Consider the following 56,641-nt stretch of genomic DNA (forward strand, 5'->3'; position numbering starts at 1 on the left):
GCATCCAGGAACCGCGAGTCCGTGTAGAAGCCGTGTGTATAGATGTCCAGGGCCGGAAGTGTGAGGTGCCGCAGCAACTCCGGCCCGATTCCGTGGGGCTCGGGCGTGACGGCGCCCAATGTCCTTGTGAGGTGCCTGCCCAGCATGAGGATCGACAGGCTGTTGGAGGCGATCACCACGGCGGTTGACCGGACGTCATCAACCTTCCGTATGGTGCCGGCGTCGATCCCGTCCTGGATGATGTCCTGCGTCTGCCTCACGACGGCATCGAAGAAGGCGTCACCGGCCGCGGATTCATCCCCCAGGGATTGCCGTATGTACGAGATCTCGTTGGCGTATTGGTCCGGGTGGTTCAGATAATCCTGAATCAGCTGACGCGTGGACCCGGGGTCGGTTTTCTCTCGGCCCTGGGTAGCGGTCTGGGCCAGCACATGGCGGTCACAGGCCTCGCGGAGCCCTGCCTTGCTGCCGAAATGATGGATGACCAAACCAGGGCTTACTCCGGCAGCCGAGGCGACGGCCCGGACGGTGGCGCGGGTAAATCCATCGCGGCCGAAAAGTCCGATTGCGGCGTCGCGGATGCGGGCCCGGGTGGTCAAATCCTCTGCGTTTGAACGCATGTTTCAAAGACTAAACAGCTGTTCAGCCGGGATCAAGAGGGTGGCACATAACGATGTGGCACCATTCGCTGCGTCGCCGCTCTGGTGAGGGCCGGCGTCGAACATACTTGCCTCACTGTTTTCATGTGGGGGAGCAGGTGGGGGCATGCCCGTAGCTTGAGGGGTTAGTGAAGTGAGAAGTGCAAAGTCGGCCGTAACGCGCTGGTTCCTGGGCGTAGTGGCAACGGTGCTGCTGGTTCCAGGATCCCTGGCGACGGCGGTTCAGGCGGCTCCTCCGGCGGCACGCGTGACCCTTGAAACGCCCCCGCCCGTCACGGGCGCCATCGGCCAGCTGTACAACACCAGTCCGTGGGCGCGCAGCGTGTTGCAGATGCCAACAAGCGCAGAAGAATGCACCGGCAGTGGCAGCGCCAATGGCTGCGTGCAGCGGTTCGCCGGCGGCGACATCGCATGGTCCGCGCGCACCGGGGCCCGTGTGGTGGTCAACGGACCTGTCCGCACGTCCTGGTGGCAGAACGATGGGCCTGCCGGTTTCCACGGTTATCCCACCAGCGACACGGTGAGCGGGCTCCGGAACGGCGGTACCAAGCAGTCGTTTGAACGCGGGGTCATTGCCTACTCACCGGCCACTGGCGCGCAACGAACCAGCGGATCCATCCACCTGGCTTGGGGTCGTGCGGGATTCGAAAGCGGGTTCCTTGGATACCCGGTCACCGGGGAAAGCACCGGACTGCGCGACGGCGGTGCCTGGCAGGCCTTCGAGCGCGGCTTTGTGGTGTGGTCGCCGGCCACTGGAGCGCACCCGTCCATGGGCGCCATCCGTGAACGCTGGCGTGAATCCGGGTTGGAGGAAGGCGAATTTGGTTACCCATCCACGGACGAAACCACGGGACTGCGGAACGGCGGCTCGTCACAGCAGTACCAACGGGGCACCATTATCTGGTCACCGGCCACCGGAGCACGCGCCATCACGGGCGCCATCCGCAGCTACTGGTCTTCCACAGGAGGCCAAAACGGCGCTCTGGGGTATCCAGTCAGTGAGGAAGTCCGGCAAAGCTCCTTCGTCTACCAACTCTTCCAAGGCGGCACGGTCTACTGGTCCGCGGCAACGGGTGCGCACTCAACCACCCATGGTGACGTCCATAACCGCTATGTTTCACTGGGCGGAGCGGCAGGGTCACTGGGGCTGCCGCTCACGGATAAACTTCCACGCGCGGGCGGACTGGTGCAGCAGTTCGCCAACGGCTGGCTGGTATGGGGTCCGGCCACGGGAGCACGGATTGTGGGACACCCAACCTACAAGGTGTGGTCAGTCAATCCCGGGGAGTTCGGCTGGCCCGTGCGTGACACCTGGTCAGACGGCAGGGGAGCCCACGTGGCGTTCCAGAAGCTGGAAACCATCTGGAATGACGCCACGCAGGAGCTCTATTCGGCCGAGGCTGTGGACGCATCCACAGTGGTCTTCCTTGGCGACTCGCAGCTGGACATGGACTCGTGGGGCGAGCAGGGGGCCAGAGCAGCCGGCTACCCTCGCCAGGTTGTCCGCAGCATCGGCGGAATCGGCTATGTCTCCGGCAGCCCGGCCGTAGGCGGAGGCTCCGCAACTGATGCCGTATTACAGGACCGCATCCTCCTGCCGCAGGGAAATCCCGGCCTGGTGGTGGTGACCTTGGGCGGCAACGACGCCCGGATCGGTGCTACTGATGCAGCCATCCTCTCGCAAGCAAACCGCCTCTGGGACGAACTGCGCCGTAAGTATCCCCGCAGCACCATCCTGGTCAACGGAGTCCTGTCCCGCTACGACGCCAGCCATGCCCAACGCCGCTGGGTGGACGGGCTGGTGACCCGCGAAGCTGCGCTCCGAGGCTGGCCGCGCATCTCGATGTCCGGCACCGCAACCATCGCAGGTGCGGCCGGGGATTACCTCGATGGAGCCCACATGAATCAGACCGGCCACAACAAGGTTGCGCCGCTCTATGCGTCCGCGCTGCGATACGTGCTGGGCAAGTAGCCAGCCATCCCGTTTATTCCCGGTAACGCGGGGAGCGAACAGGCCAACCCTCCACGGGACTTAGCAGGCGGGGTCGCGTACCGTGGAAGCATGGCTACAGTTGACATCACTGGAGAACAGTTCGCATCGACCATCGAGGACAACGATATTGTCCTGGTGGACTTCTGGGCTGCCTGGTGCAGCCCGTGCCGCCAGTTCGCGCCCACCTATGGGGCCGCTTCGGAGAAGCACACTGACGTGGTGTTCGCGAAGGTGGACACCGAGGCCGAGCAGCAGCTCGCTGCCGAAGCCGGGATCACCTCCATCCCCACGCTCATGGCCTTCCGCGAAAAGGTCCTCGTCTTCTCGCAGCCTGGCGCCCTCAACGGCCCGCAGCTTGAGCAAGTCATCGAGGCCGTGAAGGGTTTGGACATGGAAGAGGTCCACGCCCACGTTGCCAAGGCCCGTGCCGAGGCGCAGGAAAACTAGACCAACCCGGCGAATTCGCCGGAACGCAGCGAGGTCGCCGGAAAATTCCGGCGACCTCGCTGCTTTAAGGCGTTCTGGCGGTGTTGCGGCGTCCCGTTCTTGCGGCGCCCCGTTGCGGCGCCTAGAGGCGCTCGAGCTTCACAGGCTCGGCGAGCAATGCGCTGAGGGACTCGTTCAGGTCCTGGACGGCGATGCCCTTGGAGTGTTTCTCAAGGAGTTCCTCGGATTCCCAGCGCTCCGTGAGGACGAGCTTCTCCTCCGTGGCTTCGGTCAGTTCGTAGCGGATGCAGCCGGGCTCGTTCACAACCTCATCGATGGCGATTTCCAAAGCGAGCTTCACGCGGAAGAACTCGCCTTCGTTGGGGATGAACGTGGCCTGCAGGTCAATGGGTGCACTCATGGCTTCAACCCTACCGGCAGGACACGGAGCTGCTGGAGGTGGTTACGGTTCTGTTGCGGGCAGTCCCTTGGTAGCGTTCCGTCATGTTGTCCTACACTGCCGGAGACACTGACGTCCCGCTGCTCGAAGAGACCATCGGCGCTCATTTCGAGCGCATCGCCGCCCGGTTTCCCTTGCGGGACGCACTGATTGAAGCGGCTGCCGTTCCTGGCGGAGACGCCCGCCGCTGGAGCTACGAAAAACTGAACGACGACGTCAATCGCCTGGCCCGCGCATTGCTGGCACAAGGGGTGGCCAAGGGTGAGCGGATCGGCATCTGGAGCCCCAACTGCGCCGAATGGACCATCCTGCAATACGCCACAGCCAAGATCGGGGCGGTGCTGGTCAACGTGAACCCGGCGTACCGCAGCCACGAGCTGGAGTTCGTGGTCAAACAGAACGGGATGCGGATGCTGGTCACCGCGCCGTCTGACAGGAACAGCGACTACGTTGGCATGGCCAGGGAAGCTGCGGGCACGTGTCCCGAGCTCAGGGAACTGGTCTTCCTCCCCGGCGAACCGGTCATTGGACTCACGGCAGGGGCTCCGGAGGCCGGCCACGAACTGAGCTATGGAGAGCTCCTGACCCGGGCTGACGGCGTCGGGCCATCCGCAGTCCGTGACCGCATGGCGGAACTGGACCCGCACGATCCCATCAACCTGCAGTACACGTCCGGAACCACAGGTTTCCCCAAGGGTGCAACCCTGACCCACCACAACATCCTGAACAACGGGAACTCGATCGGCAGGCTCCTGAAGTACACCGAGCGCGATCGCGTGGTGATTCCGGTGCCGTTCTATCACTGCTTCGGCATGGTAATCGGCAATGTGAATGCCCTGAGCTTCGGAGCGGCAACCATCATTCCGGGCCGCGGCTTCAATCCGTCGGCCGCGTTGGAAGCCGTGCAGGACTTCGGGGGGACGTCGCTGTACGGAGTGCCCACCATGTTCATCGCAGAGTTGGCGCTGGAGGATTTCGGATCCTACGATCTTTCGACGCTCAGGACCGGTGTGATGGCCGGTTCCCTATGTCCCATTGAGGTCATGCGCCGGGTAATCGAAGAGATGCACATGGTGGATGTGGCCATTTGCTATGGCATGACGGAAACCTCGCCGGTTTCCACCATGACCCGGGCCGGGGACACTTTGGAGCAGCGCACCACCACGGTGGGCCGGACCATGCCGCATTTGGAGACCCGGATCGTGGATCCGGGTTCGGGCGAGGTAGTGGAGCATGGTGTGATCGGGGAGCTCTGCACACGCGGTTATGCGGTGATGCAGGGCTACTGGGGCCAGCCGGATAAGACCGCAGAAGCGATCGACGCCGAGGGCTGGATGCACACCGGGGACCTTGCCCGGATGGACCAGGACGGCTATGTGGTGATCGAGGGCCGCATCAAGGACATGGTGATCCGCGGCGGCGAGAACATCTATCCCCGCGAGATCGAGGAATTCCTGTACCTGCACCCGTCCATCCAGGACGTTCAGGTGATCGGTGTTCCGGACGATAAGTACGGCGAGGAACTCATGGCTTGCATCATCCTTAAACCCGGCGCGGCCACGCTCACCGTCGAGGACCTTGCAGAGTACTGCCGGGGAAAGCTGGCCCACTACAAGATCCCGCGCTACATCGATGTCCGCGGGAGCTTCCCCATGACGGTCTCGGGCAAGGTACGGAAAGTGGAGATGCGGCAGGAAGCGGTCTCCCGCCTGCATCTGTAGCTAGTTGGTGTTCCGGTTGATGGTCCGGATTCCCACCACAAGCCCGACGGCGGCAGTCACCACGGCGGCGACGAGTCCCCACATCGTATCCATGCCAATGCGTCCGGCAAACAGCTCCCGTTCGGCGTTGACCAGGTAGGTCAGGGGATTGAAGAGGCTGGCCACTTTCATCCACCCCGGACCCGCCTCGATGGGCAGCATGATGCCGGAGAGGATCATCAGCGGGAACAGCAAAGTTTGCTGCACGCCCCAGAAGATCCATTCTTTGTTCTGCGAGACCAGCGCCAACGCGTAGGACAGGGCGCCCAGACCGATGCCGAAGATGCCCAGGATGACCAACCCCAAGAGCACATGCAGCGGATGGAACACGAAGCCGAACGGGATGCACACCACTGAGATCAGCAGGCCCTGGACCACCAAGGGAGCCCACTCCTTCAGCGCCCGGCCGATCATCAGCGAAGACCGGGACAACGGGGTGGCCAGGATCCGCTCGTAGGAACCGGTCATCAGTTCGTACTGCAGGTTTGAGCCGGTCATCGAAGTGCCGAACAGCGCAATCATCACCACCACGCCCGGGAGGAACCATTGCAGCGTCGACTGGCCACCGAACGCCGGGGCGCCAACAGCCGAGCCCAACAAGGGCCCGAACAGCCCCAGGAACACCAACGGTTGGATGAGGGAGAAAATCAGCGAGAACGGATCCCTCAGCGGCAACAACATCTCCCGCCAGAACACGAACCACGTATCCGTCACGACGCTCCGGGGCCCACGTTTCTGGAGGACGACTCCAGGGCTCACGGCTTGTCCGATCATCAGACTTCAGCTCCTTCCCGCAGGCTGCGGCCGGTGAGTTCCAGGAAGACGTCGTCAAGCGTAGGCGGTTTGAGTTCCAGCGACTGGGCGGGAGCGCCGGCGTCGTGCATCTCCTTCAGCAGCCCCGGCGCAAGCCGTGCGCCCTGTGCCAGCCGGAGGCGGAAGCGGACCACGCCGTCGTACGCGTTCTCCTGGATGTCGCCTTCGGCGGCCGCGCGGCCCAGCAAGCCACGTACCTCGGATGCCGAGCCTGCGGCAACCTCCACGGCGAGCAGGTCACCGGCGAGGTTCGCTTTGAGCCGGGAGGCGGTGTCGTCCGCGATGATGGTGCCGTGGTCGATCACGATCACGCGCTCGGACATGGAGTCGGCCTCGTCCATGTAATGCGTTGTGAGCACGATGGTGGTCCCGTGTTCCTCGCGCATCCGCATGATGTGCTCCCAGAGGTTGGCGCGGTTCTGGGGGTCCATGCCCGTGGACGGTTCATCCAGGAACAGAAGGCCGGGGGAGTGCATCAGCCCCAGCGCCACATCCATGCGTCGCCGCTGCCCACCGGAGAGCTTGATGACCGTCCGCTTGGCGAGGTCGCCCAGGTCGAGGGACGCCATGAGCGTCTCAGCCCGGGCCTTCGAATCGCTGGTGTTCATCCCGTAGAAGCGGCCCTGCAAGATGAGTTCGTCGATCACCCGGTAGCTGTGCCCACCGCCGTTGCCTTGGCCGATGTACCCGATGCGGGCACGGACGCCGGCGGGATCCTTCTGGACATCGACCCCTGCCACCGTGGCCGACCCCGACGTTGGTTTCAGCAACGTGGTGAGCATGCGCAGTGTGGTGGACTTGCCTGCACCGTTAGGGCCCAGGAAGGCGACGAGTTCGCCCGGGGCGACGTCGATGTCCACGCCCTTGACGGCCTCCACCGTTTCCTTCTTCACGGTGAAGGTTTTGGTGAGTTTCTTGGTGTGGATCACGGTCACTCCAGGGACTCCATGGACGGCTGGTGATGGCTCCTACGCGCCACGGTATACCCGCCGGGGAGGGTCGTCCATGCCCTTGCGGACAGCTCCCGTCCGCGATGAAAACTTAGTGCCCGCGGTGATCCTGGACGGTCATTCGCGGTCCGAAAGTGGGTTTGCGGAAGCCGCTCAAATAGAGCATCCGCACCAGCCGCTGCCTCTGTCCACTCCACGGTTCCAGGAGCTGGAGCATGCCTGCGTCATCGGTCTTTTCGCCCGTCAGGGCATACCCCACGTAGGACGCCAGATGGTAGTCGCCCACGGAGATTGAATCCGGGCAACCGTGCGTCCGCTGGACAACTTCAGCTGCGGTCCAAATGCCAATACCGGGAATGGTCTGAAGCTTGGCGCCGGCCTGGGCGGAGTCCACCCCGGCCAGCCGTTCAAGCGCGACGGCGGACTGCAGCGCCCGCATCACGGTGGCTGAACGTTGTGGTCCAACCCCGGCCTTGTGCCACTCCCAGGACGGGATGGCCAACCACTGCCTGGCGGTGGGAGGGACCAAGAGCCCCACGGGGGCCTTGCCCGGCGCCGGCGTCCCATGGCGATACATCAAGTACCGGTAGCCTCGCCTCGCCTCCAAAGTGGTGACCTTTTGCTCCAAAATGGTGGGCACCAGGGAGTCAACCACCCGCCCGGTGGAAGGCAGCCGCACAGCCAGGTTCCGGCGTCGTGCTTCCGTGACGAGGCGCGGGAGCGTGGAATGGAACGCGGGCTCGTCAAAGCCGGACCAATCGTCCTCCGCGCCCAACAGCCGCGGCACTCCGGCAACCGCATCCCCGGCTCCGGGTCCCCACGATTGGGCATCCACAAAGGAATCAGCCCCCAAACCGCCCGCGGAGAGCCTTAAGGTGGCCGGTCCGGAGGCAGTGGTGAAGGCCGTCCAGAAACCATTGGCGTGCGCCGCGAAGGAGGGATCAGCGTTGCCGCGCATGAGCGGAAACATGGTCTGGTCCAAGCGGAAGGAACCGCCGGGGTGCCATCGAGCGGCCGCATCTGCCGCGGCCGCAACAAGGGGCGGGGCCTCTGCGATGGTCATGTTTTCATGGTCCCACGCCCGGCTGACAATCTGCTCCTGGGAGCCCTTACGGCGGCAGGCGGCCAACGCTAGACTCCCTGATGTGGCGCGGGTGGGCCGCGCCACATCCCAGGAACATTTCCAGGAAGCAAGGAGCGCCAATCATGGCCGCAATAGTGCATTTTGAGATTCCTACGGACAACAAAGAGCGGGCCAACACCTTCTATGAGAGTGCTTTCGGCTGGAATCTGAGCCCCATGCAAGGGATGGACTACACCATCGCCATTACCGCCCCCTCCGACGAGCAAACAGGAACCCCCAAGGAGCCGGGTGCCATCAACGGGGCATTGTTCCCGCGGACGGAAACCCTCACGACGCCCATCATCACCATTGACGTGGACGACATCGATGCTGCCCTGGCACAGGTGGAATCCGCAGGGGGCAGTGTGGTCCAGGCCAAGGACGCAGTACCCACCATGGGCTGGTACGCCTACTTCAAGGACACCGAGGGCAACGTTTTGGGTGTGTGGCAGACCGACACCTCCGCCGGAACGTAGTCCGTGCCCTGCCCCTTGCCCGCCCGGGCCGTGGTTGCCGGGTACGGGGCCGAAGCAAGACCCACTGCAGGCAGGCGGTAACTTTGTACCTATGAAGTATGCCCAGTCCGTGTTGGACCTCATCGGCAATACGCCGCTCATCAAGCTCAACCACGTAACGGACGGGATCAAAGCCACCGTCCTCGTGAAGCTCGAATACGTCAATCCCGGCGGATCCATCAAGGACCGGATCGCCGTGAAGATGATCGAAGACGCGGAGAAGGACGGCCGCCTCAAGCCAGGTGGGACCATCGTTGAGCCGACGTCGGGGAACACGGGTGTGGGCTTGGCGCTCGTGGCGCAGCAAAAGGGCTACAAGTGCGTTTTTGTTGTGCCGGACAAAGTGGGCGAGGACAAGCGCGCCGTCCTGCAGGCCTACGGTGCCGAGGTTGTGGTGACGCCCACGGCCGTTGCCCCCGACAGCCCCCACAGCTACTACGGCGTTTCCGACCGCCTGGTCCGCGAGATCCCCGGCGCTTTTAAACCGGACCAGTTCTCCAACCCTGCCGCTCCCGGAAGCCATTTCGAATCCACCGGGCCGGAAATCTGGCAGGACACCGATGGCACGGTCACGCACGTGGTCATCGGCGCCGGAACGGGCGGCACCATCACCGGCACGGGCCGCTTCCTCAAGCAGGTCTCCGCTGACCGGGCAGAGTCCGACGGCGGCCGGGTCAAGGTCATCGGCGCGGACCCGGAAGGTTCGGTCTACTCAGGCGGCACGGGCCGCCCGTACTTTGTTGAGGGCGTTGGCGAGGACATGTGGCCCGACAACTACGATCCCTCCGTGCCGGACGACGTCATAGCCGTTTCCGATGCCGACTCCTTCTCCATGACCCGCCGCCTGGCCAGGGAAGAAGGCCTCCTGGTGGGTGGCTCCTCCGGCATGGCCGTGGTGGCCGCGCTGCAGGCAGCCAAGGATCTGGACGAGTCCGCGGTGGTTGTGGTGATCCTCCCGGATTCCGGCCGCGGCTACCTTGCCAAGATCTTCAATGATCAGTGGATGCGTTCCTACGGCTTCCTTTCCGGCGGTGAAGAAGCGTCCGTGGGCGAAGTCCTGAAATCCAAGACCGGTGAGATGCCGGACCTGGTGCACATCCATCCCAACGAGTCCGTCCGCGATGTCATCAACATCATGAACGAGTTCGGTGTCTCCCACATCCCGGTCCTCTCACAGGAGCCGCCCGTGGTGATGGGCGAGGTCATGGGAGCCGTGGACGAGCGAAGCCTCACCAGCAAACTCTTCCGTGGCGAAGCCAAACTGACCGACAAGATCTCCGAACACATGGGTGACCGCCTGCCCGTGATTGGCTCACTGGAAACCATTTCCGCCGCACGCGAGCTGCTGTCCGACGTTGACACCGTGATGGTGACCTTCGCGGGCGCCCCGGTGGGCATCCTGACCCGCCACGACCTTCTGGCGTACCTGAGCAATTAGCGCTCCGCGCCCGATCCAATCGTCCAACGAACACAGAGGAGCCTCCATGTCTGCCACCAACAACGCCGGGTTCAATACACGCGCCGTCCACGCCGGACAGGCCTTTGAACCGCGGACCGGTGCCGTGGTGCCGCCGCTGCATTTCAGCTCTACCTACGCCCAGGACGGCATCGGCAACCTGCGCTCCGGCTACGAATACGGCCGCGGCGGGAATCCAACGCGCGACGCTTTGCAGGAGCAGCTGGCCGCACTGGAAGGTGGAACAGCCGCGTTCTCCTTTGGCTCGGGCCTGGCTGCCGAAGACTCCCTTATCCGTGCAGTCGCCCGCCCGGGCGATCACATCGTCCTGGGTAACGACGCCTACGGTGGCACGTACCGTCTCATCAATCGCGTCCTGGGTGATTGGGGAATCGGCAACACGCCCGTGGACATGTCAGACCTCAATGCCGTGGCTGCAGCAGTCACAGCGAACAAGACCCGCATTGTATGGGTGGAGACGCCGTCCAACCCGATGATGAAAATCACCGACATCGAGGCACTCGCCGCCGTGGCGCACGACGCCGGTGCCCTCCTGGTGGTGGACAACACCTTCGCCTCTCCCTACTTGCAGACGCCGCTGGCCCTGGGGGCCGACGTCGTGGTCCATTCCACTACCAAATACATCGGCGGCCACTCCGACGTTGTGGGCGGTGCCATCGTGGTCAAGGACGCTGGGCTTGCGGAGAAAATCGGGTTCATCCAGTTTGCCGTTGGTGCTGTTTCCGGCCCGATGGATGCTTTCCTGACCACCCGTGGCTTGAAGACCCTGGGCGTCCGCATGGACCGCCACAGCGAGAACGGCCAGGCGGTGGCTGAATGGCTCTTGCAGCGTCCCGAGGTGGAAGCTGTGCTGTACCCGGGCCTTCCTGACCACCCGGGCCACGAGCTTGCAGCCAAGCAGATGAAGAAGTTCGGCGGCATGGTGTCCGTTCAGTTCAAGGGTGGCGAGGCAGCAGCACGCACGGTTGCCGAATCCACGTCCGTCTTCACCCTCGCGGAGTCACTGGGCGGCATCGAATCCCTCATGAACTACCCCTCCGAGATGACCCACGCCTCCGTCAAGGGCACCGAGCTGGCTGTTCCCGTCAACCTCCTGCGACTGTCCTGCGGCATCGAAGAAGCCGAGGACCTGATCGCGGACCTTGAGCAGGCGTTCACAAAGATCAGCAACGGCTAACACGTGACTTCCCTTTCTCACCCGGTGGCTTCCACCGCCAGGCGTGGCTGGACCCTCACCGTGGCGGGGGCATTGACCCTCGCCGTTGCAGTGTGGTTCCTGTACACCGACTACCAGCCCGCCTTGAACGACTTTGAGGTGTACTTCTACGGTGGCGACAAGGTCCTGGAAGGCGGCGATCTCTACGCCGTCCGGGAAGGCCTGCCGTTCACGTACCCGCCCTTCGCGGCGTTGCTCTTCGCCGGACTGTCAGCCATGGGCTTTTTTGCCAGCAGCCTGGTGTTCATCGTGGTGGCCTTGGTGGGGGCAGCAGTGGTAGCCGCTTCCTTGGCCAAGCACTACTTTCGGGCGACCACTTGGCGGGAGGCCTTCGCCGATTACCGGTTCCGCACCACGGCTTTGGTGGGCACAGGGGCCATACTGCTCCTGGGACCATGGCGGGACACGTTCGTCTTCGGCCAGATCAACATCATTCTGATGGGTGTGATTCTGCTTGACTTCCTGCTCTACGGAAAAGTGCGCGCAGGCGCCATCCGCTGGCCCGCCGGCCTCCTGATCGGCCTGGCCGCCGGGGTGAAGCTCACGCCGCTGGCATTCGGTCTGTACTTCCTGGTCCGCCGCGACTTCAAAGCACTTGGCTGGATGGCTGCGGGTTTCTTCGGCTCCATCGCGGTGGCATGGGCTGCGTTGCCGCAAGCTTCACTTAATTTCTGGACCACCATCCTGCCGGACACCGGCCGTATCGGTGGACCGGCGTATGTGGACAATCTGTCCGTCAAGGGGCTGCTGCTGCACTTCGGCATGCCGGACTCCCCGCTCACCAGTTTGCTGTGGTTGGTCCTGTCCCTGGGGTTGGCGTTCATTGCTGCCCTGGTCATCAAGTGGGCTGTGGATGCAGACGAGAACTTCATTGCAGTCTCCGCCACGGCCATCCTGATGCTTCTGATCAGCCCCGTTTCGTGGTCGCACCACTGGGTATGGGTTGCCGTTGCCCTGCCCAGCATGGCGTTCGCCATGCACCGGGTTCCCTCACATACCGGGAAGATGCGTACGGCCGGTTGGGTCATTGTGGTTTGTTCCACCATTGCCTTCTACATGACCCCCAAGAATCTGGCAGTGTGGGCCGGTGCTGCCGAGTGGGGCAAGGACCCACAGACCCAGTGGCAGCTCATGGTCTCCAGTCTCGGTGTGGTGTGCGGGATCGCCATGCTGGTCTACTGGGTTTTGGCCTACCGGCCCTCCCGGGCACGGTTCGTCGAATCCGGCCCCCGTTCGTTGTCCTCTCCGGTGTACGGCGCGAACAACGAACAAGGACCGGATTCTCCACACCGGACCTAGCCGGAGATGCCCTCGTTGCCGTCTTCTTCACGGCCGGTCAGGCGACGCCTGAAAGAGCTGTCCTCTGCCGACGTCACCTGAATGTCGTACCAACCAGCAAGGGTGTCCCAACCGACCTTCTTCGTATGCCCTGGCTTGAGTTTCACGGTGTGGTTGTTCGGCGCATACTGCAGCGACTCCAGCTGCAGTGTTAACGTTTCGGTGCCGTCATTGCGCAACTCCAGCTCCACGGCTTTCTTACCGCGGCGACCTTTAACGGTGACGTCGACGCCGGACGCGGCGCCCGTCGTCGTGCCTGTCAGTTCGTACTGAAACCGGTTGGGACCGGTGACGACGACGTCGAAAGTGCCGGAGGCGACGGGGAGTTCCACCTTCTGGCTACCCAAGACGTCCACGTGCCGGGGTTCGGAGACTTCGCCCGCATAGCCATACACGGTGAAGTGAGCGGACCGTGTGCCGCTGTTGTCCAGAGCCAGGGCGAGCTTGCCAGGCCGGACCGTTGCTGAGACCTGTGGCCGGTAGGGGAGTGGCCTGGCTGGGCGGGAGCCGGGCTCCTGAAGCGGGGCCACCTGGATTTCCGGGGGATTTGGGCGCCAACGGCTGATCTTGGCGGGCACAGCGCCTGGGTGGTCCAGAACCGGGGGCGTGCCGGGCGTTTGGAAGTTGAAAACGCCGGTCAGGTCGCCGCAGACTTCCCTGCGCCACGGCGAGATGTTGGGTTCCTGCACACCGGTCAAGCGTTCCAGGAAACGGATGACGGAGGTGTGGTCGAAGACCTCGGAGCTGACGTAGCCTCCCACCGTCCATGGTGAGACGACCGTCATGGGAACACGGGGGCCGAGTCCGATGGGCTGGGCGGTGGTCCAATCGGTGGACTCGCCGGACGCAGGGCGCGGCTGGACGGGCGGAGGGACGTGGTCAAAGTAGCCGTCATTCTCGTCGAAGTTCAGGAAGATCGCCGTGCTGTTCCATGTGTCCGGGTGGCTGGCGACGGTGTCCAGCAAGCGGTAGACAAAGTTTGCACTGCCCACGGGAGTGGATGCTCCCGGGTGTTCGGAATCCGCTGCAGACGGCACCAGCCAACTGACCCTCGGCAGGGTTCCATCGGCTATGTCAGCGCTGAGTCGCTCCAGGAGAGTGTTGGGCCGGCCGCGCCACATGGCCTTGTCGAACAGGGATTTCTCGGAGTCCGTGAGAACGGCGCGGCCCTGCTCAAGTTGGGCCAGCAGGCGATCCTGCTCAGCGGGCGCCTTGCCCTTGATCGTGTCGTAGAACTCTTCGGTGGTCCGGAAGTTTCCTTCCACGGACGCCAGCATCTTGCGGCCTATCGCCTTGAAGTTTTGGAAGTACTCCACGGCGTTGTCCGTGAAGTTGTCCCAGTCCTGGTAGATCTTCCAGGAGATACCGGACTCTTCCAGGCGCTCGGGGTAGGTGGTCCAGCTGTAGCCACCGTGCGTGTAACTGTAGGCGGCGTTGGTCACGGCACGTTTGGTGCTGGCCGGCTCGTTGCCGGTGGTGCCGCTCCACAGATAATTGCGGTTGGGGTTGGTGGAGCCATTGACAGAGCAGTGGTAGGCGTCGCAGATGGTGAAAGTGTCAGCGAGCTCGTACTGCAGCGGGATGTCCTGGCGCTGGTAGAACGTCATGGTGGACGCGCTTTTTGCCGGAATCCACTTGTCGCACCAGCCGTTGTTCCACGCGGTGGTGGTGCCCGCAAAGGAGTGGTCCAGGTCGCCCAGGTACTGGATATCGGAACCCGGCCTGCCAGCCAGTTCCGCCGCCTTGCGGAGGGAGAACGGCAGCACGCTCCCGCCCGTGGCCCGGGGTTGCTCGAACATCGACGTGCCGTTGGGAAGACGCGTGATCGCCTTGTCGCCGTAGCCGCGGACGCCACGCAGGGAGCCGAAGTAATGATCAAACGAGCGGTTTTCCTGCATGAGAACTATCACGTGCTTGATGGACTGCAGGCTTCCCGGCGGCACGGGCTTTGCCATCGCAGCCTGTACTGAGGGAGGCAAGAGGGACCCGGTAGCTGCGAGTGCCGTTGCGGCAGCGGCGGTACCGAGGAATCCGCGACGGGACAGTCCCTTCGTATTGGTTGAACGATTAACCGAATCGGGGATATTCGAGGACATTCAGGAGTGCCTTTCGTGGTCAGAGTTGACCGGGCAAGCGTAGGCACGTCGAGTGAACCGCCGATGAAACCAAGGCAAACCAGCGGGGTGTGTCGCGCAGATCACACTGGGTTTCTTTAATTGAGCGCTATCACCAGCATCTGGCTGGTTCCAGGGATGCACGTTTGCAGTACGGCCCTGGGAAAGCCGCCGAAGACGGCCAGGACATCGCTGGTGGTGCCGCCCAACGGAACCTGTCCACGCGCTGTCACTATGTAGCTTCCATAGCCGGCAAGGGTGACGGGCTGGCCCACTCCGATGCCGGAGAACCGTGCCCAACCGCCGCAGAAATCGTGTTCGGTAATGAACAGGGAGTAGCTGTCGGTCGGCGTGAAGTGGATCGGCCCGATGCATGCGTCAACCAGATCCTGACCTCCGGATCCGGCCACGTAGATGGTCCAGCCGGGCTGTGCCGGCTGGGGCTCCGTGGCCGGGGGCTGTGGGGCGGCCTCGGTTGGCGGAATCACGACGGCGGACGGCGTCCCGGGCGCTTCGGCTGGAGGCTCGGCTGGAGCTGGTGCGGCGGCTTCCTCCGGGGCTTCCTCCGGGGCTGCGACCGGTGGCTCGGCTGGTGCTGGTTCGGCTGGAGGTTCGGCTGGCGCTGGTGCAGCCGGATCATGTGGAGGACCCGCGATGGCGGGAGTCGCCAGGCGCTGGAATGACACCGAGTCCAGGGCGATGGATGAGCCGGCAGGCTGGGGCGGGCCGAAGTCCGGAAGCGGCGGCGTCATGGCAATGGCCACAAGCATGGTTCCAGCCGCCACAAGGGACTTGAGGGTTGCGCCAGGCGCTCCGCGCCGGAATCGGAAGGGTGCTTCGGTTGCCGGAGGGAGGGGCAGTTGTGGGTCGCCGTGCAGAGTCATGGGAACTCCAAGCGGGAGTGGATCCGCTAAGGAAGCCGGAATGGATATTCAGAATCCCCAGACACTTTTGATTGTAGGAACTCCCTGGCGGTTGGGAACCCGATGGGGATACTCGTCTTTTATGGGGCGCTACTTGGTTTCGGGGGTGCTGGCGGCAGGAGGGGCAGCTGATGGCCATGGTTGACGTGAACTTTCACGAAGCGTCTCGACCTAGCTTTCTTTAGAAAAGTCAGATACTTTGTGCTCATGCCTCTTCGTTCTGACTGGTCTGCCCGCACGTGTAGCCTCGCCCGGGGCCTCGACGTCCTTGGGGATCCCTGGGGCAGCCTGGTCCTCCGGGAGATCTTCTTCGGCAATGGCCGCTTCGATGCCATCAAACAACGCCTTGAGGTAGCGGACAACGTCCTCAGCAAGCGGCTCGGCTGGTTGGTGGAATCAGGTCTGCTGGCCCAGCGCCCGTACCTGGACGGAACCCGGACCCGGCAGGAGTACGTCCTCACTCCCAAGGGCGAGGACGCGTTGCCAGTCCTCAACGCCATCATTATCTGGGCCGAAAAACACCTTGACGCCCCCAACGAGGTGTCTCACATGAAGGTCATCCACACGGAGTGCGGACAGTCCACCATGTCAGCGGACACCTGCACACACTGCGGCATAGCCCTCACGGCCGCCAATACCAGTTGGCACAGCTTCAAACGCAGCGCCCATGCCTTGCCACTCGCCGTCGCACCCACCCAAACCCAAACTCCCGTAACCCTCACCCCCGAAACGGAGATCTCCGCATGACCGCTCCCGATGTCACAGGGACTCCGCCGGAAAAGACGGGGGTCCAGGAAAAGACAGGAATCCAGTCCGGAACGAAGGGTGTTCCCTCAGGCAAACGACGCCGGATCCACCCGGCCTGGATTGTTGCCGCAGTAGCCTTCCTTGCCTTGGTAGGAGCGGCCGGTTTCCGTGCAGCACCTGGAGTGCTGATGGTCCCCCTGCAGCAGGAATTCGGATGGTCCACCACGGTGTTGTCCCTGGCGGTCAGCATCAACCTGGTCCTGTTCGGGCTGACGGCGCCGTTCGCTGCCGCCCTGATGGAACGCTTCGGCATCCGGAAAGTCACCTCGCTGGCGCTGTGCCTCATCGGCATGGGTTCAGCGCTCACCGTCTTGGTGAATCAGTCCTGGCAGATCCTTCTGACGTGGGGCCTGCTGATCGGACTCGGTACAGGCTCCATGGCCCTCGTCTTCGCCGCGACCATCGCCAACACCTGGTTCGCCAAGAGCCGTGGACTGGTGATCGGCATCCTGACTGCAGGGAGCGCTGCGGGCCAGTTGGTGTTCCTTCCCTTCATTGCTGCTCTGGCGCAGAATCCCGGATGGCGGGGTGCCTCGCTTCTCATCGCCGCCGGTGCGCTCGCAGTTGTCCCGCTGGTGCTGCGCTGGCTGCGGAACTCACCCGCCGACGTCGGGGTCTTGCCGTATGGTGCCGACGTTCCCGATGCCGAAGCGGCCGACGCCGGCACCACGTCCAGCGCGGACCATCCGGTTGCGTCGTCCGCGGCTTCCGCTCCCAAGGACTCGGCCAACGCCGCTGTGAGGGCACTCCAGGTACTCAAACGTGCCAGCAAGGTGCGGACTTTCTGGGCGTTGGCAGCGGGCTTCGCGATCTGCGGGGCCACCACCAACGGGCTGATTGGCACGCACTTCATTCCCTCGGCGCATGATCACGGTATGCCGGAAACCACGGCGGCAGGTTTGCTGGCCGTCGTCGGGATCTTCGACATCGTGGGGACCATTGCCTCCGGTTGGCTGACCGACCGCTTCAACCCCAAAGTCCTGCTGGCCGTGTACTACCAGTTCCGGGGGATCGGCCTGCTGGTGCTGCCGCTGCTGCTGGGTTCGTCAGTAGAACCAAGCATGATCATCTTCGTGGTGGTTTATGGGCTGGACTGGGTAGCCACCGTGCCACCCACCGCAGCGATCTGCCGCTCGGTGTTCGGCGCGGACGGCTCGGTGGTGTTCGGCTGGGTCTTCGCAGCCCACCAGCTCGGGGCTGCCGCGGCCGCGCTCGCCGCTGGTTTCATTCGTGACGCCACCGGGCACTACAACTATGCCTGGCTTGGTGCCGCTGCCATGTGCACAGTGGCCGCGGTCATCAGCGCGACCATCCGCAAGGACGCAGCGAAGAAGGAACCCGTGGCGGTTGCCTGATACGGGGTCCTTCAGGCCCCGCAACGCAAGGGGGTGGCGTTGTGGGGCCCGCTCTGCGTGCTTCGGGAGCCAGGAAGGGCGCAAAACAGGCCCCGCAACGCAAGGGGTGGCGTTGTGGGGCCCGCTCTGCGCGCTTCGGGAGCAAGGAAAGGCGCAAAACAGGCCCCGCAACGGTGGAATCTAGCCCGCTTCAGTGATCCGGAACGTGAGTGTCCGGGCTTCCGGCCGCAAGGCGTAGTCCGGCCACACATCCGGTCCGCACGCCCTTGAACCGAGTCCGTGCTGGGCGGCATCGAGATACAGGAAACTGCCGTGGCTGGGCGGCAACTCGTGCGGGTGTGCCGCCGCGGAGATCTCCTGGGCAGTGTGCCGGGCAAGGGTGAAGCCCGGCAAGCGGCCACGGGAGTCGGCAACGGCGTTGAACTGAAGCCACGGATCACCGGCATTCTGCAGCTCGAGTGAACGGACAGCACTGCGATGTCCCGATTCCTGGGGCTTGGCGTAGTTCACCGAAAGATCGTCGATGCCTGCTGCGTACCGGCCCACCAGTGCGGCGTGCATGCTGTCCGGGTACGACTCCAGGGGTCCGGTGCCGAACCAGGAGACACTGTCCACGGATCCCGGCAGGTCAAAACGCACCCCCACCCGCGGCCAGATGATGTTCCACCCGGAGCTTGGAACAATGTCCAGGCGGAGCCACAGCCCGCCGTCGGAAATTTGCCAGTTCTCCTCCACGGAGACCCAATGTGCGGCGTCCGCGGCCGCGTAGCGGGTGCGGACCACCACGGCTGAATCGTCGGCAGAGACCTTCTCCACCCTGCCGGCCAGCCGGTCAAGACCGGCAGCACGCCACACCGCCTCCATGGATGGAGCAGGGACGCCGTCGCCGTTGTTGAGCCATGGGTCGGCGAGGTCGTAGCTGCCGCGCCCTGCACCGCGATCGTTGTCCGTGGGTGCGCGCCACAACTCAAGGCGTGGCCCGGACACGGGGAGTCCGGCGAGCGAGACCAGCCGGCCTTCCTCGAAACGGGCAGGGCCCAGGGACACGGTCCCCTCAGCAGCAGCGTCGGCACGTCGGTCCAAGCTCAACGGACGCGGGGCCACCAAACGGGGACGTGCCCGGGCCAGTTCCAGCTGGGCAGCGGAGATCACATGCCCGGCGTCGGCCCAGGCCGTGTCCTTGCGGAGAGCCACCTCCACGGTGAGCCAGTATTCACCGGATGCCACGGCTGCGAACTCCGGTAAACCGATCCGGGTTGTATCCCCGGCGGCCAGGGGCGCACCCTCGGAGGTGATGATGTCCAGCTCGCCGGAAGCGTGCACCGCACCGTCCACCTCGGTGCGCCATCGCAGCACGACGTCCGAGGTGTCGGCGGTGTGCCGCAGGTTGGCGACGGAGACGAAACGGCGCGTGCCGCCGTCGAGCGTTTCCGTGGCGAAGCCCAATCGAACCGGAGCCACGATCTGCTTGTATTCAAAGAGCCCCGGGCTGGGTGTGGAGTCTGAGAGGACCATGCCGTCCATGACGAAGTTGCCGTCGTGGACAACCTCGCCAAAGTCGCCGCCGTACGCAAAGAACTCCGTGCCGTCAGCTGTGGTGGTGCGGATACCGTGGTCGCGCCATTCCCAGACGAAGCCACCGTGCAGCCTGGGGTAGCGGTCCACAAGGTCCTCGTATTGGTCGATCGCACCAGGGCCGTTGCCCATGGCATGGACGTACTCACACAGGATGAACGGCTTGGTGCGCTGCCGCGCGGACTCGGCGGCGGAGCAGCCCAGAAGGAGCGAGCCGGAATCGTCGCGGCCGATCGCCTCGGTTTCCGGCACGGAGGAGTACATCCGCGAATAAACATCGGTGTAGGCGCCGGTGTAATCGCCCTCATAGTGGACCGGCCGCCCGGTATCGCGTGCATGTGCCCAGGCGGACATCGCCGCGAGATTGGAACCGGTGCCGGACTCGTTGCCCAGGGACCACATGACGATGGAGGGATGGTTCTTGTCCCGCTCCACTGTGCGCTCCATACGGTCCACGTAGGCTTCGCGCCAGGCGGGATCGTCGCTGGGATTGCCCACCCAACCATGCCGCTCGAAGCCATGGGTCTCAAGGTCACACTCAAGGATCACCCAGAACCCCAGCTCATCTGCAATATCCAGCAAGCGCGGGTGCGGCGGGTAGTGGCTGGTGCGGATCGCGTTGACGTTGAACTGCCTCATCAGGGCAAGGTCGGCGCGGGCAAAATCCTCATTGAACACGCGGCCGCGGTCCGGATGGGCTTCATGACGGTTCACGCCGTGGAACACCACGCGCTTGCCGTTTACCAGGAACCGGTCGCCTTGGATCTCCACCGTGCGGAAACCGATCTTCTGGGTGATGGTCTCACCCGTGCCGGCCACCGTCGCGGTGTACAGCCGCGGCACTTCTGCGGACCAAGGCTCGACGGCGGCGATCACCACCGGGGCGACGTCGGCAGGGGAGGACCACACGACGTCGACGTCCAGCTCGGGGACCGACAAACGGAGGGGGAACGCGTCCGCATCCGCCGTAATTTCGGGGTCGATCCCGCCGGTGCCGTTGCTGAACGACGTCCGCAACCAGACGTCGTCGATGCCCTTTGCTGGACGCGCCAGCAGGGTGACATCGCGGAAGATGCCCGGCATCCACCACTGGTCCTGGTCCTCGATGTAACCGGAAGCTGACCACTGGTGAACGCGGACGGCCAACACGTTCCGGCCAGGACGTACAGCCTCTGTGACATCGAATTCCTGGGCCAGCCGGCTGCCCGTACCTACTCCGATCTCGGTTCCGTTGAGCCACACCTTGTAGCGGGATTCGACGCCGTCGAACCGCAGGACTGTCTTACCGGCGTCGTTCCAGTTTTCCGGTACCTCAAAAGTCCGCCGGTAGTCGCCGGTGGGATTTTCATCCGGGACGTGGGGAGCATCAGTGGGGAACGGGAACTGGACATTCGTGTAGATGGGGCGCCCGTAGCGGCCCTCGCCCTCCAGTACCCAGTGCGCAGGCACAGCAATCTGGTCCCAGGCGGAATCATCCAGTGTTTCCTGGGCGACTCCCTCAACGGCTTCTCCGGCGGGAAGGACACCGCGTCCACCCGGGGTACCGGGCGCACCGGCCAGGAGCCGGAAGCGCCACTGGCCGTTCAGAGAGAGCGTGGGGGCATCGGTGTGCAGCCACGAACGGGCGGGGAGGCGGTTACCTGAACCCGGACCACGGTCTGTGATGTAGCTGGCGTCGGTCATTACTTAACGGCTCCTTCTGTCAGTCCGCCGCGCCAGAAGCGCTGCAGGACAACCATGGCGATACTGAGCGGAATGATGGAAAGCAGCACCCCGCCCGTGGTCAGTTCATAGAATTCAGGCAAACGGTCCACTTGGCTGAGCCAGTTGTTCAGGCCGAGCGTGATGGGGTAGAGCTCTGAGTCGGAGAGCATCACCAGCGGGAGGAAATAGTTGTTCCAAATACCCACCAGTTGGAACAGGAACACCGTGACCAGCGCCGGGGTCAGAACCTTCAGCCCGATGGTGTGGAAAATGCGGAGTTCCCCGGCACCATCGATCCTCGCAGCTTCGATCAACGAGGTATCCACGGTGGCCTGCGCGTAGATCCTGCAGAGGAACAAGCCGAACGGGGACACCAGCGACGGCAGGAGGACGCTCCAGTAGGTGTTGGCCAGGCCGAGCTGGCTGAACAGCAGGAACAGTGGCAGGGCTGTTGCCGTGCCTGGAACCAGGACGCCACCCAGGATGGTGCCGAACACCAGGTTGCGTCCCCGGAACTCGTACTTGGCCAGGGCGTAACCGCCCGCAGCTGCAAAATAGGTGGCCAGCAGGGCGCCAACTCCTGCGTAGATGGCGGAGTTCAGGAACCAGCGGCCAAAGATCCCGTTGTCATAGCTGACAACACGGCCGATGTTCTCCCACAAGGAGAACGTGGGAGCGAACCAGAAGCCGTTGGTGGAGAAGAGATCGGCGGTGGACTTGGTGGAGGCAACGAAGACCCAGTACACGGGAATCAGGAAGTACAGGGCCACCACCACCAAAAGTGCGGTGACGATGATGGTGGAGGACCGGCGTCGTCCGGCTGAGCGGTCCGGACCCGCAGCAGCTTGGCTGCGGGCAGTGGCTTTGGGCTGCTTGGTGGCTGTGGCGGTCATGATGACTTCCTGTTGGTGAGTGCGAGGAAGGCGAAGGACAGGGCGAACGCGGCCACGGCAATGATGACCGATTGGGCGGCAGCGACGTTGTAGTCGTTGTAGGCGAACGCTGTTGTGTAGGCACTGAGATTGGGCGTGTACTGGCTGTCGATGGCCGGGGCCACGGTCTTGAGGACCTGGGCCTCCGCGAACAGCTGCAAGGTTCCGATGATGGAGAACACTGTGGTGAGCATGAGCGCTGGGCGGATCAGTGGGAGTTGGATGCTCCGGGCCACGCGCCACGTAGACGCACCGTCCATCTTGGCTGCCTCGTACAGCTCCACCGGAATGGCTTTCAGCTGCGCAACGATGATCAGCATGTTGTAGCCCGTGTAGCTCCAGGTGACGATGTTGGCGATGGACCACAGCACGCTGTTGGCGCCCAGGAAATCGGGCGTCAGCCCTACGATTTTGGCCGCGTCAAACAAGGGACTGAGCCCGGGCACATACAGGAAGGACCACAGGATGGTGGCGATGACGCCCGGTACGCCGTAGGGGAGGAAATACGCGGCGCGGAAGAAGCCCGGCCACTTGGCGGAGGCCGATTCCAACATCAGGGCCAGGACGGTGCACAACACGATCATGACGGGCACCTGGACAATGCCGAACAGCAGCATCCGGCCGATGGAGGCCACGAAGCTGCCATCTGCCAGAGCTTGGGCGTAGTTGCTGAAGCCGGCAAACTCACTGGTCACCCCAGCTTCGCCAAAGAGCCCGCTGCGCGTCACCTTGGTGAAGCTGGACATGATGGCCACCACAATGGGGAGCAGAAACGTGAGGATGAAGAGCCCCAGGAACGGTGCCAGCAGGAGCCAGGGTGCACGTGCGGCGGCGCCTGTCCTTTTGCGGCGGCGGGCAGCTGCGGCGGGACGCTGCGTGGTAGGGGCGGTGCGGGTTGTCGTCATGCCGTTTCCTTCCGGATCGTGAGGCCCTTGTTCTTGAAAACGGTGATGATCTGCTGCTCGGAAGCCGCGATGGAATCCACCAAAGAGGTACCGAAAGCTTTCTTACGGAAACCATCGCTGAGGATGTTGAAAGACTGTTGGGTCACCGGCCACCAGGACCAGTCAGGGTTCTGCTGCTGCGTGGCCGGTACGAAGACTTCCTCGTTGTAACGCTGGCCTCCGAAGAACGCAGAGGGCTGCTGGCGGTCCGAGCCGATGAAGTCGGGGTTGGGTGACCAGCCGATGCCGCTGTTCTTGATCTCGGCATCGATTCCTTCTGTGGAAGTGGTCAGCCACACGGCAAAGTCGAGTGCTTCGCGGGGGTGTTTGCTGTTGGCCAGGACGGCCGCAGTGGAGCCGCCCAGGTAGGTGGAGCCGAATCCCGTGCTGCCCCATGTGGGCATGGGCGCAACCCGCCACTTGCCTTCGGAGCCGCTGACTCCCTCAACCAGGGCATCGCCCCAGCTGCCGGTAATGGTCGAAGCAATGCCGCCCTTGCCTGCGGCCGCAAACCAGCCCGGCGAAAAGGCGCCGTAGGCGGTGGTGACGAGGTCGTCGTCGATCGCTTTGTCGAAGAAGCGGGCAGTGTTAAGAGTGGCCTCGTCAGTCATGTTGATGACCCAGCCGTCCTCTTCCGGGCGGAACCATGCAGCTCCGGCCTGTGCGGCGAAGGAGGCAAAGGGCGAGGCGTCACTGATGGGGAAGCAGTCCAGATACGTGTCAACGGCCCTCAGTTCCGCGGCAACACCGGCCCACTCGTCCCAGGTTTTCGGGGTGCCTGCGCCCACTTTGTCCAAGATGGCCGGCTGGTAGAACATGCCCATAGGCCCTGAGTCCTGGGGAATGCCGTAAACTCCGCCGGTGTAGCTGACCTGCTTCCACAACGTGGGGTCGTAGAGGTGCGAATGCTGGTTGGCGCCGTAGCGGGAAAGGTCCACCAGTCCGTTGACCAGCATGAACTCGGGGATGGAGCGCAGTTCAACCTGGGCCAGGTCCGGTCCACCTCCGGCGGCGAGGGCAGAGTAGAGCTTTTGGTAGCCGCCGGCGTTGCCGCCGGGAATCCACACCACGTCCACCTGGACATTCGGGTTCGCCGCGTTCCAGATATCGGCCACGTTCTGGAAGTCCTTGAGCCAGGCCCAGTAGGTGAGCCTCACGGGCCCTCCGGCGGCGGGAATGGTCGGGGCAGCGTTGACGGACTGTGTTCCTGGAGTTGCGCACCCAGCCAGCAGGCCCATGGCCGCTGTGCCCAGGCCGGCGCCCAGGAGTTGTCTTCGCGTGAAACGGGTCATGAGCCTTCACCTCTTCGTGTCAGGTTGACTATGCCGGCGTGTGGATTCTTGGGGTCCAACCGCAGCAAGTGTGACCACGGTAACAGAAAATTCGAGTAACCACTCGAATTTTAGATCTGGCCCGTAACACGCATGTACACTGGCTAGCCATGACCACAAAGGACGTGGGCCGCGCAGCGAGGCGGGGCCCCTACGCGAAATCCGAGGAGCGGCGCCGGACCATCCTGGACGCTGCTCATGCCGTGTTTGCTGCCCGTGGTTATCGTGGCGGATCCCTGCAAGAGGTTGCCGACCGGGTTGGCCTTAGCCAGACAAGCCTGTTGCACTACTTCCCCTCCAAGAGCGAGCTCCTGATGGCGGTCCTGAAGCGGCGCGATGAAATCACCAGCGGCTCCTTCCCCGATGACATGGAGGAAGGCCTGGTGGACTCCGTGATCCGTACAGCGCTGTTCAACGAGGACATTCCGGGCGTGATTGAGCTGTACACCGTGCTGTGCGCCGAATCCGTCACCGATGGGCACCCCGGGCGCGAATACTTCACCGAGCGCTTTGAACGTTTGCGCAAGAGCTATGCCCGGCGCTTCGCTGAACTGGCGGCCCAGGGCAGGCTGCGGCCCGGCATTGATCCGGATGAAGCCGCCATGTCCTTGGTTGCCCTATGGGACGGGCTTCAGACCCAGTGGCTGCTGGCCCCCGACGACGTGGATGTCGCCAAGGGCCTGCGCGGCTACTTCAAGCTCCTGGTCCTCCCGGAAAGTTAGCCGCGGAATGCTCCAATTCCTGTGATGTGCTGGCCCAGGATCAGGGTGTGCACCTCGTCCGTGCCCTCATAAGTCCGCACGGATTCCAGATTGTTGGCATGCCGCAACGGTGAGTAATCCAGCGTGACGCCGTTCCCACCGAGGATGGTCCGGGCATCCCTTGCGATCTTGATGGCCTCGCGGACGTTGTTCAGCTTCCCCAGGGAGATCTGCTGGGGCTGAAGATGACCGGCATCCTTCAGGCGGCCCAGATGCAATGCCAGCAAGGTGCCCTTCTGGATTTCCACCAGCATGTTCACCAGTTTCTCCTGCGTCAGCTGGTAGCCCGCCAGCGGCCTGCCGAACTGGAGGCGGTTGGCTGCGTACTCCAGGGCGGCCTCGTACGAGTCGCGTGCCGCGCCCATGGCACCCCACGCGATTCCATAGCGGGCCTCGTTCAAGCAGGAGAATGGTCCCCGAAGTCCGCTGGCACCCGGGAGGATGGCATCCGGTGCCAGCCGCACGTCGTCGAACGTTACATCGCACTGAATGGAGGCGCGCATGGAGAGCTTCGGCTCGATGGGCGTCGCGGTCACCCCGGAGGTCCCCGCCGGAACCAGGAAGCCGCGGATACCGTCATCGGTGCCGGCCCAGACCACCAGGACATCGGCAATCGAGGCCAGACCAATCCATCGCTTGGCACCGTTCAACACCCAGCCGTCGCCCGTTTCCCGGGCAAACGTTGTCATGGACGATGGGTCCGAACCCGCGGTCGGTTCCGTCAGGGCAAAGCATCCAATCAACTCGCCGGCCGCCATGCGGGGTAGCCACTGCTCCTTCTGTGCTTCCGAGCCCCATGTGTGGATCGCCGTCATGGCGAGGGAGCCCTGCACCGACACGAACGTGCGGATCCCGGAATCGCCGGCTTCCAGTTCCATCGCCGCCAATCCATAATCGACGGCGGACCGGCCGGGACAGCCGTACCCCTCCAAGTGCATGCCCAGGACGCCGAGCTCGCCCAACTCGGGCGCGATCTCCCGCGGAAAAACTGCGTCCTCGTACCAGCGGGCGATGTTTGGCCGGATCCGCTGGGAGGTGAAATCGCGGACCTTCTCGCGGAGGGCCAATTCGTCCGAGGTCAGCAGGGAATCCAAGGCAAGGACGTCGGAGGTGTTCGTCGTTGAATCGCTCATGCCAGCATCCTAGGCCCCACGGGTCAGCGGACCGGCAGCCGCGGGCCAGCGCACCGGCAGCCGAGTGCCGGCAGGCGGCAGCCCAGGGCCGGCAGGCGGCGGCCCAGCGACGGCAGGCGGCGGCCGACGGACCGGGGGAGCCCTTTCAGTACTATGGAACGGGGGTCGCACACTTCCCCCATTGCTGTTTGCTTAACTTGGGGGATTTTGTATGGCACTGCCTGACGTCGATTTACGGGCCACGGCAGATGCCGCAGCACCGCGCAAAAAAGCATCACGATCCTCGGTTTTGCTCCGTTTGCTGCCGTTGGCCGTGCTGGTAGTGCCCGTATGGATGATGCTCGCGGACTGGTCCAAACAAGGCCTGGATTTCAGTGTCTACTGGTTCGGCGGGAGCATCCTGAACCAAGCGGGCCCAGCGCCTTCGGAACTCTACGGTCCCAGCGTTGCCTCGGCCGGCGGACCGCAGCTTCCGTTTACGTACCCGCCCTTCGCAGCCCTGGTCTTCGGGTTGCTGGCGCGGATGCCCCAAGCGGCGGCGCTGATGCTGTTCAACGTTGCGGGCGTGGCACTGGCCGCCTGGGTCGCCGTGACGATCGTCCGGTACTGGTCCTCCAAGCCTGACCTGCGCAGTGCGCTGTCTTCCACCAAGGCTTGCTGGATAGCGTGCGCACTGTTCCTTGCCGTCGTGTTCCTGGGGCCGTGGCGGGAGACGTTGGCGTTCGGGCAGATCAACATCCTGCTCATGGGCTTGATGGTCATTGATTTGCTGGGCGGCTTCTCCAAGCGCCGGGGCTTCAGGGGCAGCGGCTTCCTGGTGGGGGTCGCCGCGGGTATCAAGCTGACCCCGCTGGTATTTGGCCTGTACTTCCTGATGCGGAAGGACTGGCGTGGGCTCGCGAACATGGCCATCGGCTTCGCTGCCACTGTGCTGCTCGGCTGGCTGCTGCGGCCGGCGGAATCCCTGCAGTTTTGGCTGGAGATCCTTCCGGACACGTCACGCATCGGCGGCGCCGGATACGTGGACAACCTCTCCATCAAGGGTGCGCTGCTGCATTTTGGTGTCCCGCACGACTCCGTGACCCTGCCGTGGCTCGCGTTGAGCCTGGCCACCATAGTGCTGGCAGCCTTGCTGATCAGGGCAGCCAGCGCGCAAGGCGCCCGCGTCCTGGCAATCTCGACGACGGCACTGGCCATGCTGCTCATCAGCCCGGTCTCCTGGTCGCACCACTGGGTATGGATGGCCGTGGTCCTGCCCGCCTTCGCCTGGACCATCAAGGAAACCCCGGCCCGCTACAAGACCCAGAGAATAGTCATGGGGGCCGTCCTGGCTGTATCCACAGCCGTGTTCTTCTTCTCACCGAAGACCATCGGCCTGGCGCTGGGGTCCGCTGACCTGAACGTCCAGACTCCCGGACTTTGGATCATGGCATCCAGCGCCGGAGTGTTTTGTGCTGTGGCTATCCTCATCTGCTGGTTCGTGGCGCTTCGGAGGAACTCCGTCCGAACCGATGAGGTGCCTGACGTGCCCACCCGGTTGCGTCAGTGGGCTGCGGCCCGACGCCAGGCCCCGTAGCCTACTCGCCGCGCACCACTCCAATCTCCGGCCGCGCACCTGTGAAGTAGCCACGCGTGGAGGGAGCGAAGCGGCACACAACAGCCAGGACGACGCCCAAGGCCAGCAGCAGCACGCCGCTGACGAAAGCCCCGCCAATCCCGAAGATCTGCGTGTCTCCGTAGGCCGGGTCCCACATCTGGACTGCGGAAATGAAGAACGCCGCAGTGAGGGACAGTGCGCCGAGGAACGGCAGGATCCCACGGAACCACAGATTGCGGGCGGACTCCCGGAGCGTGGAGCGGAAGAACCACACACAGGAGAAGCCGGTCAGGGCGTAGTAGAACGCGATGAACAAGCTGATGGCGCTGATGGAGTCTGAGAGCAGGTTTTCGCTGAGGAAGCTCATGGCCACGTAATAGACCACAGCTACGGCGCCCATGACCTGCGTGGAGAAGCCCGGAGTCTGGAATCGCTCGTGGACCTTGCCGAAACGCGGTGGCAGCGCACCGTGGACACCCATGGACAGTGTTCCGCGTGCGGTGGGCAGGATGGTGGTCTGTGTGGAGGACAGGACGGACGCCAGCACGGCCACGATGATCAGCCAGCCCCAAGGGCCCAGGACGACGTCCTTCATGGCCAGGAACACGTCATCCTGGTTCGCCTCGTTGCCCAGGCCGATGCCATCGGTTCCGATCGTGGCGTACATCATCACCAGGAGTGCCACGGAAACGTAGATGGCCATGAGGACGAATGCCGAGATGACTGCACCGCGGCCCGGGGTCTTGGCCGGGTTCTCGGTTTCCTCATTGAGGGCAAGGCAGGTGTCCCAGCCCCAGTAAATGAACAACGCCAGCAACACGCCGTGAACCACTGCGCCCGGGTCCGCAAAGGCGCCGGCCGGATTGAACCATTCAAAATCGAAGGCCTGGCCTTCAGGCGCTCCACCGGCTATCCGGAAAACAATGGCCACCGCGAAGATGCCCAGCGAGATGTACTGAATGTAGGTCAGGGTGCGCTGGACATGTTCGCCCAGCCGGATCCCGCGGTGGTTCACGTAGGTCATGAACCCGATGAACAGCACGCCCGTGGCCGTGACCAGCCACGTGTTGTCGGCCAAGGAACCATCGCCCACCAGCAGCCACAGGTATTTGCCGGCAATTTGTGCCAGGTTGGCCAGGACCACCACCCCGGCCAGCGCCACACCCCAGCCACCCAACCAGCCCGCCCACGGTCCAAAGGCTTTGCGCGCCCAGAAGAAGGTGGTCCCGCAGTCCGGCATGGCACTGTTCAGCTCACGGAAGGCGTAGGCAATGAACAGCACCGGAATGAAGCCGAGAACAAGGATCAGGGGAGTGTAGTTGCCGTTCACGGCAACAATCAGTCCCAGCGTGGCCGCCAGCGAATAGACAGGCGCGGTGGACGCAAGGCCCAGCATCACGGAATCGCCGAGGTCCAGGATTCCGGCATGGAGGCCTTTGGGAGGTACGACGGCGGTACGGTCGCCGCCCGCTGAGCCGCTACCCGGCGTCGAGGTTTCAGTGCTCATAGTGCAGCTCCGTAGGAAGTAGCAGGGGGCGCGATGGGCGCCGGGGCGTCAATGGTGTTGGGAACAAAGCGGCAGAAGTAGTCCGTGATGGGCCCATCGGATTCCCGGATGCCACACCCCACGGATTCGCCATCCACTACCCAGAGGCCCAGGACGGGATGGTTTCCGTCGAAGTCCGGCAGGGAGTGGTACTGCTGGAAGCACCAGCCTTCACGTCCGTAACCGCCCGGCTGCTGGATCTCGATGCCGGGAGCGTGGATGCGGATGTTGTCGCCTTCACGTCCGTGCAGGGGCTTGGCCACCCATTCCTTGAGTGGACCAGGATCGCCGAGGTAGGCAGGCAGCAGGTTCGGGTGATCCGGATAGAGGTGCCAAAGCGCAGCCAACAATGCCTTGTTGGATAACAGCATCTTCCATGCCGGTTCTACCCATCGTGGGTTGTGGGCACGCTGGAGGAGGCGGTGCCCAAACGGCTCCTTCATCATCAGCTCCCACGGGTACAGCTTGAACATGGTGCTGATCATGAAGTTGTCCAGGTCCACGAAGCGGTTCAGGTTGGGATCCCAGCCAATATCGGACATGTTGATGCCGATGGTGGTCCACCCGCCTTGGCTTGCGACGTCCCGCATGTAGGCCGCCGTCATCCAGTCCTCGCCGGACTCCTCCGCCTCGGAGTGCGCCACGTGCAGGGTGCTCATGCCGGTCCTGAACTGCAGCTTCTTCCACTGCCGGATCAGGGCTTCATGGATTCCGTTCCACTGGTCCTTTTCCGGGTAAACGTCCTGCAGCCAGAACCACTGGGCAACGGATGCTTCGATCAGCCCGGTGGGGGTGTCGGCGTTGTATTCCAGCATCTTGGCCGGGCCGCCCTTGCCGTCATAGATGAAGTCGAAGCGGCCGTAGATGTCCATGTCCGCGGCCAGCAAGGATTCGCCGGCGAGCTCCAGTGCCTGTTGTCCAATGCCGATATCGCCCATGGCTCCGGTGGCAAGGTACTTTGCTGCTTCCAGGCACATGATGTGCATGTCCTCGGCAGTCTTCTCCAGCGTCTCCACCTCGTCCATGGTGAATTCGTAGTATGCCGACTCGTTCCAGTATTCGATTTTTCGGCCATCGGGCATGGTGGTGGTGGAAAATACCAAGCCCTGTTCTTCGATCTTTTGCTTCCAGTCCGGCCTGGGCTCGGAGTGCAGTCGACGCACGCCTAGCCTCCTGAGCTTCCGCCGCTTTTGGAACTGCTGCCGAAGCCGCCGCGGCTGACCGTGCCGCCCTTGGTGCTGTACCCCGTGGCCGTCTTGGCCCCGGTGGGTACGGTCTTGGTGAAGCTCGGGTAGGAACTGCGGTTCTGCCCCACGGCGGGAACGCTGGCTCCCCGGGAGTAGAAGTACCAGGCATAAATGGCCGAGCTCCGGCCGGCAGAGCTGCTGTTGTTGCACTCGTTGTCATCAACGCGCTCGCCGGTTTCCTCATTGAAGCAGACCTGCGCGTAGTCGGCTTCCTGCTCATTGCTGGCAACGATCGCGGTGATGGTTCCGGCCAGGAGGGCGGTCACACCCAAGCCCACAACCACGGTTCGGCGTTGGGAGCGTTTCTTCTTTTTCGCTGCCTCAGCTGCCCCTCGCTCGCGTTCCTTGGCGAAGGGGTCAATGACAGGGAGGGGCTGGCCAGGCTCTGATGCTCCTGCCTGGCCCTGGGATGCTGCAGCCGGCGCTGGACGCTTCTTGCCCTTGCCCGCACTCTTTTCCTGCTCCGGGCCGCCCTCAACAGGGGTGAACAGCTCGGGGTGGAGTTCAGGCTTGGGCACTTGCCACGGTGGGGGTTTGGGCGGATTGTTGCCCGCTCCGAACTCGCTGTTGTTGTCCCTGCTGCCGCCGTTGTTGCCGGCTGCGTCAGGGCTGTCTTTCGGGCCCATGAATATCCCCCTGGATAGACCGTTGAAGTGTCCGGCGCCACGCCGGACCAGAATGCTCAGAGCAAGCCTAGTCCTTGCACGCAGCTCCGGCACGGGTGACGGACGGAAATGGGGAGAACTGCCCACGCGGCCAACCATGTAAGGATGGAGCCATGGCGGTACCTGAGGCACAAAGCAACGGCGACGACGGCGTGCTGCTGCGGCTGCCGGCGGTACGCGGCATAGGCAAAGGCCGGGTGATCACGGGCCTGGTGTTGGCACTTTTGCTGCCGCCCGCCGTCGAGCTCCTGGTCACCGTGTTCAATTTCCGTAACTTCGCCATGATCATGTTGCTGCAACTGGCAGTGGCCGTTGCTGTGGCCGCGATCGGCGGATTGTGGCCGGCTGTAGTTGCGGCGGTGCTGGGCAGTTTCCTCCTGAATTACTTCTCGGCCGATCCTGTTGGCTCGCTGTCCATTGCCGATCCCACCACCCTGTTCACCCTGGTGGTCTTCCTGGCCGTGGCCTGTGGCGTGGCGCTCGCGGTGGGCCTTGCCAGCCGGCGTGCGCAGGAAGCGGCGCGGTCCGGAGCGGAAGCCACCGCGCTCAGCGAACTTGCCCTGCGCATCCTGAGTTCTGATGGCAGCCTGGAAACCTTCCTGGAGAAGGTTCGCAGCAATCTGGGCATGGAGGCCGTGACTTTGTTGGGTTCATCGGCTCCCGGAGCCCCGGCACATGGAGGATCCGGCATGCAGACGACGTGGCAGGTCCTGGCGAGCGCCGGCCTCAATCCGCCGGTGACCCATGCCGCAGCGGACCACGCCGCCGTCGTCGATCCCCATTACACGCTGCTGCTGCGCGGCGGGCCCTTGTCCCCTCAACGGCAGCGGCTGCTGGCTGCGTTCGGGGCTTTCGTGGTGGCCGTGCGGGAACGCCAGCAGTTGGTGAAGAGCCGGAGGGACAATGTCCGGCTGTCCGAGGGCAACAAGATGAGGACCTCCATTCTGCGTGCCGTGTCGCATGACCTGCGGACGCCGTTGGCCGGCATCAAGCTTGCGGTCAGCAGCCTGCGCCAGGAGGACGTGAATTTTCCGCCGGAGGTGGAGCGGGAACTGTTGGAGACCATCGAGGAGTACGCAGACCGCCTGGACCACCTGGTGGACAACCTCCTGGACATGTCCCGGATTACGGCCGATGCTGTCAACCCCTTGCTGACCGGCATTGTCTGGGCCGATGTCCTGCCCCAGGCGCTGAGGGGAGTCCCACGGGAGCGCCTCCGCAACGAACTGCCGGCCAACCTTCCCCCTGTCCAGGCCGATTCCGGGATGCTGGAGCGCGTGGTGGCCAACATTGTGGAAAATGCGGTGAAGTATGCGCCGGACTCTGACGTGGTCCTGACCGCCCGCGCCGGCGCCGGCATTACCTTGGGGGACCGGCCCGCCGGCGAGTTGAGGATTGTGGACCACGGCAGGGGAGTGGGCCACCAGGAAGTCCTCACCATGTTCCAGCCATTCCAACGTTTTGGTGATTCGCCGTCGGCTGTTCCCGGGAGTGGAATCGGACCGGGCGGCATTGCTGCGGGCGGCGGGATTGGCTTGGGACTTGCCGTGGCCAAGGGGTTCAGCGAGGCCATGGGTGGCCGGCTTGCCGCGGAGCCGACGCCGGGTGGAGGCCTGACCATGGTGGTCACCCTGCCGTTGTGGACCGGTGACGCGCAATGACGCTGGTACTCATTGTGGAGGACGAAGCCCGGATTGCCCGGGCAACGCAGGTGACCCTTCAGGCCCACGGTTACCAGGCCCTGTCGGTGGGCACTGGCGCCGATGCCCTCCAGGCCGTGGCCAAGCAGCCCGTGGAGATCGTGGTGCTGGATCTTGGCCTGCCGGACATGGACGGCGTGGAGATTATTCGTCGGATCCGTGGCTGGAGCAGCATGCCCATCATTGTTTTGTCCGCCCGGCACGCTTCGGAAGACAAAGTGGAAGCGCTCGACGCCGGCGCGGACGACTACGTGACCAAGCCCTTCGGTCTGGATGAGCTGCTTGCCCGCCTCCGGGTTGCCTCCCGCCGTGTTGTCACCGAGCACGAGGAACCCACCCTGGCCACCGCGGATTTCATGGTGGATCTTGCGGGCAAGAAAATCGTGAAGGACGGCGCGGAAGTCCGGTTGACTCCCACTGAGTGGAACATCCTGGAGCTCCTGGTCCGTAACAAGGGCAAGCTGGTGAGCCAGCAACAGATCCTTACCCAGGTCTGGGGGCAGGCCTACGCCAAGGAAACCCAGTACCTGCGTGTGTACATTGCCCAGCTGCGGCGCAAACTGGAGCGTGATCCGGCCGAGCCGCGCCACCTGCACACAGAAGCGGGCATGGGCTACCGCTTTGATCCGTGATCCGGGTTTCCTGTCTCCTGTCTCCCGGATTCGTGGGCTGGGCCGCCGGAATCCGTAGACTGTGACCATGAACACCGCATCCCTTCTTGCCGTCTGCCGTGTCCACCAGCTGCTTCCGGACCCCCTTGGAGGCGTGGGCGTCACCGCCATCGACAAACGTCCCGTCGAGGGACCGGTCAAAGTACACAAGCTGGGCATCCACGGAGATGTGCAGGCCAGCCGTGTGCACCATGGCGGGGAAGACCAAGCCGTTTACGCTTACTCGCAGCCCGACGCCGATTACTGGTCAGCTGAGTTGCAGCGGGACCTTCCAGCCGGCATCTTCGGGGAGAACCTGCGCGTGGCAGGCATTGAAACCACCGGGGCTGTCATCGGCGAACGGTGGAAGATCGGTTTGGACGTGGAGCTGGAGGTGACATCCCCCCGGACCCCCTGCGCCACCTTCCAGCGTGTGCTGGGGGAGCCCACGTGGGTCAAGAGATTCTCCGAGGCCGGGAGGGTGGGTACCTACCTTCGGGTGATCAAGACGGGCAGCATCTCCGCCGGCGACCACATCCACCGCACCTTCATCCCCAAACATGGCATCACCGTGGGGCAGTGGTTCAGTGAGCCCACCGCGGACATGGTCCATATCCTGCTCGATGCCGAAGCTGACGGGGAGATCCGCCTGCAGGATGACTACCGTCCTGAATTTGAGAAAGTCCTGCGGAGGAGCGGACTCTAGCAGCTTCGAGGCCGGGTGTGAACAAGCTCACCCGGCTACCCGGGGGTCTTAACTCGCGGCGGGGGTGCTACGTGCCCTACACTTGAAATATCCCCCACTCCGGAAATCCCTTTCTCCTGCCCAATTCTTGAGGCAGGACTGGTAAGTGTTGGGGCCCGCAATTGTGTGCGGGCATTTTCATAGGGAGAGCCGGCTAAAGAAAACGCTGTACAGACTGCTGGGATAGCAGCCAAGAGATGCAGCGGGAAGTCCTGCCATGGGATTGCGATAGCGCCGGACTTCTTGCGGGAGCAGGGCACTTTGCCTGCCTCCGCGACGAGTACTGCGGCCAAGCCCAACCGGGCCGCGCCGACTGCCCTATGGATGAGGAATTTCCCCCTATGACCGAAAATCTCAACGAAAACTTCGACGCCCAGACCGCTGAGTCCGCTGTAGCAGCCGAGACCACGGCACCCGCCGAAGCTGAAGCACCGGTTGCTGCCGTTGCCCCCGTCGAGAACGCTGCAGCCGAGTCTGCAGCCCCCGCCTTCACCGAAGCTCCTGCCCCCAAGGCAGAAGAAGAGGAAGAAGAAGGCGTCCGCTTCGTCGATCTTGGTATCGATGGCCGTGTTCTGGCCGCTTTGCAGGATGTCGGCTACGAAAAGCCGTCACCCATCCAGGCAGCCACCATCCCGCTGCTCCTTGAAGGCCGCGACGTCGTCGGCCTGGCCCAGACCGGTACCGGCAAGACCGCAGCTTTCGCTGTTCCGGCCCTCTCCCGCCTGGCCGAGCTCCACGACCTCAACGGTCCGTCACGCAAGACCCAGGCACTGGTCCTGGCCCCGACGCGTGAACTTGCCCTCCAGGTTGCCGAGGCTTTCACCTCTTACGCCAAGCACATTGACGACTTCACCGTTCTCCCGGTTTACGGTGGCTCGGCATACGGCCCGCAGCTGGCCGGACTGCGCCGCGGTGCGCAGGTTGTTGTCGGTACCCCGGGCCGTGTGATCGACCACATCGCCAAGGGTTCACTGGACCTTTCCGAGCTCCAGTACCTGGTACTTGACGAAGCTGACGAGATGCTGCGCATGGGCTTTGCCGATGACGTGGAGCAGATTTTCCAGCAGACCCCCGAAACCCGCCAGGTTGCGCTGTTCTCCGCCACCATGCCGGGCCAGATCCGCCGCATGTCCAAGCAGTACCTGAACAACCCTGCTGAAATCTCGGTGAAGTCCAAGACCACCACCGGTGCCAACACCAAGCAGCGTTACCTTCAGGTCATGGGCCCGCACAAGCTGGACGCCCTGACCCGCATCCTCGAGGTGGAAGAGTTCGACGGCGTTATTGCCTTCGTGCGCACCAAGATGGCTACCGAGGACCTCGCCGACAAGCTGAAGTCCCGCGGTTTCCAGGCTGCCGCCATCAACGGCGACATCCCGCAGCAGCAGCGCGAGCGCACTGTTGACGCGCTGAAGGAAGGCCGCATCGATATCCTCGTGGCCACCGACGTCGCTGCCCGTGGTCTTGACGTTGAGCGCATCAGCCACGTCATCAACTACGACATCCCGCACGACACCGAGTCCTACGTGCACCGCATCGGCCGCACCGGCCGTGCAGGACGTTCCGGTGACGCCATCCTGTTCATGACGCCGCGCGAGAAGTACCTGCTGCGTTCCATCGAGAAGGCAACCCGCCAGCCGGTGGAGCAGATGCACCTTCCCACCGCAGAGACCGTCAACACGCTGCGCCTGGGCAAGTTCGCCGAGCGCATCACTGAGACCCTGGCGTCCGAGGATGTTGCAGCATTCCGCGATCTCATCTCCTCCTACGAGGAAGAGCACAACGTTCCGGCTTCCGAGATCGCAGCAGCCTTGGCCGTCATGGCGCAGGGTGGTCAGCCCCTGCTGGTCAAGGAACTGCCTGCAGCTCCTGAGTACCAGAAGCGTGAGCGCTCCAAGGATGGCTTCGGTTCCCGTGGCCCCACCCGTGCACTCACCGAGGGCAACGCTACCTACCGGATCGCCGTCGGACGCCGTCAGCGCGTCATGCCGGGCTCCATCGTTGGCGCCATTGCCAACGAAGGTGGCATTTCCTCCGCACAGATCGGTGGCATCGACATCCGCTCGGACCACTCCCTGGTGGAGCTCCCGGCAGACCTGAGCCCCGAGCAGCTGCGCGCACTGTCCCGCACCCGCATCGGTGGCGAACTGATCCACCTTGAGCTGGACAACGGCCGCAAGCCGAACAGCGACCGTGGCGGTTACCAGGGCGGTGGACGCGGTGGCTATGGTGACCGCGAGAACCGCGGCGGCGGCAACTTCAAGGGCAACGGTGGCTTCAAGAAGGACTTCCGTAAGTCCGACGGCGAGCGTACCTCCGCTGACCGTGGCGGCCGCTCCTACAGCGACCGTTCCGAGCGCACCGCAGGCAGCTACGGCGACCGCGACCGCGGCCAGGCCAGCGGCTCACGCTTCGGTGGTCACGGTGACGGAGCCCGCAAGCCCCGTACCGGCGGTGAAGGCAGCAACCGCGACTTCAACCGCAAGGGCAAGTGGTAAACACCTGCGGGTGGTAAAAACCCAGTAATTCCCCTCAGGGGCCGGCTTTCCAGCCGGCCCCTGAGGCGTTTAACGGGGTTACATGCGCCCGCGCCCCCCCGTACCATCAAGGTGCCGGCCGACTGGCCGCAGAACACAGGAGGGTGCTCCATGGGATTGCTGGACAACGTGAGGAAGAACCTGGGATTCGGCGCCAAAGACCACGGTGAAAAGGATCACACGGAGCATGCCGCTCCCGGGACCACACCGGAGGACCAGACAGCCGTGAGCCAGGCCGCAGAGGATGCCGCCGTCGTCGGGGTTTCCGCGGCTGACAAGTCCGCGGCAGAGGCGGCTGCAGCCGAGGCGGCCCAGCAGCAGGCCGCTGCGGATGCGGCAGCGGTGCAGGAGGCCGCTCAGGAGGGCTTGGAACCCGACGCCCCGGAGATTCAGCCGCAAGCGCAGGAGGCGGCCTCTGAGGCCGCTGCAGGGGCGGGGCAGCCCGGGCCGGTGGCGCCGCGGGTCACGGAGGTTGTGGTGGAACAGGGGGACACCATGAGCGGCATTGCGGCCCAGTTCGGTGTGGACCTTGGTGCGTTGATAGCAACCAACGCCGATACCGTCCCCAACCCGGACCTGATCTACCCGGGACAGGTACTTCGCCTGCCCTGAGGTGACGGCCTATTGAACCGGATTTGGATCAGGAAAACGGCGACTTCGCAAATTGTGTCGGCGCCGTTTTTCCGCGTTGTTTCGCCGATTTGTAGCTTCTGAAAACGTCCGGTAGAGTATTTACTCGTTGCCCCCCTAGCTCAGTGGTAGAGCGCGTTCTTGGTAAGAACGAGGTCACCGGATCGATTCCGGTGGGGGGCTCTGAATGAGGGCCTGTGTCAAGGCGGTTTTGACCGGCTTGGCACAGGTTTTTCTCATTCGTGGCGGTGTAGCTCAGTTGGTTAGAGCGCACGACTCATAATCGTGAGGTCGGGAGATCGAGCCTCCCCACCGCTACCGAAGAAATCCCCGGGAAGCCGGGGATTTTCTCGTTTTCGGCCAAGTTCAGAGGCTGCTCACTGTAGCCAGAGCTTTAGCCAATCGCACTTTTTGAGGGTAGCCAACTGTAGCCAACGACAGCATGCGCCAGCCAGTCAGTGAAGGGTGCAGAATGGCCAGCATGAACAACCATCCGAAACGAAGAATCAGCAGGGAAACCGTATGCGTCACATGCGGGCATCCAACCGAGGACGCAGCTGAGCCGACCACCACGTTCGGCGGCGGAGGTGGAGTTGTGTACGGACCAGTCCGCTGTAGCAACGTGAAATGTGAGAATCATCGCACCCAGCCTCCAGTGCGCTGGTGGAAGCCCGTTCCGTAGCCATCACCAGGGCAGGAATCCTGGCAGCCTCTTGCCCCACTGGATGACTCGTAGCCATTCAGGGCAACGGTTGTACTCATCGATGTCCCACTCTGAGTTGGTGACCGGCCGGACGTCTTCTTTGGGTATCCAGGCGGTGAGGCTGTCTTTGTCGTCGTCGTACCACTGAACGCCGATCTGGGTGCGATTCCAGTGAGTAGCGTGGGCGTAGACTGCAATCTTGCCGCCATCCTTCAGCGGGATTTGCGCGTGCACTTTTGGCTGCTGGTCAATCTCCCAGGACCGGACGTCCTCTACGGGCCCGGCACGCTCCGGATGTTCAAACTCGTACGTCACCCCGTCGAGCAGGAACGACGTCGGCGGATAGATCGGCATGGGACCATCATGCCAAGATAGTCAGGTGGAAGTTACCTTGACCATTGAAAACGCGGCCGGCGAGCAAGGCTCTGCGCAAGCATCCGGAGGCACCTATGACGCGGCGCTGGCCGCAGCCAGGGCGCTCGTCCCCGAAGGCTGTAAAGCCATAGTTATTCGGACTTCGGATGCGTAGCGAGCTTGCGGGCCCAGGTTTCTTCCCAGATGAGGACCGGCGCCTTCGCGGTATCGGGAATGTAGTGGTCAATGGAAAGGCCTTCGAACTGACGCTCCATTGCCTTGTCAACGGCTTCACCTTCGCTGACGCTGAAATGACCCGCTGGGCGCAAACAGGCAGCGTCAGTCGCCAACTCAAGATCTTGAAGACTGCCGTCCGAGACGCGCAACTTCCAGAATCCACGCGGCACCGAATTCGGGCATGGATTGTAGATGCAGGCAAAGCTGCCAAGAAACGCAATGCGGTTGTGCATAGACCGCACATCGTCATGCCGGACGGCGCCGAAGGTGAGCTCAACCGCGGCGAGATTGAACCGCTTGATGCCCTCGCAATCGAATCGCTCAACGCGACCACCGATTTCCTGATGACCGTTGTGGAAGAGGGCGGAGCGCTCACCTGGCTGCTGCGAGAGTTGGAGTGCTGGAACGGCAAACTGGTCGGCTCCCAGGACGCCTAGACCTTGTCCCTCGTTCAACATGGCAGATGGGAGCAACAACCTTGTCAGGTAGGCTTGACCGGGTGCGCGAGCGATTCATAGACACCAAAGCCAACGTGGTCACCAACTACCGGGACCTTGACACTTTCCTCGGCGCGGAGGATGTGCCACCCGGGATTCTGAGCATCGCTCACAATAACTTGCCAATCGACTTGGTCAACAGCAACATCGGCGCTAACACCACGGTCATCATCCTTCACGGCGCCATCGAAGCGCACCACAAGATCCCGTTCCTATCTGGTGGTGGCATCACAGCAGGTTTGCAGGCCAACCGGATCTCCATCTCAGACCCCAGCCTGATCCTCTCGGACAAACTGCAACTGTCGTGGTTTGCGGGCAACAAGCATCAGCGTGTGCAGAGCGTACTTCCTCGGATCATTGACAAGGTGCTGCAGTCGCATGGTTCAGAGCGGGTCATCTTCTTCGGCGGGTCCGGCGGTGGTTTCGCTAGCCTGTACTTCGCCAGTCTCTTCCCAGGTTCGCTCGCGTTCATCTGGAACCCGCAAACTGACATCACGAAATACCACGGCCGCAACGTCCGCGACTGGGCCACACTCGCCTACGGCATATCCGAGGATGAGTACGACCCGATCAGCCGTATCCCAGACATGCCCGTGACGGATCTGCGAGAGATTTACAGTCGCCGTGTTGGCAGCACTGTCCTCTACCTGCAAAACCTCAACGATGAGTACCACATAGAACGGCACCTGAAACCGTTCCTTGAAGTGCAGCACCCGGATAATAAGATCCACGTATTCCAGGCTGCTTGGCGGGAGGGGCACACCCCTCCACCGAAGGATGACCTCCGCAGCGGGCTTGAGCAGCTGGTGGGCCCGGAGTCCTGGGACGTTGTAATCCCTAGGCTTGCCGCTGGGCAGTTTGTTAGCCTTGACGCATGAGCATAGACCCCGGAACTGACGACTCGATGCCCGCAGAACCAGCCGCGCCGGTCGCTGAGTTTCAGGACAGAACCCCGGACGGTCTGGTTTGGACTCCGGCCGAGACTGTCGAAGCGGCCAAGAGAGCAGCATCGGATCTGCAAACAGAATGGCGCAAGGTCTCCTAACACGCACAAAAGAGCCCCACCCCTCTAAACGAGAAGGGTGGGGCTCTTTGTTTTCTAGCCAGCCTTTGCGGCCGCGTATGCTGCCTGATTAGCCCGGAGATGGGCCAGAACTGTTCGGAACGCAAGCAACTGGTCGTTAACTCGGTTCGTTGGGCTCGGGGTGTAGATGTTCGGTTCAAGCAGGGACGGAGACTCGGTCAGAAGGCATGGGACTCGCTGAACCGCTGGCATGTAGTTCATCGCCCACGTGGTCTCAGTTGAGGTTGCCGTGTACTGCCCAACCGGCCGGCCAGCAGAAGTGAACGCGCTGAAAACCGCGTTGAATAGCTGCTGATTCATAGCCGCCACCGGGGCGGCCACCTCCGGAGTCGGCGATACGTCAATCTCCATTTGAGACGTTCCGCCGCCTTCGTGGGCATCAATGGCAACGAGAATATTCGGGTACAGCCCAAAGATGCTGGACGCCGCTTGAACCTCCGGAGTCGTCCGAGTTGCCCAGTTACGGTTCAGGTCCGTGCCAGTAGATGACAACCGTGTCTTGGTGATCGAGTCCGCATTAATGGTTGGAATGACCACAATGCAGTTCGAACCAAGCCACGTCGCCAAGCCGGGGTCACTCGACTCTGCCAGTTCCCGCAGCCAAATGAAGGCAGCCTCCCGGGACGCAACCTCGTCGCCGTGCTGGCCTGCCTGCAGCAGCATGGCCGGCCCGGCCGGGTTGCCGATGTGCGCGGCGCGGATGGGGGAACCCAACGCGCTGTACCCGAGGGTGCGAAGCTTGATCGCCGGATACTTGGATGCAATCTGATCAAGGAACAAATCGCCAGCATCCCTAGCTGTCCAGATCCCGGTCCCCTCCCAAAGGGTGAGGGGCTGGTGCGACTTAGCGACCTGCGCCCCGAGCATCCTCAACTGTGCGTTGATCTCGCTCGGTTGCCCACCCGCGCCGGGCGTGCCAACAACACGCTCTAGCGGCGCCACCCGCGAGTAGAGTGCGTCATCAGCGCGGTCCGTTCGACGCCACGCCGTCCAAGTCGTGGAGTTGGTCAGCTGTCGTTCAAAGACGCCACCGTTGGAACGAATAGTCAGGATCTGCTGGCCATCCCCCAGGCCATTGCACAGGCTGTAGATCGAACCAGGGGTGACCAGCTTTCCGTTCACATCAACGACCACAGCCACCGGAAGGCCGGTGTAGATGTTAGCGGTATTGAGGGTGTGGAGGCCGTTCGTGGACGGTCCAGTCATCGTGTCCAACGAACGGGAAGCTAGGGTGCCAATGAAACGAATGGGGTTCCAGTCGTCGCGAATCGTTCGCACATCCGTGAACACCGTGTCATCGGCGGCCCGATCAGTCCTGCGCCATGCGGAGAAGACGCCAGTGCTAGTCTGCTGCCGCTCGAACTCTCCACCTGCATTGCGGATGGTCAGGATCTGTTTGGTATCACCGACGCCGCTGCTGATGTTGATCAGTTGCCCGCCGGTAACGAGTTGGCCGCTGCCGTTGACCGCAACCCCCGGGGGCAGGTCGGTGTAGACGTTCGTCGTGTTCAGCACGTAGGAACCCGTGGAAGCTGCTGTGGTCAGCGCGCCCAGGGATCCGGCTGCCAGAGTGCCAAACGGACGGAAGGCGTTCCATGCCTTGATTGCGATCACATCGGTGTAGAGAGTATCGGTGACCCTGTCCACGCGTCGCCACATGGTGAAGTTGCTTCCACTGGTCTGCTCCCGCTGGTACCTGCCTCCGGCATTGCGGAGTACAAGTTCCTGCCGGGTATCCCCAACCCCGGAACTAATCGTGAACAGGTCTGCGCCCACGGTCATCTTTCCGTTGGCGTCTACAGCCACACCGGCAGGCAGATCGGTGTATACGTTGGACGTACTCAGCACGTACGCCCCGGAGGATGTCTGGGTGGTCAGGGCACCAAGTGAACCAGAGGCCAGTGTTGGTCGCCGCAACAGCACGCCCGCGGTGGACTGTGCCATCGATGCTGCAGATGAGGCAACAGTTGGGTCACTTGCGATGGCTGCGGCGACGAGTGGCGGCACCTGGGAGCTCACCAGCGGGGGTACCACGTTAGCGACCTGCCCGGGAATGTTCGCCCGGGCAACGCCAGCGTCAACCTGCGCGTCAGTCGGCGCCTGCGCCAATGCTGCCGCTTCGGCAGCGTCCGCAGCTGCAGCCTGCGCCGCAACCTTGGCTGCAACAGCTTCATCCCTGACGCCCTTGTAGCTTTCTGACAGCACCGAGAGTCCGCCACCGACAAGCTTGACTTGGGGAGACGTCGTTACAAACGCGGGAGTGAAAGCGTCCGCGCTCGACACCATTGGATTGCCAAGTGGCAGGCCGTTGAGGTCTTTCAGGGCCAACGGGGTAGTCTCGGCGGCATCGTTCGCGTCGTAGGCCGTGATGGCCGAGTTTGGCGCCCGTGTGAAGCTGGCAGCATCAGCCACCAGCACTTGATCGTGGACGTAGTCAGTCACTTACCCTCCAAAGGTGATTAGGCGCGGTGCTGAGGTTCGTCGCTATCGACGACCTCACCGGGGACGGTGCTGCTTTTGGCTTGGACGCCGGCCTTCTCGACTTGTTCAGCGATCCAGCGGAGCACGGTGGTGTATGCAAGTTGCTGGATGGCGTAGAAAGTGAGGAAGGCATTCAACCAGTCCTCCGGGGTGACAAGCTGCGTTTGGCCCTTCACCCAGAGGTACGCGGCCGCGATGGCGACAGCCACTACGATGGGCACGCTTACTTTTGTGATCTTGCGCCAGCCGTCGTTCTTGTAGAACGCGATGGCGACCGGGCTGATGATTGACAGTGCCGCGGCTAGGGCCGTAATCAGGACGTGAGTTTCAGTCATGGGCTAGCCTTCCTGGCTCAGTGTGACAGTGGTGGTCGCGGTCGCTTCGAGGTCCGCCAGAGCTTCGGCGGTGCCCGCCTTGGCTGCGCTCTTCACAGCCTCCAAGTCCAGCGTGGAGCCGGGAGCGCTGGTGACCTGCTTGAGTGCTTCCAGCAGGCCAGCGTTTTGGCCTTGGATGCCTGCGAGCATGGCTGGGATGGGTCCGGCTACTCGCTTGCCAGCTTCGCCGCCTCGTAGCCATGCCCAGACGTCGCCTACCTTGTCCGCGACGTCGGCTAGGCCGCCGCGGGTTCGTCCGCCAGCCTGGCCGTCGAGGGCAAGCTGATTCAGCATCAGCGTTGTGTGGTCGTTGATTTGCTTGACTTCTGCTGCGGACAAAGTGTCCTCCTGGGGATCGGTGATGGCGCCGGCCGGGCCGATGGAGGCCGAGCCAATGTATGGGATTGGGTTGACGCGCCCGTAGAACTCGGCGTTGAGGTTGTAGCCATCAGGCAAGACCTCGAAGTGGAGGTGCGCGCCAGTTGAGCCGCCGGTGTTTCCGGACAGGATGAACACCTGACCTTCACGCACGCGCGCGCCTTTGGAAACTTTCCCGGAGCCGTCCTTGCAATGGCCGTAGATGCCAATGAAGCTGCCATGGTCGATGACCGCGCAGTATCCGGCGAAGTTCGGAGCAACCCACCAAGGGTTGTCTGCGTAGGTTCCGCCCATCCACCCGATGTGGAGAACGACGCCGTCTGCCACAGCCCGCACGGGAGTTCCTTCGGGGCACGCGCAGTCGAAACCTGCGTGCCCGTCCGGCTGATAGTTGCCGAACAGTTCGATGATCCAGTAGTCCGGGCTGCCGGGGCGGATGTCCTTGGTGGGGTTTTCCCCGAACGTCTGAGTGATAGGAAAGTCAACAGGCCTAACCATCGTTCCCCCTCTTGTCGTTGTGCCAGTCGGCACCAATGCGGAGCTGGAAGAACAGGACAGCCAGCCGAACGGCTGCCACGAGCACGGCGGAGTAGATGACAATGCGGAAGACCTCACGCAGCGGCGTCGCACCGAATATCCCGCTCGTGATAATCAGGATGAACAGGGCAGCAAGTGAGCCGAGCAGCATCATGAGCGCCCGGCCCATACGCGTCATCCACCAATCCGGATGGCATATCCAATAGATAATCGGCAGAGCAACCCAGAAGGATCCGGCTACGTAGCCGATATACAACCCCGGAAGGCCGAGCATTGAATACGTGGTCACAAACGCTGCGCCGATCAGGGCCCAAGTGATTGCCTTGAAGATGGTCCGCTTCACGTGGCCCTTCCTAACTTCCTCATGATTTGTGCTTCGATTGCGGGCGCGAATCCGTTTCGGATATTCACCTCGCGGAGATTTGTCACGGCCTGTGTTGCCTCAGCGCGCTGCTCCTGAGCGGCGCGGTGAGCATCCACCGCGTGCTCAATGGCGGCCTCGGCCAATGCGTGGTCCACCGGCTCTAACTGCGGGAGTTTCCGCAGTTCGGCGACCCTAGCCTGTAGCTTCGCGAACAACATGGGCGCCACCCCCTGCCGCGTTTTCCTGAATCGCAGACATGACATGTGCTGAGAACTTCGCGTTTTCGATGAAGTCACTGTTCGTCTTGGCCAGGTCACTGTTCGTCTGGTTTGCCAAGGTGGCGGCAGACTGCCAGTTGTTCCGGTCTGTGATGAGCGCAGCTATCTGTGCTTCCAGCACGCGCACTACGTCCATGTGCGCAGTTTTCGTCCAAAGCCTGCCGGTGAACACGAGATAGAAGACCGCTATGGTCGCAGCTACTGGGGAAGTTAAGCCCACCAGCGCGGGGAATCCGTCAATCATGCCGCCGCCCAACTGAGTCCGCCTGTCAGCAGGATCGAGAACGCGCTTTTGGGTATGACGCCAGCCGCGATGGAAGCCTCAAATTCAATCCAGCCCGCTTTCGCATGCCCGGTCGGGTAGACGTAAAGGAACACCTTGCCCATGGAGGCCGTCGCGATCGGTTCCAGCACTTCGATCACTTCCGGCAAGTGGCTTGCGTCAACCTCTCCGACCTTGAACCGGTTGGGAGCCGCCTTGTCCACATTCACTGAAGGCCCGGACGCGCCAATGGCGCCGCCAAGGTACACCCGGCCGTCTGCGTGCTTCCGGGTCTGGGGCGTACCCAGCCCTGCTCCGAGGGCTGCATAACCCCCGGACAATGCGATGGGCTTGATGTCTGCAACGTCACTGAACCAGCCGGGAGAGTCGTTGGTGCCAAAGCGGTAGCGCCAGGTTGCGGCACCGATGAGCACGGCCGCGCCTAGTTGCGCCAGGTACCCAAGGGCAAGGACATCCTTGGCGACGACGCCGCCGTTGCCAGCCCAGCAGCGCAGATCGATGATCGGGCCCGGCTGCGTCTGGCCTGCAATGATCGGGACTATCGCAATCGGCTGGTCATCCTCAACACCCGGCCCCGATTTGCGGGTGCCGGGGATGGCTTTGGTGGCACTGCCTTTGACAACCATGAACTTGGATACGCCAGCCGTGGGCGTCCAGTCGCGGCGCACCACAACGATGTCGTAGCGGGTGCCCGAGACGTTCGTGTCGAACTGGAGCGTCTCATTTGCAACGGTCTGGTCGGTTACCCCGCAACCCCATCCGTAGCCTGGCGCGATGGACACAGTGCGATCCGCTCCGGCGACCGGCGTGACTTTCCAGTCGGCCGTGCCGCGCACGCCGTATGTGGATGAACCGATGGGGACTACCGAATGGGCATTTCCCCAGAAAACCTCGGTGTAGGGCTTGTCGGGTGTCGTGTCATAGCCACGAGAAATGAACTCGACTGGCATCAGCGTCGCTCCTGATTCCGCTGCCCTTTGAGCAGTGCGGCAATGCGCACGGCCGTGATCCAGGCAGCTTGGTTTGTTAGTTCGCCGACGGTCGGTTCGACCTTGGCGTAGTCCTTGGAAACCCAGGTCAAGGCGACCTCGCGTAGCATTTCGGAAATGACGACGTCGTTTCCGATGTCCACGGGGAGTGTGTCTCCGACTCGGAAGCCTCCGGGCCCGTACTGGAATATTCCGGTGCCGGCCAAGCTGAGGCTGATCCCGTTCTTTGGGCCTTCGGCGGTGAGGGTTTCTTGCCCGCGAGCGTCCATTACCGACGGTGAGTCGTCGTCTCGTGCGTCCCGGAAAGTCTCTGCTCGCATGCCGTAGGTGGACTCTCGGTAGCTGTCCGTGATTGAACGGAAGTTCCGAGCGGTACCCTCGCCCTGGCCGCCGATGATGACCCTCGACTTATTCGGCCGCGAACGGGACCACTTCACCGACTGGAGAGTTCGCCCCTTGACTGAGAGCTTCCGCGTGTAGGTCCGCGGAACATAGCAGTCGAGCACTAGATTGGCGCCAACCTGTTTCACGGTGACGCCGATGCCGGCCTGTTCGATCGCGGGAAACAACTGATCGGAAAGGTAGTGCATGCGGAAAGGCACGCCTCCCGGGACTACAGCTCCGCGGCCAAGGTTCGGCGCGACGATGAGCCCGGGAATCCCCATGCGTGTCACGCCGTTTTCGTTAACGGCCGTCTTGAGTATCGATTCGGCGGTTCCGGTGTACGTCCGGTATTCGGCGGCGGCTTGGTTTGTGACTGGTGACGTCGGAACCGGCCAGCCCGTGATGTCTCTCAGTACCCGAAAGTCGTCTTCAATGTTGAAGGTGACCGATCCTGTGAGCCCGTCAGATTCTCCCTCTTCAGAAACGATCGGCCCGGAGAGTAGGTGTTCCCCGCGGAAGCTGATCTTCACCCGAGCCCCGTCGGCTTGCAACTCTGACATCCGATTATGCGAGAGAGGGAGAGTGACGCTGGCAGTGCTTACAAGGTTGTGCCGGACCGTTGCTGTCAATGCCTTCGGATTGCCGATTTGGCACCGGAACTGCCGGTCCTTGTCGTAGACCGCTATACGAAAGACGCTCACCATGGCCTCCTGTACAAGGTCGGTAGGCGAGCCTCCACCGAGCCAGGGCCCTCCAATGTCATTGAGAGCCGGACCTTGGCGCCTGCAGGGATCGGGGCGAAGTCTGCTTCGCCAAGGTCTGGCGACTTATCGACAGGGTTAGTCAGGTGCACGCCGATGACACGATCTGACGGCTTCATCTCGGCAGCACCAGCAGCGATGGTGTACATGGTCGCGCCGATGTTGTCCGGCTCAGAGTCGATCACTAGGCACTTGCCGGCCGGAACTGGGAAGGGTACGTCGACAATCAGGCCGCCGACACCCACAGACGCGGACGTGGCGCCCTGATCGACGAACCACTGAGCATACGATTCGACGTCGCCGGGGTTGTCGATCGTGGCCGTCTGTATATCGCTGGACGATCCGATATTGAAGAGCTGCGGACCATCGGGGTCGAAGAACGGCTGATACTCAGGGTTTTTCCACGACCTGACCACCGGGTCCCCGCGCCAGAATGGGTCGTCGGCCATAAGGGTGATGCCATAGGTCTGCCACCCGTACCTGAACGGATCGTAGGTAACCGTGTGGTCGCCATCGCTTCGGAACCGAAGGGCGATGGAACGCTTGGCGCCGTCCGGGTGGGTTATCTCCCAAACGCCGACGTCGTCCGGGTCCATGCCCTTCCAGAAAGCGCGGTCACGTTCCATCCACGCTTGCGAACCGCCGTCATTGAAGATATGCAGCGGCCAGAACACTTCTCGATCAAGAACGGACGTGCCCTCGTGCTTCGAACCTGCCACAGCAGGCGAAGCTGTCGAGTGCCGGTCAGTGGCGATCGAGCCGAGGCCCCTCACGCCCTGCATCAGGAACACTCCCGATGCAGGGCTTGTGATGGGCCAAGTGACTCCCTTCGCGGTCCACGTCATAGCCGCCCGCGTCCACGGGCTCACCGCCGGAAGCGGCGGCCTGTAGGGAGTTGCGAAAGCGATGCCCATTGGACTCCTTGTCTAGCTGTGGACCGCGAATGCATCCCGTTGCCGGGTTTCGATGATTCGAGCCATCTCGTTTTCGTCTCGCACATGAACCGGGCCCGTGAAAGTGACCCCACCGCGGCCACCACCACGCGAGGTCGCGAGGTAGTGAATGTCCGCCCACTGCTGCGGGTTCAGCAAAGCCTCTGGCTTGCGGGTCCGGTTCATCACCTGGGTCAGGCCCGGGTTGATGATGCCGCCCTGATCGTGCAAGTACGGCAGGCCAGTTGACCCAATGCCGTCATCCTTGCCACCCTTTCCGGTGACAAAATCGACGGCCCCATCTAGCAACTTCTTGCCTGCGCCAATGGCCATATCAGCCATAAAGCCAGCCTCTGGGAATGCCTTCTTGAACTGGTCAACCAAGCCGCCCACGATGTCCGCGATCGGGTTCCATCCGCCGCCGCCGGATCCTGCTTCGCCGCCGCCGTCCAAGTAGGCCGCCGGGTTGACGTAGCTAGGCCATCCACCGTTGAGCACCATGTAGTGCAGGTGCGGTCCGGTGGAATTGCCGGTGGAACCGACCTCGCCGATCTTTGTGCCGGCGGTGAGCATCTGGCCCATCTTCACCGCGAACGATGAAAGGTGCGCGTACCACGTCTGCAACCCGTTGGGGTGGTCGATGTGGATCTCGTTACCGCCGCCGTAGGAGGACCATCCCGCGGAGGACACTCGGCCAGGACCAGCAGCGAACACGGGAGTTCCCGTGGCCGCCGCGAAGTCGATGCCGTTATGTCCGGAGTGGAACGGCTGGGATATCGTGGCGTTCCGAATCGGCCGGACCAGACCTCCAGTGGCGTACCCGCGCAATTTCTTAGCCAGCGCGTACAGATTGCCGATACCAGCGTTTCGGGTTTCCTCTTTGGTGAACACGAACTCGCCAGCGTGCACAATTCCCGCAGGATCGTACTTGCCACCGTCGCCCGTATAACCGCCGTCGTGGAACCCGGCAGGCAACGCCACGCGAGGAAGTTCAGGCAGGCCAAGGAACTTGCCGATCCCATTCAGGCCGTTGATCAGGCCATCATTGATGACCGTATCGACCACGAACCGTACGGGCGCCTTCGCAATTTCCTGTAGCTTCTCCCACGCCGTTTTGATAAAGCCGACGCCATCCTCGAATGCCTTCGGTATCGTTTTCGTGATGAAATCGCCGAGGGTATCGAAGACCGGCTTTATGACGTTTTCCCATACCCACTTGATCGCCGCGCCGATGCCATCGAAGGCTGGCTTGATGACCACCTGGTAGAGCCAGTTGAAGGCCGGGCCCAGGACGTTATTCAGGAGCCAGACTGCGCCGTCGAAAATCGGCTTGACGATGGTCGTCCACCAAGCTGAAATCAGGGCGCCGATGAATCCGAAGACCGGCTTGATCACGTTCTCGTAGAGCCAGACGAAAGCTGGAGCGACGATTTTTTCGATCACGGCCTGCAGGATCTGGAAGATGTAGCTTGTCACGGCCCACCAAGCTCCGACGACAAGCGAGATCCCCTCAAAGACGGGGCGAATCACATTTTCGTAGAGCCATGTGAAGACGCCGCCGACGACTGCGAAGACCTGCTGAATGATCGGCATCGCCGTTGACTGGAACCAGTCGACTACCGCCGAAACAGCGACTTGGATGGCGCCCCAGACATTTTGAACGATCTGCTGCCCAAGCTCGGTCTGAGTGAAGAACCAAACCAGCCCGGCCACCAGCGCCGCGATGGCCAGCACCACAATTGAAATGGGGTTTGCAGACAGCGCCGCGTTCAACAGCCACTGGCCCGCGGCCGCAACTCGCGAAGCTGCGGAGGCTGCCATTACAGCAACCTTCTGCGCGCCAAGAGCGATCGTTGAACGGATCGTCTGACCTTCGAGCAAGCCGAGAGATTGGATCAGTCCGAACAGTGAGATGCCGGCCATGGCGACTTTCCATGCTACGAAGGCGCCAGCTACCGCGAGGATCACGCCAGGCGATCCGACGATTGCCGTGAGCAGTGGTGTCAGGAACCGAACCAGTTCCGCGACGCCGCTCGCAACGATCGCCAGAGCCTCGCCGAGAGCGGGTGTGGCCGCCGCGATCAGCGGAGCCAACGCCGTCAGAACGTCACCGAGCGCGGTTGTCAGCGTCGGCAGGATGGGAGCGAGCCCAGAGACTCCGGTCCGCACGCCCTCTAGGAACGTTGTCAGCCCAGCACCAAAGGCAGGATTCGACAATGCCCCGGCGAGGCTACCCACCACGAGAGCAACGATCTGTCCTCCCAGTTCAAGGAACCGGGACAGGGCAGGGGCACCGACCGCGAACGCTTGGCCAAGTGGATCGAGCACGCCCAGCAGAGCGGATCCGCCCTTGTTGGCACCATCGAAGATGGTCGTAAGGGCTGCCTGGAAGTTGGTCCCGTTCATGATGTCCGAAATACGGGACATCGCATCTGCCAGGCCGCCAAGGGTGGATACCGCGCCAGCGTTTTCGGCCGCCCGGTTCAGTGCGGAGAAAATACCGCCCACCGACTGGGCGATCGACCATAGATCTTTGAGGCCCTGAATGCCGCCTTCAATCCATGCCGCCAATCGGCCGTCAGCTGCAGCACCCTGAACGAAGCTGTTGAACTTCCCAGCCAGGTCAGCAACGAACTGTCCAAGCCGTGGCATGTAGTCCATGCCGACGACACCCAGAGTCGTGAATGACTGAACCACCGGGTCGATAGCCGTATTCAAGATGGAGGTCGTCTTAGCGACACCCAACAGCAGAGCTTCGAGCACGCCACCGTCGAATGCACTCTCGAGTGACCTCATGAAGATCTGCGCCCCAGAGCCAAGGGCTGATGCGATAGCGCCCACACCGACTGCCAATTGCGGCATTACCGAATTAGCGAGAGACAGCAGTGGTGCCGCAAACCCAGTGAAAAAGTTCTCCTGTGCAATGCGCCGGATTCCGCCGAGCATGTCCTTGACGACCAGCAATGCCCGAACGGCTTCCTGCGCAGCTGGCGTCAGCTTGCCCATCGCGTCCGCCGACTTCGACCCAGCCTGCGCGGCCTGATCAGCCTGCTGCATCTGAACCCGTTCAAGGTTCCGGTGGGCCTGCTCTACAGCACGAGCCGAATCGACCTGCGACTTCTCAGCTTGTTTCGTCGCATCAGCAACAGCCTGTTGCGCGTCAGCGATCCGCTGCGCACCGTCTTGCTCCTGCTTCAGCACATCCGCTTGAGCATCCTTGCGCGACTGGATCGCATCTGTCTGCGCCTGCCGTGCATCACTCAGTTTTTGCTCTGCGCTGAGGACCTTTTCGTTGTCCTTGTTGGCCTGATCCTGAGCCTTGGCTTGCTCGTCACGCAGCTGCAGCACGGACGTCTTGGCGTCGTTGTTGGCCGCGGCAGCCTTTTCGACGTTGTTCTGCAGCTGAGCCAAGACAGCTTCGGAAGTGCCAGGGTTGCGAGCCGCGGCTTCGTAGAGATCCGTGGCCTTCTTGAATTCCGCAGCCGACGCGAGGGCCCGTGCGTTGGCCGCGTCGAGCGCGCGACCGACATCGTTGACCTTCTTAGCGGCCTCTTCGCGGGCCTTGACGAGATCCTTCTGCGCCTGAATCACGTCCCGCGCAGCCTTGGCCTCGTCGCGTTCCGCCATTTCAACGGCCGCCGCGGCAGACTTTTGAGCCTCAGCAACAGAGAGGGTGACGTCGACCAGGTTCCGCTTTGCGTCACTTACGCGACGTGCAGCATTCTCCTGCGCCTCGGCCGCGTTCTCTTCGGCCACCGTGATGGCCATCATCGCGTCCTCAACCGCCATAGCGGCCAGCCGGGGGTTAGGGCCAGCAAGAGTGTTGGAAGCGTCCACTGCCGTCTTCAGCGCCTCACCGACACCAGAGAAAGCGGAAATCAGGACACCAGCGCCAGCAGTGATAGACATCAGGCCAGCCGGCACCAATGCCGAAACGCCAGCGAGGGAGCTCAGCGACGCAGCGAAAGTGACAGCGTTTCCTGAGGCGCCCAGCAGGGCAGCGCCAGCGGCGCCGGCGAGCGGCGCAATAGCAGAGAGGCCACCGAGGACCTTGAAGCTCTGCATGAATGCGTTGGCGCCCATGCTGCCCGCCCGCTGCATATCCCGGGAAAGCCTAGACAGATCGACGCGGACGCGATCGGAGTCCTGGCGCATGCCGTCAGCCATTCCAGCCAGCGGGCTTCGGCCGCGGAATATGTTGCTGAGCGCCACGCCTAGACGTCCAAACCGCCGTCCAGTTTCATCGGCCTGGCTGGACACGCGCTGCATGTGCGTTTCGAGTTCAGTCGAGGCCGCGGAGGAACGGTGTTGCGCTTCACTGAATTCGTTTGTGGCCCGGGCGACGCTGCGCTCCGCCGACTCGCGCCGTGCCGTTGCGGCGACGGCCCGGTTTTGCAGGGCCTGCAATTTCTCTTCGGCGGCAGCGATCTGAGATGCCTTAGCGCTTGAATTCTCGCGCACCTCCTGCAGCTTCAATTCAGCTACACGCAGATCGCCCAGAGACTTGGATTCGGCGTCAGATGCAACCTTGAGCTTGTCCTTGGACGCGGCTAGGTCAGTCTCGGCTTTGCTCGTTACCTTGCCAAGCTGGGCGACCTTCGCTTCGAGGTTGGCCGTTTCGGCGTTGAACCCGGCAGCCATACCGGCGCCCATGCTCTGCCCTGCGGCCCGGCCAGCCCTCGAAGCGGCAGGAGTGACATTGCGGGAAATCATCCGCTGCACTCCATTGAAGACAGGCTTCACAAGAACTTCGGCGATGCCGACTACAGGCATGGGGTACCTCGAATCTCTATTCAGATGTCACTGGCGTCGAATCCAAGTCGGCCGATAAAGTCTTCTGTCCATCGCCTATCGGCCGCTTCCATTGCCCGCTCCAACTCTGTTCGAGGCGCGGGGAACGGTGTCGGTTCGCTAGGCTTTCCGCCGGCGGCAGCGAGGGTGACAGTGCTCAGGCTCTTCACCGCGTGCAGCAATTCGCGCAGTAGATGCGCGTTGAGGTCGAATTCCGCAACGCGTGGCGCCCATTCGTCCTCTGACTTGGGCAGAGACGCCATGTAGGCGGCGTATTCTTTGTCGTTGACTATTGCCTCGTTGAGCCTGCAAGCGCTGGGCAGCCCGTCGACGAAGTCGAGCAAGGCCACCCAGCGCCCAGCGGCGTACCACTCCGCGAGGTCCACGCCGTAGACCTGCATGAGGTCAGCGCGGAGTTGCGGACGGAAACGCTCGATTAGACCGCGGAGGCGTTGCCTTCCCCCGCGGTGCCGTAGATGTCCTCGTAGTAGTTGATCGCCGTGCGCATCACAGTGGAGAGCTCGATGACCGTGAGCTTTTCAGCCTGCAGTGCATCGGCGTCGTCACGGGACAGCCAGGTGCGGATCACCTTCCAGTTGGTAGCGTTCTGGTTCAGGCGGCTGAATATACTCTCAGCCTCGGTCGACTCCATGGCGTAAAGGTCCGGGAAGGTGATGACCTTCGAACCGGACAGGGCGACCTTGAGAACCTCGGCCTTGCGGATTTCCTTGCGAATCTTGGCAAGCGAAAACTGGACGTTCGGGGTGTCAGACATTGGTGTTACCTCCGGGTGGTGGTTGGTGGTTACTTGTTGGTGGTCTTGGCAGAACTGGCAGACGCGGGCTTGGTAGCCTCCTCGTCGCCGTCAGCTGCACGCTCGGCGTCAGCCTCGCGTACTGCGGCGGTCTTCGCCTTCTGCTCGATGAATCCCTGCGCGCGCAGCCTGGCAGCCTCGACAGGAATGGACGTTTCAATGGCGAGGTCGTTTTTGATGAATCGGGGCATTGATCGCTCCTAAGAACACGGGTGGTGAGAGGAAAGCGGCCCGCGCCACCACCACCCGAAGATGGCGCGGACCGCAGCTTGTTACGGGGTGGCGGCGGGGAAGCCCAGAGTTGTCTTGTGCTTCACGGCGCCGGTGCCGCCCAGGTAGTGCTTGACCGGGTTTCCGATTTCGTCGTCAGTGAAGACGTCGAGGGTGATGGAATTCTGCAGGGCATCCGATGCTCCCCACTTCTGCGCGTCCGTGGCGGAGAGCTTGACGCGCCCGTAGCCGCGGCCCAGAATCCAGTTCTCATCGGCGGGACCGTCCTCGCCCAGCACCAGGAAGCGGTACTCGCGGTCGACAGGCAGGTCGGGCTCATCGAAGATGACTTCGCCCGTGGTCGTGTTCTGCGTGGTGCCGGTCAGGTCGGTGCCGTACAGGAGTTCCAGAACGTGCTTGCGTCCGGTTTCCAGCAGAGTCGTCTTGATGGAACGAGCAACGCCTGTCACATCGGAACGGACCGAGGATGCGTAACCAAGGCCGGAAACGTCTTCCTTGTTGACGTCGCGGCCGAAGTCGTAGCCGTCCGGCGTGACAATGCCCAGTGGCAGCCAGCCCGCGGTCTTCAAGTCGATGAGCGTTCCGGCGCCGCTGAACAGCGTCTCCGGCAGGTCCACACTCACCGGGGCGATGAAGGATACTGCTCGCTGAATCTTGCGGATAAGGGCGCGTTCGTCAGCGTCCTGGCGGATCGTTTCGAAAGTTGGCATGACAAATAACCCCTTTCAAGGGCTCTATATTTTTGGGGTCCCCGGTTGGGGTTAGTTGATCGGCCGGGCGGTGATCATGAACGTGGCCGTCGCTTGGTTCAGCGTGTCCGATGGGTAATCGGTCTCTTCCGGCGTGCCGTCGCAGGTGATGCTGTCGAAGAATCCCGCGGGGGTGTCGATGTTCGCTCCGCAGATGAAAGCCGTGATGGATTGAAGAACCCGCTCCGCTTTCTCGCCTTCCGCGTAAACGTCGATGGTCCGACGCTCAACCCGGTCGATGAAACCCTGCGTCCCGCCGCGGCCATGGATATGAACCAGCGGGAACGGGCCCTGCAGTGAAGCGCTCGAATCGACCTGCAAGTGGTAGCACGCAGTGACAGGCTCGCCTTCATGGACTGTGCCGTCGATCAGTGCAAAGAGCCCCGCTCGGGAGCTTGGGAAAACTAGCGCATCGCTCATTGACGTCTTTCCTTCATCGCGTTAGCGACGCGCAGCAGAACGCCGTCGCGCCAGTCTTTCCAGTGAGGTTCCGTTTCCCGGACCACGGCGCCCGAACGACGCTCGTTGTCCCAGCCGGCGGTGACCGTTTGGCTTGCCGCTTCATACTTCGAATCGCCAACCGCATTGGCATTACCGGCCATCCGTTGAGCAACTGCGAGCGTGGCAGCTTGAACCTCGGACGACTGCGCGATCTGTTTCAGGCCAATGTCCAGAGGCTCATATTTGCTCACGTGCTCACCAGCCCAACCTCCACGCCGATCGGCCACTCGGCCGGACGGCCGTTAATCGCCCAGTCGCCCGCCATGCGCTTACCAGCCGGAACACGGATCCTGTCCGTGGACTGGAACGTGAAATCCGGGTCCGGATCCCGGTAAAGGTAGATGTCGCTGTCCGGAACATCAGACAACGACCGGGGATCAACTGACATGCGCGGACCAATCATGCAGTCCGCCACCGGTATTTCGGACGTCGGCTTTGGGTTTCCCTTCGCGTCCCGACCGCCGCTTCGCAGGACAATTACGTCCGTGCGCCAGGCTTTCGGGAACATGCTGACGATGCCCATCTCACACTCCCGGGATGATCGTGAAAGCTTCCCGATGCTTTGACCTGGCCAACAATCGCTTGTCCGCTGCGGACAAGTAGATGCTGTTGTCCGGGTTGGTCATCTTTCCGCCCACGCTGAACGGGCCAGCGCCGAACTGAAAGGACTCCATTCCAGTCGGAGGCGCGTTTTCGTCCTTGGGCTCCATGGCGCGCTTGACCATCCGGCAGACCACCAAGCGAGGAACGTCCGGATCAATTAGGCCGGAATCGATGCGCCCATCGAGGTCCGGGTACAGTCCGCGGACCTCGATCGAGGCCTCATGCAACTTCTGCGTGGCGTCGGCTTCATCTTCGGGCTTGAGCGCCGACCAGTGATTCTTGAAGTCTTCGAGACTCGCGTAGTCGGCGGCCACGGCTAGGCGTTCTTCCGGGGGCGGCCGCGGCGCGGTGCAGGTGCGGTGAAGTCCGGAGTCTCGTCCTTGATCTGGGACTCGGACTCGTCGTCTTCAGCATCCTTCTCGTCAGACTCTTCGGACTTCTCATCCTCGTCTTTTTCTTCCGGCGCGGGCGCATGTTCCTCGGAAGCATCCGGCGTTGTTGAGCCGGTGAAGTCAGGCTCAGCACCTGATTCTTCCGCAACCTCCGGAACAAGGCAGTGATCGCCAACGAGCCCGACGGCCCAATCAGGGAGTTCGTCCCCGGGCTTGAACGTAACGGCGGTGAAGTCGCGCATAACCACGACGTGTTCGGCGAATGTCGCCATATTGATTCCTTCCGCATGAACTGTGC

The 56,641-nt window shown here is 62.8% G+C and carries 54 protein-coding genes and 2 tRNA genes (1 of these 56 running past the window's edge); 21 read left to right on the forward strand and 35 right to left on the reverse strand.

Annotated features, from left to right (window positions below):
* On the reverse strand, nt 1–620 hold the 5' portion of the coding sequence (locus BMY91_RS01450) for a TetR/AcrR family transcriptional regulator (RefSeq protein ID WP_256212522.1). It extends 88 nt beyond the left edge of the window; 620 of the gene's 708 nt are visible here — the first part of the coding sequence; the start codon lies at nt 618–620; its stop codon lies beyond the left edge, outside the window.
* A gap of 172 nt (nt 621–792) precedes the next feature.
* Here BMY91_RS01450 and BMY91_RS01455 point away from each other — a divergent pair, with 172 nt between their 5' ends.
* Both BMY91_RS01455 and BMY91_RS01460 read left to right on the forward strand, forming a co-directional pair.
* The gene (locus tag BMY91_RS01455; RefSeq protein WP_090817320.1) at nt 793–2,631 is read left to right on the forward strand and encodes an SGNH/GDSL hydrolase family protein; all 1,839 of its coding nucleotides are present in this window, start codon (nt 793–795) and stop codon (nt 2,629–2,631) included.
* 90 nt (nt 2,632–2,721) lie between these two features.
* Entirely contained in the window at nt 2,722–3,099 is a 378-nt protein-coding gene (locus tag BMY91_RS01460) for a thioredoxin family protein (protein ID WP_011775683.1), read from the forward strand.
* Between the two features lie 121 nt (nt 3,100–3,220).
* On the opposite strand, the gene BMY91_RS01465 is transcribed toward BMY91_RS01460, so the two are convergent.
* Nucleotides 3,221–3,499, reverse strand: a complete 279-nt coding sequence (locus tag BMY91_RS01465) for a putative quinol monooxygenase (RefSeq protein WP_011775682.1) — start codon at nt 3,497–3,499, stop codon at nt 3,221–3,223.
* A gap of 83 nt (nt 3,500–3,582) precedes the next feature.
* Between BMY91_RS01465 and BMY91_RS01470 the strand changes: the two genes are divergently transcribed.
* The gene (locus tag BMY91_RS01470; protein ID WP_090817324.1) at nt 3,583–5,259 is read left to right on the forward strand and encodes an AMP-binding protein; all 1,677 of its coding nucleotides are present in this window, start codon (nt 3,583–3,585) and stop codon (nt 5,257–5,259) included.
* On the opposite strand, the gene BMY91_RS01475 is transcribed toward BMY91_RS01470, so the two are convergent.
* The 3 genes from BMY91_RS01475 to BMY91_RS01485 form a co-directional block, all read right to left on the reverse strand.
* Nucleotides 5,260–6,072, reverse strand: a complete 813-nt coding sequence (locus BMY91_RS01475; RefSeq protein ID WP_090817326.1) for an ABC transporter permease — start codon at nt 6,070–6,072, stop codon at nt 5,260–5,262.
* Entirely contained in the window at nt 6,072–7,046 is a 975-nt protein-coding gene (locus BMY91_RS01480) for an ATP-binding cassette domain-containing protein (RefSeq protein WP_090817328.1), read from the reverse strand. Before BMY91_RS01480 ends, BMY91_RS01475 begins: the two co-directional genes overlap by 1 nt.
* A 106-nt stretch (nt 7,047–7,152) precedes the next feature.
* Nucleotides 7,153–8,124, reverse strand: a complete 972-nt coding sequence (locus tag BMY91_RS01485) for a DNA-3-methyladenine glycosylase family protein (RefSeq protein WP_090817330.1) — start codon at nt 8,122–8,124, stop codon at nt 7,153–7,155.
* Between the two features lie 143 nt (nt 8,125–8,267).
* Between BMY91_RS01485 and BMY91_RS01490 the strand changes: the two genes are divergently transcribed.
* The 4 genes from BMY91_RS01490 to BMY91_RS01505 all read left to right on the forward strand — a co-directional run bounded on the left by BMY91_RS01490 (nt 8,268) and on the right by BMY91_RS01505 (nt 12,691).
* On the forward strand, nt 8,268–8,660 hold the full coding sequence (locus BMY91_RS01490; RefSeq protein WP_090817332.1) for a VOC family protein: 393 nt from the start codon (nt 8,268–8,270) through the stop codon (nt 8,658–8,660).
* A gap of 91 nt (nt 8,661–8,751) precedes the next feature.
* Nucleotides 8,752–10,137 carry a cystathionine beta-synthase gene (locus BMY91_RS01495; RefSeq protein WP_090817335.1) on the forward strand — a complete coding sequence of 462 codons (1,386 nt, stop codon included), beginning with the start codon at nt 8,752–8,754 and terminating at the stop codon, nt 10,135–10,137.
* Nucleotides 10,138–10,183: 46 nt separating this feature from the next.
* On the forward strand, nt 10,184–11,353 hold the full coding sequence (locus BMY91_RS01500) for a cystathionine gamma-synthase (protein WP_090817338.1): 1,170 nt from the start codon (nt 10,184–10,186) through the stop codon (nt 11,351–11,353).
* A gap of 3 nt (nt 11,354–11,356) precedes the next feature.
* On the forward strand, nt 11,357–12,691 hold the full coding sequence (locus BMY91_RS01505) for a glycosyltransferase 87 family protein (RefSeq protein WP_090817341.1): 1,335 nt from the start codon (nt 11,357–11,359) through the stop codon (nt 12,689–12,691).
* Here the strand turns inward: BMY91_RS01505 and BMY91_RS01510 are convergent.
* Together BMY91_RS01510 and BMY91_RS23340 are read right to left on the reverse strand one after the other, a co-directional pair.
* Nucleotides 12,688–14,826, reverse strand: a complete 2,139-nt coding sequence (locus BMY91_RS01510) for a phosphocholine-specific phospholipase C (protein ID WP_090817344.1) — start codon at nt 14,824–14,826, stop codon at nt 12,688–12,690. The two genes, BMY91_RS01505 and BMY91_RS01510, sit on opposite strands and share 4 nt — an antisense overlap.
* 116 nt (nt 14,827–14,942) lie before the next feature.
* Nucleotides 14,943–15,728 carry a peptidoglycan-binding protein gene (locus BMY91_RS23340; protein ID WP_177179820.1) on the reverse strand — a complete coding sequence of 262 codons (786 nt, stop codon included), beginning with the start codon at nt 15,726–15,728 and terminating at the stop codon, nt 14,943–14,945.
* A gap of 246 nt (nt 15,729–15,974) precedes the next feature.
* Between BMY91_RS23340 and BMY91_RS01520 the strand changes: the two genes are divergently transcribed.
* Both BMY91_RS01520 and BMY91_RS01525 read left to right on the forward strand, forming a co-directional pair.
* Entirely contained in the window at nt 15,975–16,514 is a 540-nt protein-coding gene (locus BMY91_RS01520) for a winged helix-turn-helix transcriptional regulator (RefSeq protein ID WP_090817346.1), read from the forward strand.
* Nucleotides 16,511–17,929, forward strand: a complete 1,419-nt coding sequence (locus tag BMY91_RS01525) for an MFS transporter (RefSeq protein ID WP_090817349.1) — start codon at nt 16,511–16,513, stop codon at nt 17,927–17,929. The genes BMY91_RS01520 and BMY91_RS01525 overlap by 4 nt, the downstream gene beginning before the upstream one ends.
* A 180-nt stretch (nt 17,930–18,109) precedes the next feature.
* Here the strand turns inward: BMY91_RS01525 and BMY91_RS01530 are convergent, their stop codons facing one another.
* Genes BMY91_RS01530 through BMY91_RS01545 form a run of 4 tightly spaced genes read right to left on the reverse strand, consistent with a single transcriptional unit; the run spans nt 18,110 to nt 24,376 of the window.
* Entirely contained in the window at nt 18,110–21,187 is a 3,078-nt protein-coding gene (locus BMY91_RS01530; protein WP_090817351.1) for a glycoside hydrolase family 2 TIM barrel-domain containing protein, read from the reverse strand.
* Nucleotides 21,187–22,101: a carbohydrate ABC transporter permease gene (locus tag BMY91_RS01535; RefSeq protein ID WP_090817354.1), complete on the reverse strand. Its 915-nt coding sequence runs from the start codon at nt 22,099–22,101 to the stop codon at nt 21,187–21,189. The genes BMY91_RS01530 and BMY91_RS01535 overlap by 1 nt, the downstream gene beginning before the upstream one ends.
* Nucleotides 22,098–23,045: a carbohydrate ABC transporter permease gene (locus tag BMY91_RS01540; RefSeq protein ID WP_090817357.1), complete on the reverse strand. Its 948-nt coding sequence runs from the start codon at nt 23,043–23,045 to the stop codon at nt 22,098–22,100. Before BMY91_RS01540 ends, BMY91_RS01535 begins: the two co-directional genes overlap by 4 nt.
* A complete protein-coding gene (locus tag BMY91_RS01545; RefSeq protein WP_090817360.1) occupies nt 23,042–24,376 on the reverse strand; it encodes an ABC transporter substrate-binding protein in 1,335 nt (444 codons plus the stop codon). The genes BMY91_RS01540 and BMY91_RS01545 overlap by 4 nt, the downstream gene beginning before the upstream one ends.
* A 149-nt stretch (nt 24,377–24,525) precedes the next feature.
* Between BMY91_RS01545 and BMY91_RS01550 the strand changes: the two genes are divergently transcribed.
* Nucleotides 24,526–25,137 carry a TetR/AcrR family transcriptional regulator gene (locus tag BMY91_RS01550; RefSeq protein ID WP_175538739.1) on the forward strand — a complete coding sequence of 204 codons (612 nt, stop codon included), beginning with the start codon at nt 24,526–24,528 and terminating at the stop codon, nt 25,135–25,137.
* Here the strand turns inward: BMY91_RS01550 and BMY91_RS01555 are convergent.
* Nucleotides 25,134–26,309, reverse strand: a complete 1,176-nt coding sequence (locus BMY91_RS01555) for an acyl-CoA dehydrogenase family protein (protein WP_090817363.1) — start codon at nt 26,307–26,309, stop codon at nt 25,134–25,136. The genes BMY91_RS01550 and BMY91_RS01555 overlap by 4 nt on opposite strands.
* A gap of 211 nt (nt 26,310–26,520) precedes the next feature.
* Here BMY91_RS01555 and BMY91_RS01560 point away from each other — a divergent pair, with 211 nt between their 5' ends.
* The gene (locus tag BMY91_RS01560) at nt 26,521–27,885 is read left to right on the forward strand and encodes a glycosyltransferase 87 family protein (protein WP_090817367.1); all 1,365 of its coding nucleotides are present in this window, start codon (nt 26,521–26,523) and stop codon (nt 27,883–27,885) included.
* A 1-nt stretch (nt 27,886) separates the two neighbouring features.
* Here BMY91_RS01560 and BMY91_RS01565 read toward each other — a convergent pair whose 3' ends face one another.
* From BMY91_RS01565 to BMY91_RS01575, 3 genes are read right to left on the reverse strand one after another with little or no spacing between them, the layout of a single operon-like run.
* Nucleotides 27,887–29,413 carry an APC family permease gene (locus BMY91_RS01565; protein ID WP_090817370.1) on the reverse strand — a complete coding sequence of 509 codons (1,527 nt, stop codon included), beginning with the start codon at nt 29,411–29,413 and terminating at the stop codon, nt 27,887–27,889.
* Nucleotides 29,410–30,615 (reverse strand): glutathionylspermidine synthase family protein, encoded by a 1,206-nt coding sequence (locus BMY91_RS01570; protein WP_090817376.1) that lies wholly within the window; start codon nt 30,613–30,615, stop codon nt 29,410–29,412. Before BMY91_RS01570 ends, BMY91_RS01565 begins: the two co-directional genes overlap by 4 nt.
* Before the next feature lie 2 nt (nt 30,616–30,617).
* On the reverse strand, nt 30,618–31,325 hold the full coding sequence (locus tag BMY91_RS01575) for a Tat pathway signal protein (protein WP_090817380.1): 708 nt from the start codon (nt 31,323–31,325) through the stop codon (nt 30,618–30,620).
* Nucleotides 31,326–31,477: 152 nt separating this feature from the next.
* Between BMY91_RS01575 and BMY91_RS01580 the strand changes: the two genes are divergently transcribed.
* The 7 genes from BMY91_RS01580 to BMY91_RS01610 all read left to right on the forward strand — a co-directional run bounded on the left by BMY91_RS01580 (nt 31,478) and on the right by BMY91_RS01610 (nt 37,944).
* Entirely contained in the window at nt 31,478–33,025 is a 1,548-nt protein-coding gene (locus tag BMY91_RS01580; RefSeq protein ID WP_090817384.1) for a sensor histidine kinase, read from the forward strand.
* Entirely contained in the window at nt 33,022–33,696 is a 675-nt protein-coding gene (locus BMY91_RS01585; protein ID WP_090817386.1) for a response regulator, read from the forward strand. Before BMY91_RS01580 ends, BMY91_RS01585 begins: the two co-directional genes overlap by 4 nt.
* A 67-nt stretch (nt 33,697–33,763) precedes the next feature.
* Nucleotides 33,764–34,420 (forward strand): MOSC domain-containing protein, encoded by a 657-nt coding sequence (locus BMY91_RS01590; RefSeq protein WP_090819064.1) that lies wholly within the window; start codon nt 33,764–33,766, stop codon nt 34,418–34,420.
* A gap of 380 nt (nt 34,421–34,800) precedes the next feature.
* On the forward strand, nt 34,801–36,957 hold the full coding sequence (locus BMY91_RS01595) for a DEAD/DEAH box helicase (protein WP_090817389.1): 2,157 nt from the start codon (nt 34,801–34,803) through the stop codon (nt 36,955–36,957).
* Between the two features lie 150 nt (nt 36,958–37,107).
* Complete coding sequence (locus tag BMY91_RS01600) at nt 37,108–37,608, forward strand: LysM peptidoglycan-binding domain-containing protein (protein ID WP_090817392.1); 501 nt, start codon at nt 37,108–37,110, stop codon at nt 37,606–37,608.
* Between the two features lie 129 nt (nt 37,609–37,737).
* Nucleotides 37,738–37,809: transfer RNA gene (locus tag BMY91_RS01605), tRNA-Thr, on the forward strand.
* A gap of 61 nt (nt 37,810–37,870) precedes the next feature.
* Nucleotides 37,871–37,944: transfer RNA gene (locus BMY91_RS01610), tRNA-Met, on the forward strand.
* 367 nt (nt 37,945–38,311) lie between these two features.
* Here BMY91_RS01610 and BMY91_RS01615 read toward each other — a convergent pair.
* Both BMY91_RS01615 and BMY91_RS01620 read right to left on the reverse strand, forming a co-directional pair.
* Nucleotides 38,312–38,683 carry a hypothetical protein gene (locus BMY91_RS01615; protein WP_090817395.1) on the reverse strand — a complete coding sequence of 124 codons (372 nt, stop codon included), beginning with the start codon at nt 38,681–38,683 and terminating at the stop codon, nt 38,312–38,314.
* A 152-nt stretch (nt 38,684–38,835) separates the two neighbouring features.
* The gene (locus BMY91_RS01620) at nt 38,836–39,153 is read right to left on the reverse strand and encodes a hypothetical protein (protein ID WP_090817398.1); all 318 of its coding nucleotides are present in this window, start codon (nt 39,151–39,153) and stop codon (nt 38,836–38,838) included.
* Here BMY91_RS01620 and BMY91_RS01625 point away from each other — a divergent pair.
* The 3 genes from BMY91_RS01625 to BMY91_RS23050 all read left to right on the forward strand — a co-directional run bounded on the left by BMY91_RS01625 (nt 39,148) and on the right by BMY91_RS23050 (nt 40,462).
* Nucleotides 39,148–39,357, forward strand: a complete 210-nt coding sequence (locus BMY91_RS01625; RefSeq protein WP_143054028.1) for a hypothetical protein — start codon at nt 39,148–39,150, stop codon at nt 39,355–39,357. The two genes, BMY91_RS01620 and BMY91_RS01625, sit on opposite strands and share 6 nt — an antisense overlap.
* Nucleotides 39,358–39,419: 62 nt before the next feature.
* On the forward strand, nt 39,420–40,295 hold the full coding sequence (locus tag BMY91_RS01630; protein ID WP_090817401.1) for a hypothetical protein: 876 nt from the start codon (nt 39,420–39,422) through the stop codon (nt 40,293–40,295).
* A complete protein-coding gene (locus tag BMY91_RS23050; RefSeq protein WP_177179821.1) occupies nt 40,292–40,462 on the forward strand; it encodes a hypothetical protein in 171 nt (56 codons plus the stop codon). The genes BMY91_RS01630 and BMY91_RS23050 overlap by 4 nt, the downstream gene beginning before the upstream one ends.
* A 54-nt stretch (nt 40,463–40,516) precedes the next feature.
* Here the strand turns inward: BMY91_RS23050 and BMY91_RS01635 are convergent, their stop codons facing one another.
* The 18 genes from BMY91_RS01635 to BMY91_RS01725 form a co-directional block, all read right to left on the reverse strand.
* A complete protein-coding gene (locus BMY91_RS01635; RefSeq protein ID WP_090817402.1) occupies nt 40,517–42,943 on the reverse strand; it encodes a M14 family zinc carboxypeptidase in 2,427 nt (808 codons plus the stop codon).
* A gap of 17 nt (nt 42,944–42,960) precedes the next feature.
* Complete coding sequence (locus BMY91_RS01640; RefSeq protein WP_090817403.1) at nt 42,961–43,317, reverse strand: hypothetical protein; 357 nt, start codon at nt 43,315–43,317, stop codon at nt 42,961–42,963.
* A 3-nt stretch (nt 43,318–43,320) separates the two neighbouring features.
* A complete protein-coding gene (locus BMY91_RS01645) occupies nt 43,321–44,232 on the reverse strand; it encodes a M23 family metallopeptidase (protein ID WP_090817406.1) in 912 nt (303 codons plus the stop codon).
* Entirely contained in the window at nt 44,225–44,614 is a 390-nt protein-coding gene (locus tag BMY91_RS01650) for a putative phage holin (RefSeq protein WP_090817409.1), read from the reverse strand. The genes BMY91_RS01645 and BMY91_RS01650 overlap by 8 nt, the downstream gene beginning before the upstream one ends.
* 213 nt (nt 44,615–44,827) lie before the next feature.
* Complete coding sequence (locus tag BMY91_RS22900) at nt 44,828–45,049, reverse strand: hypothetical protein (protein ID WP_143054029.1); 222 nt, start codon at nt 45,047–45,049, stop codon at nt 44,828–44,830.
* Between the two features lie 104 nt (nt 45,050–45,153).
* Nucleotides 45,154–46,146: a hypothetical protein gene (locus tag BMY91_RS01665; protein WP_090817418.1), complete on the reverse strand. Its 993-nt coding sequence runs from the start codon at nt 46,144–46,146 to the stop codon at nt 45,154–45,156.
* Nucleotides 46,146–47,273 carry a Gp37-like protein gene (locus BMY91_RS01670; RefSeq protein ID WP_090817421.1) on the reverse strand — a complete coding sequence of 376 codons (1,128 nt, stop codon included), beginning with the start codon at nt 47,271–47,273 and terminating at the stop codon, nt 46,146–46,148. Before BMY91_RS01670 ends, BMY91_RS01665 begins: the two co-directional genes overlap by 1 nt.
* Entirely contained in the window at nt 47,267–48,244 is a 978-nt protein-coding gene (locus BMY91_RS01675) for a phage tail family protein (RefSeq protein WP_090817425.1), read from the reverse strand. Before BMY91_RS01675 ends, BMY91_RS01670 begins: the two co-directional genes overlap by 7 nt.
* A gap of 12 nt (nt 48,245–48,256) precedes the next feature.
* Entirely contained in the window at nt 48,257–53,035 is a 4,779-nt protein-coding gene (locus BMY91_RS01680) for a peptidoglycan DD-metalloendopeptidase family protein (protein ID WP_090817428.1), read from the reverse strand.
* A 20-nt stretch (nt 53,036–53,055) separates the two neighbouring features.
* On the reverse strand, nt 53,056–53,454 hold the full coding sequence (locus BMY91_RS01685; protein WP_090817431.1) for a hypothetical protein: 399 nt from the start codon (nt 53,452–53,454) through the stop codon (nt 53,056–53,058).
* 35 nt (nt 53,455–53,489) lie between these two features.
* Complete coding sequence (locus BMY91_RS01690) at nt 53,490–53,828, reverse strand: hypothetical protein (protein WP_090817435.1); 339 nt, start codon at nt 53,826–53,828, stop codon at nt 53,490–53,492.
* A 29-nt stretch (nt 53,829–53,857) separates the two neighbouring features.
* Nucleotides 53,858–54,058, reverse strand: a complete 201-nt coding sequence (locus tag BMY91_RS01695) for a hypothetical protein (RefSeq protein WP_090817437.1) — start codon at nt 54,056–54,058, stop codon at nt 53,858–53,860.
* An 81-nt stretch (nt 54,059–54,139) separates the two neighbouring features.
* Nucleotides 54,140–54,808, reverse strand: coding sequence for a hypothetical protein (locus BMY91_RS01700; RefSeq protein ID WP_090817440.1), 669 nt, complete (start codon nt 54,806–54,808; stop codon nt 54,140–54,142).
* A 51-nt stretch (nt 54,809–54,859) separates the two neighbouring features.
* Complete coding sequence (locus BMY91_RS01705; RefSeq protein WP_090817443.1) at nt 54,860–55,267, reverse strand: hypothetical protein; 408 nt, start codon at nt 55,265–55,267, stop codon at nt 54,860–54,862.
* Nucleotides 55,264–55,539, reverse strand: coding sequence for a hypothetical protein (locus BMY91_RS01710; RefSeq protein ID WP_090817445.1), 276 nt, complete (start codon nt 55,537–55,539; stop codon nt 55,264–55,266). Before BMY91_RS01710 ends, BMY91_RS01705 begins: the two co-directional genes overlap by 4 nt.
* Entirely contained in the window at nt 55,536–55,871 is a 336-nt protein-coding gene (locus tag BMY91_RS01715) for a hypothetical protein (RefSeq protein WP_090817446.1), read from the reverse strand. The genes BMY91_RS01710 and BMY91_RS01715 overlap by 4 nt, the downstream gene beginning before the upstream one ends.
* A gap of 1 nt (nt 55,872) precedes the next feature.
* Complete coding sequence (locus BMY91_RS01720) at nt 55,873–56,265, reverse strand: hypothetical protein (protein ID WP_090817449.1); 393 nt, start codon at nt 56,263–56,265, stop codon at nt 55,873–55,875.
* 2 nt (nt 56,266–56,267) lie between these two features.
* Entirely contained in the window at nt 56,268–56,615 is a 348-nt protein-coding gene (locus BMY91_RS01725; RefSeq protein ID WP_090817452.1) for a hypothetical protein, read from the reverse strand.
* Between the last annotated feature and the right edge of the window lie 26 nt (nt 56,616–56,641).

Source organism: Arthrobacter sp. yr096 (assembly GCF_900108925.1).
In the GTDB taxonomy this organism is placed as follows: Bacteria; Actinomycetota; Actinomycetes; order Actinomycetales; family Micrococcaceae; genus Arthrobacter.

Coding starts and splice junctions, on each gene's coding strand:
- BMY91_RS01460 (WP_011775683.1), top strand. CDS start 2,722: ATGGCTACAGTTGACATCACTGGAGAACAGTTCGCATCGACCATCGAG.
- BMY91_RS01465 (WP_011775682.1), bottom strand. CDS start 3,499: ATGAGTGCACCCATTGACCTGCAGGCCACGTTCATCCCCAACGAAGGC.
- BMY91_RS01470 (WP_090817324.1), top strand. CDS start 3,583: ATGTTGTCCTACACTGCCGGAGACACTGACGTCCCGCTGCTCGAAGAG.
- BMY91_RS01475 (WP_090817326.1), bottom strand. CDS start 6,072: ATGATCGGACAAGCCGTGAGCCCTGGAGTCGTCCTCCAGAAACGTGGG.
- BMY91_RS01485 (WP_090817330.1), bottom strand. CDS start 8,124: ATGACCATCGCAGAGGCCCCGCCCCTTGTTGCGGCCGCGGCAGATGCG.
- BMY91_RS01490 (WP_090817332.1), top strand. CDS start 8,268: ATGGCCGCAATAGTGCATTTTGAGATTCCTACGGACAACAAAGAGCGG.
- BMY91_RS01495 (WP_090817335.1), top strand. CDS start 8,752: ATGAAGTATGCCCAGTCCGTGTTGGACCTCATCGGCAATACGCCGCTC.
- BMY91_RS01500 (WP_090817338.1), top strand. CDS start 10,184: ATGTCTGCCACCAACAACGCCGGGTTCAATACACGCGCCGTCCACGCC.
- BMY91_RS01510 (WP_090817344.1), bottom strand. CDS start 14,826: ATGTCCTCGAATATCCCCGATTCGGTTAATCGTTCAACCAATACGAAG.
- BMY91_RS23340 (WP_177179820.1), bottom strand. CDS start 15,728: ATGACTCTGCACGGCGACCCACAACTGCCCCTCCCTCCGGCAACCGAA.
- BMY91_RS01520 (WP_090817346.1), top strand. CDS start 15,975: ATGCCTCTTCGTTCTGACTGGTCTGCCCGCACGTGTAGCCTCGCCCGG.
- BMY91_RS01525 (WP_090817349.1), top strand. CDS start 16,511: ATGACCGCTCCCGATGTCACAGGGACTCCGCCGGAAAAGACGGGGGTC.
- BMY91_RS01530 (WP_090817351.1), bottom strand. CDS start 21,187: ATGACCGACGCCAGCTACATCACAGACCGTGGTCCGGGTTCAGGTAAC.
- BMY91_RS01535 (WP_090817354.1), bottom strand. CDS start 22,101: ATGACCGCCACAGCCACCAAGCAGCCCAAAGCCACTGCCCGCAGCCAA.
- BMY91_RS01540 (WP_090817357.1), bottom strand. CDS start 23,045: ATGACGACAACCCGCACCGCCCCTACCACGCAGCGTCCCGCCGCAGCT.
- BMY91_RS01545 (WP_090817360.1), bottom strand. CDS start 24,376: ATGACCCGTTTCACGCGAAGACAACTCCTGGGCGCCGGCCTGGGCACA.
- BMY91_RS01550 (WP_175538739.1), top strand. CDS start 24,526: ATGACCACAAAGGACGTGGGCCGCGCAGCGAGGCGGGGCCCCTACGCG.
- BMY91_RS01555 (WP_090817363.1), bottom strand. CDS start 26,309: ATGAGCGATTCAACGACGAACACCTCCGACGTCCTTGCCTTGGATTCC.
- BMY91_RS01560 (WP_090817367.1), top strand. CDS start 26,521: ATGGCACTGCCTGACGTCGATTTACGGGCCACGGCAGATGCCGCAGCA.
- BMY91_RS01565 (WP_090817370.1), bottom strand. CDS start 29,413: ATGAGCACTGAAACCTCGACGCCGGGTAGCGGCTCAGCGGGCGGCGAC.
- BMY91_RS01575 (WP_090817380.1), bottom strand. CDS start 31,325: ATGGGCCCGAAAGACAGCCCTGACGCAGCCGGCAACAACGGCGGCAGC.
- BMY91_RS01580 (WP_090817384.1), top strand. CDS start 31,478: ATGGCGGTACCTGAGGCACAAAGCAACGGCGACGACGGCGTGCTGCTG.
- BMY91_RS01585 (WP_090817386.1), top strand. CDS start 33,022: ATGACGCTGGTACTCATTGTGGAGGACGAAGCCCGGATTGCCCGGGCA.
- BMY91_RS01590 (WP_090819064.1), top strand. CDS start 33,764: ATGAACACCGCATCCCTTCTTGCCGTCTGCCGTGTCCACCAGCTGCTT.
- BMY91_RS01595 (WP_090817389.1), top strand. CDS start 34,801: ATGACCGAAAATCTCAACGAAAACTTCGACGCCCAGACCGCTGAGTCC.
- BMY91_RS01600 (WP_090817392.1), top strand. CDS start 37,108: ATGGGATTGCTGGACAACGTGAGGAAGAACCTGGGATTCGGCGCCAAA.
- BMY91_RS01615 (WP_090817395.1), bottom strand. CDS start 38,683: ATGCCGATCTATCCGCCGACGTCGTTCCTGCTCGACGGGGTGACGTAC.
- BMY91_RS01620 (WP_090817398.1), bottom strand. CDS start 39,153: ATGCACAACCGCATTGCGTTTCTTGGCAGCTTTGCCTGCATCTACAAT.
- BMY91_RS23050 (WP_177179821.1), top strand. CDS start 40,292: ATGAGCATAGACCCCGGAACTGACGACTCGATGCCCGCAGAACCAGCC.
- BMY91_RS01640 (WP_090817403.1), bottom strand. CDS start 43,317: ATGACTGAAACTCACGTCCTGATTACGGCCCTAGCCGCGGCACTGTCA.
- BMY91_RS01645 (WP_090817406.1), bottom strand. CDS start 44,232: ATGGTTAGGCCTGTTGACTTTCCTATCACTCAGACGTTCGGGGAAAAC.
- BMY91_RS22900 (WP_143054029.1), bottom strand. CDS start 45,049: ATGGACGTAGTGCGCGTGCTGGAAGCACAGATAGCTGCGCTCATCACA.
- BMY91_RS01665 (WP_090817418.1), bottom strand. CDS start 46,146: ATGCCAGTCGAGTTCATTTCTCGTGGCTATGACACGACACCCGACAAG.
- BMY91_RS01670 (WP_090817421.1), bottom strand. CDS start 47,273: ATGGTGAGCGTCTTTCGTATAGCGGTCTACGACAAGGACCGGCAGTTC.
- BMY91_RS01675 (WP_090817425.1), bottom strand. CDS start 48,244: ATGGGCATCGCTTTCGCAACTCCCTACAGGCCGCCGCTTCCGGCGGTG.
- BMY91_RS01680 (WP_090817428.1), bottom strand. CDS start 53,035: ATGCCTGTAGTCGGCATCGCCGAAGTTCTTGTGAAGCCTGTCTTCAAT.
- BMY91_RS01685 (WP_090817431.1), bottom strand. CDS start 53,454: ATGCAGGTCTACGGCGTGGACCTCGCGGAGTGGTACGCCGCTGGGCGC.
- BMY91_RS01690 (WP_090817435.1), bottom strand. CDS start 53,828: ATGTCTGACACCCCGAACGTCCAGTTTTCGCTTGCCAAGATTCGCAAG.
- BMY91_RS01695 (WP_090817437.1), bottom strand. CDS start 54,058: ATGCCCCGATTCATCAAAAACGACCTCGCCATTGAAACGTCCATTCCT.
- BMY91_RS01700 (WP_090817440.1), bottom strand. CDS start 54,808: ATGCCAACTTTCGAAACGATCCGCCAGGACGCTGACGAACGCGCCCTT.
- BMY91_RS01705 (WP_090817443.1), bottom strand. CDS start 55,267: ATGAGCGATGCGCTAGTTTTCCCAAGCTCCCGAGCGGGGCTCTTTGCA.
- BMY91_RS01715 (WP_090817446.1), bottom strand. CDS start 55,871: ATGGGCATCGTCAGCATGTTCCCGAAAGCCTGGCGCACGGACGTAATT.
- BMY91_RS01725 (WP_090817452.1), bottom strand. CDS start 56,615: ATGGCGACATTCGCCGAACACGTCGTGGTTATGCGCGACTTCACCGCC.